The organism is Bradyrhizobium sp. CCBAU 11386, assembly GCF_028128955.1.
GTDB lineage: Bacteria > Pseudomonadota > Alphaproteobacteria > Rhizobiales > Xanthobacteraceae > Bradyrhizobium.
Genome location: NZ_LBKA01000230.1, coordinates 1 through 56,853 on the forward strand (window position 1 = coordinate 1; position 56,853 = coordinate 56,853).

At 65.5% G+C, this 56,853-nt stretch carries 49 protein-coding genes, 1 other RNA gene and 1 pseudogene (1 of these 51 only partly in view); 25 read left to right on the top strand and 26 right to left on the bottom strand.

Features of this window, described 5'->3' with window-relative positions:
- Positions 1 to 111 precede the first annotated feature (111 nt).
- Entirely contained in the window at positions 112 to 999 is an 888-nt protein-coding gene (locus XI09_RS22050) for a TauD/TfdA dioxygenase family protein (protein WP_271568723.1), read from the bottom strand.
- Positions 1,000 to 1,117: 118 nt separating this feature from the next.
- Complete coding sequence (locus XI09_RS22055) at positions 1,118 to 1,897, bottom strand: SDR family NAD(P)-dependent oxidoreductase (RefSeq protein WP_271568724.1); 780 nt, start codon at positions 1,895 to 1,897, stop codon at positions 1,118 to 1,120.
- Between the two features lie 98 nt (positions 1,898 to 1,995).
- On the opposite strand from XI09_RS22055, the gene XI09_RS22060 reads away from it, so the two are divergent.
- Both XI09_RS22060 and XI09_RS22065 read left to right on the top strand, forming a co-directional pair.
- On the top strand, positions 1,996 to 2,733 hold the full coding sequence (locus XI09_RS22060; RefSeq protein WP_271568725.1) for an SDR family NAD(P)-dependent oxidoreductase: 738 nt from the start codon (positions 1,996 to 1,998) through the stop codon (positions 2,731 to 2,733).
- A gap of 142 nt (positions 2,734 to 2,875) precedes the next feature.
- Positions 2,876 to 3,250, top strand: coding sequence for a CsbD family protein (locus XI09_RS22065; RefSeq protein ID WP_271568726.1), 375 nt, complete (start codon positions 2,876 to 2,878; stop codon positions 3,248 to 3,250).
- Between the two features lie 175 nt (positions 3,251 to 3,425).
- On the opposite strand, the gene XI09_RS22070 is transcribed toward XI09_RS22065, so the two are convergent.
- Together XI09_RS22070 and XI09_RS22075 are read right to left on the bottom strand one after the other, a co-directional pair.
- The gene (locus tag XI09_RS22070) at positions 3,426 to 5,135 is read right to left on the bottom strand and encodes an SGNH/GDSL hydrolase family protein (protein WP_271568727.1); all 1,710 of its coding nucleotides are present in this window, start codon (positions 5,133 to 5,135) and stop codon (positions 3,426 to 3,428) included.
- A gap of 170 nt (positions 5,136 to 5,305) precedes the next feature.
- Positions 5,306 to 6,700 carry a lytic murein transglycosylase gene (locus tag XI09_RS22075; protein WP_442869613.1) on the bottom strand — a complete coding sequence of 465 codons (1,395 nt, stop codon included), beginning with the start codon at positions 6,698 to 6,700 and terminating at the stop codon, positions 5,306 to 5,308.
- A 206-nt stretch (positions 6,701 to 6,906) separates the two neighbouring features.
- Here XI09_RS22075 and XI09_RS22080 point away from each other — a divergent pair, with 206 nt between their 5' ends.
- Positions 6,907 to 7,782 carry a UTP--glucose-1-phosphate uridylyltransferase gene (locus tag XI09_RS22080; protein ID WP_271568729.1) on the top strand — a complete coding sequence of 292 codons (876 nt, stop codon included), beginning with the start codon at positions 6,907 to 6,909 and terminating at the stop codon, positions 7,780 to 7,782.
- Positions 7,783 to 7,959: 177 nt separating this feature from the next.
- Here the strand turns inward: XI09_RS22080 and XI09_RS22085 are convergent, their stop codons facing one another.
- On the bottom strand, positions 7,960 to 9,456 hold the full coding sequence (locus tag XI09_RS22085) for a sensor domain-containing diguanylate cyclase (protein ID WP_271568730.1): 1,497 nt from the start codon (positions 9,454 to 9,456) through the stop codon (positions 7,960 to 7,962).
- Positions 9,457 to 9,609: 153 nt separating this feature from the next.
- On the opposite strand from XI09_RS22085, the gene XI09_RS22090 reads away from it, so the two are divergent.
- Positions 9,610 to 9,879: a DUF7662 domain-containing protein gene (locus XI09_RS22090; protein ID WP_271568731.1), complete on the top strand. Its 270-nt coding sequence runs from the start codon at positions 9,610 to 9,612 to the stop codon at positions 9,877 to 9,879.
- A gap of 48 nt (positions 9,880 to 9,927) precedes the next feature.
- Here the strand turns inward: XI09_RS22090 and XI09_RS22095 are convergent, their stop codons facing one another.
- On the bottom strand, positions 9,928 to 12,804 hold the full coding sequence (locus XI09_RS22095; protein WP_177234399.1) for an EAL domain-containing protein: 2,877 nt from the start codon (positions 12,802 to 12,804) through the stop codon (positions 9,928 to 9,930).
- A gap of 139 nt (positions 12,805 to 12,943) precedes the next feature.
- Positions 12,944 to 13,942: an NAD(P)H-quinone oxidoreductase gene (locus XI09_RS22100; protein WP_271568732.1), complete on the bottom strand. Its 999-nt coding sequence runs from the start codon at positions 13,940 to 13,942 to the stop codon at positions 12,944 to 12,946.
- Positions 13,943 to 14,060: 118 nt separating this feature from the next.
- Here XI09_RS22100 and XI09_RS22105 point away from each other — a divergent pair, with 118 nt between their 5' ends.
- Together XI09_RS22105 and rcdA are read left to right on the top strand one after the other, a co-directional pair.
- Entirely contained in the window at positions 14,061 to 14,252 is a 192-nt protein-coding gene (locus tag XI09_RS22105) for a DUF1192 domain-containing protein (RefSeq protein ID WP_060909150.1), read from the top strand.
- Between the two features lie 517 nt (positions 14,253 to 14,769).
- On the top strand, positions 14,770 to 15,279 hold the full coding sequence (gene rcdA, locus XI09_RS22110) for a protease adaptor protein RcdA (RefSeq protein ID WP_027544193.1): 510 nt from the start codon (positions 14,770 to 14,772) through the stop codon (positions 15,277 to 15,279).
- Between the two features lie 270 nt (positions 15,280 to 15,549).
- Here the strand turns inward: rcdA and rpmE are convergent, their stop codons facing one another.
- Positions 15,550 to 15,777: a 50S ribosomal protein L31 gene (gene rpmE, locus XI09_RS22115; protein WP_025034016.1), complete on the bottom strand. Its 228-nt coding sequence runs from the start codon at positions 15,775 to 15,777 to the stop codon at positions 15,550 to 15,552.
- Positions 15,778 to 15,977: 200 nt separating this feature from the next.
- Between rpmE and XI09_RS22120 the strand changes: the two genes are divergently transcribed.
- Positions 15,978 to 17,828, top strand: coding sequence for an ABC transporter ATP-binding protein/permease (locus tag XI09_RS22120; protein ID WP_271568733.1), 1,851 nt, complete (start codon positions 15,978 to 15,980; stop codon positions 17,826 to 17,828).
- 225 nt (positions 17,829 to 18,053) lie between these two features.
- Here the strand turns inward: XI09_RS22120 and XI09_RS22125 are convergent, their stop codons facing one another.
- From XI09_RS22125 to XI09_RS22135, 3 genes are all read right to left on the bottom strand, one after another.
- A complete protein-coding gene (locus tag XI09_RS22125; protein ID WP_271568734.1) occupies positions 18,054 to 18,500 on the bottom strand; it encodes a GNAT family N-acetyltransferase in 447 nt (148 codons plus the stop codon).
- A 166-nt stretch (positions 18,501 to 18,666) separates the two neighbouring features.
- Positions 18,667 to 19,695: a peptidoglycan -binding protein gene (locus XI09_RS22130; RefSeq protein ID WP_027544190.1), complete on the bottom strand. Its 1,029-nt coding sequence runs from the start codon at positions 19,693 to 19,695 to the stop codon at positions 18,667 to 18,669.
- Positions 19,696 to 19,848: 153 nt separating this feature from the next.
- Positions 19,849 to 20,865: a flagellar motor protein MotA gene (locus XI09_RS22135; RefSeq protein WP_271568735.1), complete on the bottom strand. Its 1,017-nt coding sequence runs from the start codon at positions 20,863 to 20,865 to the stop codon at positions 19,849 to 19,851.
- Between the two features lie 332 nt (positions 20,866 to 21,197).
- On the opposite strand from XI09_RS22135, the gene XI09_RS22140 reads away from it, so the two are divergent.
- Positions 21,198 to 22,226: an SAM-dependent methyltransferase gene (locus tag XI09_RS22140; RefSeq protein WP_271568736.1), complete on the top strand. Its 1,029-nt coding sequence runs from the start codon at positions 21,198 to 21,200 to the stop codon at positions 22,224 to 22,226.
- A 42-nt stretch (positions 22,227 to 22,268) separates the two neighbouring features.
- Here the strand turns inward: XI09_RS22140 and XI09_RS22145 are convergent, their stop codons facing one another.
- Positions 22,269 to 22,919 (bottom strand): SRPBCC family protein, encoded by a 651-nt coding sequence (locus XI09_RS22145; RefSeq protein WP_271568737.1) that lies wholly within the window; start codon positions 22,917 to 22,919, stop codon positions 22,269 to 22,271.
- Positions 22,920 to 23,021: 102 nt separating this feature from the next.
- Here XI09_RS22145 and XI09_RS22150 point away from each other — a divergent pair, with 102 nt between their 5' ends.
- Positions 23,022 to 23,933 (top strand): LysR family transcriptional regulator, encoded by a 912-nt coding sequence (locus XI09_RS22150; RefSeq protein WP_271568738.1) that lies wholly within the window; start codon positions 23,022 to 23,024, stop codon positions 23,931 to 23,933.
- A gap of 137 nt (positions 23,934 to 24,070) precedes the next feature.
- Here the strand turns inward: XI09_RS22150 and XI09_RS22155 are convergent, their stop codons facing one another.
- Positions 24,071 to 24,247: a DUF2934 domain-containing protein gene (locus tag XI09_RS22155; RefSeq protein ID WP_271568739.1), complete on the bottom strand. Its 177-nt coding sequence runs from the start codon at positions 24,245 to 24,247 to the stop codon at positions 24,071 to 24,073.
- 213 nt (positions 24,248 to 24,460) lie between these two features.
- Here XI09_RS22155 and XI09_RS22160 point away from each other — a divergent pair, with 213 nt between their 5' ends.
- The 3 genes from XI09_RS22160 (at position 24,461) to XI09_RS22175 (ending at position 29,870) form a co-directional block, all read left to right on the top strand.
- Positions 24,461 to 24,805, top strand: coding sequence for a response regulator (locus XI09_RS22160; protein WP_271568740.1), 345 nt, complete (start codon positions 24,461 to 24,463; stop codon positions 24,803 to 24,805).
- A 712-nt stretch (positions 24,806 to 25,517) separates the two neighbouring features.
- The gene (locus XI09_RS22170; RefSeq protein ID WP_271568742.1) at positions 25,518 to 26,711 is read left to right on the top strand and encodes an efflux RND transporter periplasmic adaptor subunit; all 1,194 of its coding nucleotides are present in this window, start codon (positions 25,518 to 25,520) and stop codon (positions 26,709 to 26,711) included.
- A gap of 6 nt (positions 26,712 to 26,717) precedes the next feature.
- A complete protein-coding gene (locus XI09_RS22175) occupies positions 26,718 to 29,870 on the top strand; it encodes a multidrug efflux RND transporter permease subunit (RefSeq protein WP_271568743.1) in 3,153 nt (1,050 codons plus the stop codon).
- 140 nt (positions 29,871 to 30,010) lie between these two features.
- Here the strand turns inward: XI09_RS22175 and XI09_RS22180 are convergent, their stop codons facing one another.
- From XI09_RS22180 to tkt, 8 genes are all read right to left on the bottom strand, one after another.
- On the bottom strand, positions 30,011 to 30,796 hold the full coding sequence (locus XI09_RS22180) for an inositol monophosphatase family protein (RefSeq protein WP_135176289.1): 786 nt from the start codon (positions 30,794 to 30,796) through the stop codon (positions 30,011 to 30,013).
- Between the two features lie 98 nt (positions 30,797 to 30,894).
- Positions 30,895 to 31,959, bottom strand: coding sequence for a tetratricopeptide repeat protein (locus tag XI09_RS22185; RefSeq protein WP_271568744.1), 1,065 nt, complete (start codon positions 31,957 to 31,959; stop codon positions 30,895 to 30,897).
- A gap of 8 nt (positions 31,960 to 31,967) precedes the next feature.
- Positions 31,968 to 32,654 (bottom strand): thiamine phosphate synthase, encoded by a 687-nt coding sequence (locus XI09_RS22190; RefSeq protein ID WP_271568745.1) that lies wholly within the window; start codon positions 32,652 to 32,654, stop codon positions 31,968 to 31,970.
- Positions 32,655 to 32,657: 3 nt separating this feature from the next.
- Positions 32,658 to 33,683, bottom strand: a complete 1,026-nt coding sequence (locus XI09_RS22195) for a class I fructose-bisphosphate aldolase (protein ID WP_271568746.1) — start codon at positions 33,681 to 33,683, stop codon at positions 32,658 to 32,660.
- A gap of 263 nt (positions 33,684 to 33,946) precedes the next feature.
- Complete coding sequence (gene fba, locus XI09_RS22200; RefSeq protein ID WP_271568747.1) at positions 33,947 to 35,014, bottom strand: class II fructose-bisphosphate aldolase; 1,068 nt, start codon at positions 35,012 to 35,014, stop codon at positions 33,947 to 33,949.
- A gap of 54 nt (positions 35,015 to 35,068) precedes the next feature.
- Positions 35,069 to 36,265: a phosphoglycerate kinase gene (locus XI09_RS22205; RefSeq protein WP_271568748.1), complete on the bottom strand. Its 1,197-nt coding sequence runs from the start codon at positions 36,263 to 36,265 to the stop codon at positions 35,069 to 35,071.
- 143 nt (positions 36,266 to 36,408) lie between these two features.
- Entirely contained in the window at positions 36,409 to 37,416 is a 1,008-nt protein-coding gene (gene gap, locus XI09_RS22210; protein WP_271568749.1) for a type I glyceraldehyde-3-phosphate dehydrogenase, read from the bottom strand.
- Positions 37,417 to 37,586: 170 nt separating this feature from the next.
- Positions 37,587 to 39,602: a transketolase gene (gene tkt / locus XI09_RS22215; protein ID WP_271568750.1), complete on the bottom strand. Its 2,016-nt coding sequence runs from the start codon at positions 39,600 to 39,602 to the stop codon at positions 37,587 to 37,589.
- Positions 39,603 to 39,968: 366 nt separating this feature from the next.
- On the opposite strand from tkt, the gene XI09_RS22220 reads away from it, so the two are divergent.
- From XI09_RS22220 to XI09_RS22240, 5 genes are all read left to right on the top strand, one after another.
- Positions 39,969 to 40,289: a DUF4164 domain-containing protein gene (locus tag XI09_RS22220; protein WP_020608063.1), complete on the top strand. Its 321-nt coding sequence runs from the start codon at positions 39,969 to 39,971 to the stop codon at positions 40,287 to 40,289.
- Entirely contained in the window at positions 40,286 to 40,669 is a 384-nt protein-coding gene (locus tag XI09_RS22225; RefSeq protein ID WP_092186769.1) for a cell division protein ZapA, read from the top strand. The genes XI09_RS22220 and XI09_RS22225 overlap by 4 nt, the downstream gene beginning before the upstream one ends.
- A 249-nt stretch (positions 40,670 to 40,918) precedes the next feature.
- A non-coding RNA gene (ssrS, locus tag XI09_RS22230) (6S RNA) lies at positions 40,919 to 41,079 on the top strand.
- Positions 41,080 to 41,266: 187 nt separating this feature from the next.
- Entirely contained in the window at positions 41,267 to 41,863 is a 597-nt protein-coding gene (locus XI09_RS22235) for a 5-formyltetrahydrofolate cyclo-ligase (RefSeq protein ID WP_271568751.1), read from the top strand.
- Positions 41,841 to 42,665 carry a TIGR00282 family metallophosphoesterase gene (locus tag XI09_RS22240; RefSeq protein WP_271568752.1) on the top strand — a complete coding sequence of 275 codons (825 nt, stop codon included), beginning with the start codon at positions 41,841 to 41,843 and terminating at the stop codon, positions 42,663 to 42,665. The genes XI09_RS22235 and XI09_RS22240 overlap by 23 nt, the downstream gene beginning before the upstream one ends.
- A gap of 195 nt (positions 42,666 to 42,860) precedes the next feature.
- Here the strand turns inward: XI09_RS22240 and XI09_RS22245 are convergent, their stop codons facing one another.
- From XI09_RS22245 to XI09_RS46230, 5 genes and pseudogenes are all read right to left on the bottom strand, one after another.
- Entirely contained in the window at positions 42,861 to 44,204 is a 1,344-nt protein-coding gene (locus XI09_RS22245; RefSeq protein ID WP_271568753.1) for a c-type cytochrome, read from the bottom strand.
- Complete coding sequence (locus tag XI09_RS22250) at positions 44,201 to 46,369, bottom strand: xanthine dehydrogenase family protein molybdopterin-binding subunit (RefSeq protein ID WP_271568754.1); 2,169 nt, start codon at positions 46,367 to 46,369, stop codon at positions 44,201 to 44,203. The genes XI09_RS22245 and XI09_RS22250 overlap by 4 nt, the downstream gene beginning before the upstream one ends.
- Before the next feature lie 8 nt (positions 46,370 to 46,377).
- The gene (locus XI09_RS22255; protein ID WP_271568755.1) at positions 46,378 to 46,842 is read right to left on the bottom strand and encodes a (2Fe-2S)-binding protein; all 465 of its coding nucleotides are present in this window, start codon (positions 46,840 to 46,842) and stop codon (positions 46,378 to 46,380) included.
- Positions 46,843 to 47,853: 1,011 nt separating this feature from the next.
- Positions 47,854 to 49,263 (bottom strand): methyl-accepting chemotaxis protein, encoded by a 1,410-nt coding sequence (locus tag XI09_RS22260; protein ID WP_442869614.1) that lies wholly within the window; start codon positions 49,261 to 49,263, stop codon positions 47,854 to 47,856.
- Between the two features lie 756 nt (positions 49,264 to 50,019).
- Positions 50,020 to 50,916 (bottom strand): annotated as a pseudogene (locus XI09_RS46230) (methyl-accepting chemotaxis protein); the annotation flags it as partial.
- 126 nt (positions 50,917 to 51,042) lie between these two features.
- Here XI09_RS46230 and XI09_RS22270 point away from each other — a divergent pair.
- The 8 genes from XI09_RS22270 to ybgC form a co-directional block, all read left to right on the top strand.
- Positions 51,043 to 51,789, top strand: coding sequence for a YebC/PmpR family DNA-binding transcriptional regulator (locus XI09_RS22270; protein ID WP_092186776.1), 747 nt, complete (start codon positions 51,043 to 51,045; stop codon positions 51,787 to 51,789).
- A 220-nt stretch (positions 51,790 to 52,009) separates the two neighbouring features.
- Entirely contained in the window at positions 52,010 to 52,537 is a 528-nt protein-coding gene (gene ruvC / locus XI09_RS22275) for a crossover junction endodeoxyribonuclease RuvC (RefSeq protein ID WP_027548336.1), read from the top strand.
- A complete protein-coding gene (gene ruvA, locus XI09_RS22280; protein WP_271568756.1) occupies positions 52,534 to 53,151 on the top strand; it encodes a Holliday junction branch migration protein RuvA in 618 nt (205 codons plus the stop codon). The genes ruvC and ruvA overlap by 4 nt, the downstream gene beginning before the upstream one ends.
- Entirely contained in the window at positions 53,148 to 53,600 is a 453-nt protein-coding gene (locus XI09_RS22285) for a hypothetical protein (protein ID WP_271568757.1), read from the top strand. Before ruvA ends, XI09_RS22285 begins: the two co-directional genes overlap by 4 nt.
- Positions 53,597 to 54,646 (top strand): Holliday junction branch migration DNA helicase RuvB, encoded by a 1,050-nt coding sequence (gene ruvB, locus XI09_RS22290; protein ID WP_271568758.1) that lies wholly within the window; start codon positions 53,597 to 53,599, stop codon positions 54,644 to 54,646. The genes XI09_RS22285 and ruvB overlap by 4 nt, the downstream gene beginning before the upstream one ends.
- Before the next feature lie 93 nt (positions 54,647 to 54,739).
- On the top strand, positions 54,740 to 55,609 hold the full coding sequence (locus tag XI09_RS22295; RefSeq protein WP_271568759.1) for a DUF6869 domain-containing protein: 870 nt from the start codon (positions 54,740 to 54,742) through the stop codon (positions 55,607 to 55,609).
- A 106-nt stretch (positions 55,610 to 55,715) separates the two neighbouring features.
- Entirely contained in the window at positions 55,716 to 56,636 is a 921-nt protein-coding gene (locus XI09_RS22300) for a metallophosphoesterase (RefSeq protein WP_271568760.1), read from the top strand.
- A 117-nt stretch (positions 56,637 to 56,753) separates the two neighbouring features.
- On the top strand, positions 56,754 to 56,853 hold the beginning of the coding sequence (ybgC, locus tag XI09_RS22305) for a tol-pal system-associated acyl-CoA thioesterase (RefSeq protein WP_244550181.1). It continues 305 nt past the right edge of the window; the window shows 100 of its 405 coding nt (coding positions 1–100); its start codon is at positions 56,754 to 56,756; its stop codon lies off the right edge, out of view.

Consider the following 56,853-nt stretch of genomic DNA (forward strand, 5'->3'; position numbering starts at 1 on the left):
CGCCTTGACTGCCGAGCACGATGCCGCACACTTACAGCCGATCGGCCCCCTTGACAGACAAGACGGTAGATCTGCGCTGCGCTTGTCCGGGACGACGGCGGAATGTTCGGCCTACTCCGCCGCCTGCTGCTGCACCGTCGGCTCCGTCCCCGCCACCGTTGCGCGGCGCATGTCGCGGGGCTGGGACTGGTCGTAGCGGCGGACGCGGTGCATGGTTTGGCGGTTGTCCCACATCACGAGGTCATGCAGCTTCCATTTGTGGACGTACACGAATTCCGGCTGCGTCGCGTGCTCGTTGAGGTCACGCAACAGCAGCCGTCCCTCCGGCACGCTCATGCCGACGATCTTGCCGGCATGTGACGAGAGATACAGCGACTTGCGGCGGTGGACGGGATGGGTGCGCACCAGGCGTTGCAGCACCGGCTTGAACATCTGCTTCTCTTCGTCGGTGTACTCGGTGAAGCCGAGCGAGCCGCGCGAATACATCAGCGAGTGCTCGCAGACGAGGTCCTCGATCTCCGCCTTGGTCTCATCGTCGAGCGCGTCATAGGCCGCGCGCATGTCGGCGAATTCGGTGTTGCCGCCCTTCGGGTTCACGACGCGCGCCGACAGCAGCGAGAATTTGGCCGCGATCGGACGGAACGAGCTGTCGGAATGCCAGAGGCAATTGCCGAGGTTGAACAGGTGCGTACGGCTGTCCTTGGCCAGCGGCTTGCCGTCCTTGCCGAGATTGGAGACGTCGTTCAGGCCGGATTGCAGCCGGTAGTCCTTCTCCTTGGTGACCGTGCCGCCACGCGCGTCCTCGCGCTGGCCGAAATTCAGCGCGAAAGCCATCTGCTGCTCGTCGGTGATGTCCTGGTCGTGGAAAACGAGCACCGCGTATTTGTCCATGGCGGCCTCGACCTCGCGGGCCTCATCCGGCGTGAGCGGCTTTCGCAAATCGAGGCCGGAAACCTCGCCCACAAAATGTGTCTGAAGCTGCCGGATGGCGATCGTCATGACGTTCTCTCCCGCGGACCGCGAGCGGTTGCTCCCGCTCTGTTGGCAAAAAAGCTACTCCCGCAACCGCAGATGTCAACGCTTGCCGCGCATGGCAGCCCGTAGCCCGGGATGGCTCTTACGCGTTGCGGGCCATCAGGCCGCCGTCGACAGGGATCACCGCGCCAGTCAGGAACGACGCGGCCGGCAGGCACAGGCTCAGCGTCATATGCGCGACCTCTTCAGGGTCGCCGTAGCGGCCAAGCGCAGTGCGGCGCCTGGCGTAGATGGTCTTGTGCTCCTCCGAGATGCGGTCGGTGATGGCGGTGCGGATCGGGCCCGGGCAGATGCAGTTGACGGTAATGCCTTCGCGGCCGAGCTCGACCGCGAGCGAGCGGGTCAGGCTTGCCACGCCGCCCTTCGCCGCCGAATAGGGGCTGTGCAATGCTGTGGCGCCGAGCGCCTCAGTCGAGGCGATGTTGACGATGCGCGGGCTGTTCGACTTGCGCAGATATGGCAGCGCGGCGCGGATGATGCGCGGATGCGCCGTCAGCATCACCGCGATGCCCTTGGCCCAGGCATCTTCGTATGTCTCGTCATCGATCGCGACGCGCACGGAGATGCCGGCATTGTTGACGATGATGTCGAGCCCGCCGAAATGCGCTGCAACGTCATTGACCACGCGGTTGATCTCGCCGCCATCGGCGACGTCGAGCGTCCAGGCCTTCGCCGACCCGCCGCTCGCTGCGATCTCCTTCGCGACGGCGATCGCGCCTTGCTCGTCGTAATCGGTCACCGCGACATTCGCGCCCTCGGCGGCGAACACGCGCGCCGTCGCGCGCCCCATGCCGCTGGCCGCGCCGGTGACGAGAGCGGTCAGGCCCTTCACGGACCGGCTGAGCTGCTTGAACTCGGGCATGCTGTTTCCTCGCGTCCTGTTGTTTCTTGTTATGAGATTGACAAGGCTGGCATCGATCCGCAGACAGGTCAAACAAGCAAGACAAAAGGGAGGTCGCGATGGCGAACGAGCTCGATTTCACAGGCAAGCAGGTGCTGGTCGTCGGCGGCTCCAGCGGCATCGGTAACGGCATCGCACAGGCCTTCCGCGCCAGGGGCGCGCATGTCGCGGTCTGCGGTACGCGTGCTCAGCCTGCGGAATATTCGGCGGAGGATGGCTCCGATCTCGCCGGTCTTGCTTACGCGCAGCTCGACGTCAGCGATGCCGGCGCGATCGAAGCCTTCAAGCCGTCCTTCGATCGGCTCGACATCCTGGTGCTGGCCCAGGGCGCGGTGATCTATCGCCGTGGCGAGTTCGAGATGAGCGGTTTCCGCAAGGTCGTCGAGGTCAATTTGATGAGCCTGATGGCCTGTGCGACGCGGTTTCATTCCATGTTGCGGGATGCGAAGGGCGCGCTGATCATGGTGTCGTCGACCGCGGCCTATCATTCCACCATGGGCAACCCCGCCTACAACGCGTCGAAGACCGGCGCGGTCGGATTGACGCGCACGCTCGGCGAGGCCTGGGCCGAGGACGGCATTCGCGTCAACGGCATCGCGCCCGGCCTCGTCGACACCAAGATGACGAAGGTCACGACCGACAATCCCAAGCGGCTCGAAGATGCGCTGGCGCGCATTCCACTGCGGCGATTGGGCACGCCGGCTGACATGGCGGGCGCGGCGCTGTTCCTGGCCTCGCCGCTGTCGTCCTACATCATCGGCCAGACGCTGGTCGTCGATGGCGGGCTGATCTTGTAGCCCGGATGAGCAAAGCGACATCCGGGACTTTGCTAGCACCGCTCCCGGGTATCGCTGCGCTCACCCGGGCTACACTTTCCTAATCCGTTGGAACTGCGCTGCGCCTGATCGGTTACTCCGGCTGACCCCCGAGGAGGACCACATGGACAAGGATCGAATTGTCGGATCGGCCAAGGAATTCGCTGGCCGCGCGGAAGGCGCAGTCGGAGATCTGACGGGCGATGCGCAGACGGAAGCATCGGGCAAGGCGCGCGAGGCCGCCGGCACCGTGCAGAATCTCTACGGTCAGGCCAAGGACGCCGTGCGTGACGCCGGCGAGGTTGCGGCCGGCTACGCCAAGGATGCCTACGACAACAGCGGCGACACGTTTCGCGATGGCTCGCAGGCGATTGCGCGCAAGGTGCAGGACTATCCGCTTGGCTCGCTGCTCGTCGCTGGCTGCATAGGCTTCGCGCTCGCGCTGTTGATGTCACGGCCCGCTCGCCGCCCGCCGCCGCGCTGGCGCTATTACGGCTAGAAACCGCGCCGTCATCCGGGGCGCGCGAAGCGCGAGCTATGGTGCGCAATTGCGCACCTGAGAATCCATGGTGCCACCATCAATGTCGATGAATAGATTCTCAGGTGCGCAATTGCGCACCATTGTTCGCGCCAAGAGGCGCGCCCCGGAATGACACCTTAATTTAGAGCAAGGATTACCGGACTTCCGCCGCTCGCCCGACATTGCCCGGCGGACGCGGGATCGCGGGGTTTTGAGCTGGATTGCGCGGCCCTGGCGCCGGCGCCAGCTGACGCGGCGCTGGCTGCGGCGAGCCGAAGCCGAAGAAATCACGGAACGACGGCGTCGCCTGGGCCGGCTGCTGCACCACCGGCGGCTTCTTCGGTGCGAGTTTCGGCGGCGCGATCGCGGCGGCCGCACCCGGCGTGCCGGGAGCAGTAGCGCTGCCGTCAGGCGTCGTCGCTGCCATCGGCGTATCGCCCTTGGCCTGCTCGCGGCCGACTTCGCGGCGCGGCCAGGCATAATCGTCGGCGCGGCCTGCGGGGGCCGCCAGCGGCTCGCCCTTCACCATCGTCTTCGCAGCGAGCGCATCGACGGCGGCAGGGCGCGAGCCCGGACCGCCCAGCAATTGGTCGGTCGAGATCGAGGCGGCAACCAGCGGCACGATCGGACCGGCGAGCGGCCGTGGTGCGGGCTTGCCGGGCTCGACGCTGGTGTCGGGCGTTGCCGGCTCGCTCGGCAGCGCGATCGGGCCGGAGCGGCCGGCGAGCAGGCGCGTGATCTCGCGCTCGACATAGTGAGCCAGCTTGCGCGCGCCGGGCTTGGTGAAGAAGACGCCGTCATAGGTGCGGAGCTGACGGATCTGGCCCTCGAAGTCCGGGCCCTTCTGGAGGAAGCGGCCGGCTTCGTCGACAAAGCCGTCCCAGACATCGACATAGGTGATGCCGGCCTTGGCCGCGCCCTCGCGATAGAGCGAATCCAGGAACAGCATGTCCGCCGTGCCCTTCGGGCCGCGGATCGCGGGCAGGCCGACCCAGAGCACCGGCACGCCCTTGGCTTTCAGGACGTTGGCCAGCTCCTCGATCTTCTTGCCGTAGAGCTCGACCCAGCGGTCGTCGCGGAATTCGTAGAGGCCGTTCGGGTTGCGCGCGGTCTTCTCGGGAGCCGTGATCTGCGGCGCGTCGGCGTTGTCGGCGTCATCCTGCGGCAGGTCGGTATCCGCCGGCTTGTCGTCCGGCTTGACGGCGGTGTCGGGGCTGTTGGGTTTTGTATCGCCCGGCTTGCCCTGCGGCTTGGCGCGCGCACCCTTGTCGTTCTTCTCGTTCTTCTTGTCTTTGTCTGCCGGCTTGTCTGCGACGGGCTCGCGGATGGCGATGCGGTCGTTGAGGCCGAGCATGACGACGATGATTTCGGGCTTCTCGGTCTCGAGGATGCCCTTGGCGGCAGCCGCCCAGTCCGAAGGTTCGCCCTTCGGCTGGTACTTGATCAGGCCGGACGTGGTCTTGTGCTTGCGGATCACGCCCATGTCGGGCTGCTCGCTGTAGGCGTCTTCCAGGCCGTAGGCGAGCCAGTCGGCCATGGCATCGCCGATCACCAGCACGTTCTTGTCGGGAATGGTGTCGCGCTTGCTAGGTGCCGGCGCGCGCGAGAAATCCTGGCGCGGCGCCTGCGGCTGTTGCTGCTGGAACGGCGCGAAGAAGTCGCCGCCGAACCAGCCGCCGCCACCTCCGCCGCTACGCGGTTGCGGCGGCGGCGCCGAGCGCTGCGGCGGGCCGCCGAAGCCGGGGAAGTTGAAGAACTGCGCCGAGGCGGGTCCTGCGACCGACACCAGAATCGCAAGCGCCGTCCCCAGCGCGATCAACGGGCCGGTCTCGGTCAGCGCCTTGAACAGGGACTTCTTCGACATGCGATCTCGGGCACGCGCAACGGGGTCTGGAAGTGGCTCGATATAATAACGGAATCAGGCGCCAAACGGGCAGATTCCGTTGCAGATTCTTTGGCCATACACCGGGGAACAGCCGCTCCCGTCAAGGCCGGCAGGCAAAATCCCCGTTCAGGGTTACTTTCGGCGCGATTCTACCGCCCGCGCAGCCGTTCCAGCACGTCGGAAGAGGCAAAACCGTCGGCGGGGACCCCGATCGAGGCCTGGAAGTTGCGCAGCGCCTCCCGGGTCTGGCCGCCGAACTGGCCGTCCGGGGTGCCCTTGTAGAAGCCGCGCTGGGCCAGCAGCTGCTGGAGTTCCAGCCGCTCGGTGCGCGCCAGCTCCCGTTCCTGCCGCGGCCAGGGCTGCACGAAGGGCTGACCGCCGCGCAGGCGGTCGGCGAAATGGCCGATCGCCAGCGCATAGGCCTCGGCCGGGTTGTACTTCATGATGACCCGGTAGTTCTGGAGCATCAGGAAGCCCGGACCTTGCGCGCCCGCCGGCGCCAGCAGATAGGCTTTCTCCGCCGGATGCGGGAAGGGCTGGCTGGCCGGGCGCTTGAGGCCGAGCTTTTCCCATTGCGCGATCGTCATCGCCTTGGCGCGGTCGGCCAACATGTAGTTGAATCCCTGGGGCACCACGACCTCAAAGCCCCAGGTCTGGCCGGCCTGCCAGCCGTCCTTCTTCAGGTTGTTGGCGGTGGACGCGATCAGGTCGGTGGGATTGTCGACGACGTCGCGCCGTCCGTCGCCATCGCCGTCCACGGCAAAGCGCTTGAACGCGGTCGGCATGAACTGGGTCGGGCCGAAGGCGCCGGCCCAGGAGCCGCGCATCTGCTCAGGGCGCAGATCGCCGCGGTTGAGGATCTCCAGCGCGGAGAGGAATTCGTCCTTGAAATAGGCCTGGCGGCGGCCGATGCAGGCGAGCGTCGCAGTGGATTGCAGCACGCTGCGATCGCCCATCTGCGTCGAGTAATTGGACTCGATGCCCCAGATCGAGGCAATGATGTATCGATCGACGCCAGTGGCCTTTTCGGTGGCATCGAACTGCGCCTTGTACTTGGCGAGCACCTCGCGGCCCTTGGCGAGCCGGTTGTCGTTCACGAGGATGTCGAGATAGTCCCAGATCGACTTGGTGAACTCCGGTTGCGAGTCCATCAGGTCCATGATGCGCAGGTCGGGCGCGAGCCCTGCGGTGAAGCGTTGAAAATTTTCCTGGGTGATGCCGCGCCGTGCGGCATCGGGCCACATCCCTGCAACGCAATTGTCGAAATTGCCGGCGGCCTCGCGGATCGCCGCCGCCGTCATCAGCGGATGGCCGGAGGCGCCGTCCTCGCCGCTCCAAGGTTGGGCTCCTGTTTGCGCGCCGCCGGGGCCTGGCGGGGCTTGCGCAGGCGCCGGATTCGAGCCCGAGAAAATGCCGCCGAACAGGTTCGACAGGCCGTTCTGCGCCTGGGCCTGCGCGCAAGCCGGCAGCAGCAAGGCAGCTGCAACCAACGCTCCGCTGGTCACGGATCCAGCACGTTTTGCCAGCCCTGCCACTGATTGCATCATGTCCCACCTGTCCGGCCAAAAATCCGCCATCAGGAGGCCCGGTTGCGGTTGCCAATAGCCTAACAAAGATGAAATTTTGGTGTCGGCCTTTTTCTTCTCAACTCTGTGAGGGCGAGGCCCCACATCCGCCTTTGTTAGCGGCTGCAAACAAGCTAGCAAGATCACATTGCTCCGTTCACGTCCTCAGGTATTCGATCGATCCCATGAAAATTCGCAAAGCCGTATTCCCCGTCGCCGGCCTCGGCACCCGCGTTCTGCCCGCCACCAAGGCGATGCCGAAGGAAATGCTGACCATCGTCGACAAGCCGCTGATCCAGTACGTCTATGACGAGGCGAGGGAAGCCGGCATCGAGCACTTCATCTTCGTCACCGGCCGCAACAAGAATGTCATCGAAGATCATTTCGACAAGATGTTCGAGCTCGACGCGACGCTGGCTGCGCGCAGCAAGAAGGCCGAGCAGGAGATCCTGGCGCAGAACCAGCCGGAAGCCGGCGCCGTCAGCTTCACCCGCCAGCAGGCGCCGCTCGGCCTCGGCCACGCGGTCTGGTGCGCGCGCGACATCGTCGGCAACGAGCCGTTCGCGGTCGTGCTGCCCGACGAGCTCGTGCTCAACACGCCCGGCTGCCTGAAGCAGATGATCGAGACTGCGTCCTTGCTGGGCGAGAAATCCAACCTGATCGCGGTCGAGGCGGTGCCCGACCATCTCACCCATCAATACGGCATCTGCGGCGTCGGCAAGCGCACCGGCAAGATGTTCGAGGTCGACGGCATGGTCGAGAAGCCGGCCAAGGGCACCGCGCCCTCCAACCTCTCCATCACCGGCCGCTACATCCTCCAGCCGGAGATCTTCAAGATCCTGGAGACCCAGGAGCGCGGCGCCGGCGGCGAGATCCAGCTCACCGACGCCATGATCGGCCTCGCCAGGTCGCAGAAATTCTACGGCGTCGAGTTCGAGGGCGAGCGCCATGATTGCGGCTCCAAGCCCGGCTTCCTCCGCGCCAACATCGCCTACGGCCTGAAGCGCCCGGAATTGCGCGACGGACTGATCGCGGAGATGAAGAAGTATCTGGGGCAGTAATTCTCGCTGTCGTCCCGGCGAACGCCGGGACCCATACCGCGTGATCTATTGATCGCGTTCGGCAGGCGTACCGAACCGCAAGTCTTCGCCAAACCACTCCCTGTGGTTATGGGTCCCGGCCTTCGCCGGGACGACACTGAGTATTTGGCGCGCTGCTCGCCGCAATGACGACCTAGATCACGCCACCAGCGACAGCTTCGGCAAGCTCGCGACCACGGACTGGTCGCGGCCGCCGGCTTTGGCGGCATAGAGCGCCTTGTCGGCGGCGGCGACCAGGATCGACCAGTCCATGCCGGCGGCGGGGACGAGGCTGGCGATGCCGCAGGAGACCGTCGACGTCGCCGCATCGTCGGACCAGCCCTGCACCTTGCAGCGGATCGCCTCGGCGATCCTGAAGGCGTCGGTGGCCGAGGTGTTCGGCAGCAGCACGGCGAATTCCTCGCCGCCATAGCGCGCGGCGCAGTCGCCGGCGCGGCTCACCGAATCGGAGATGCAGATGGCGATGCCGACCAGCACCTGGTCGCCGGCCTGGTGGCCGAACGTGTCGTTGTAGGCCTTGAAGTGATCGGCATCGATCATCAAGAGCGCGAGCGGCGTCTTCTGGCGCATCGCGCGCCGCCATTCAACGTCGATGACGGAATCGAACTTTCGGCGGTTCTTCAGGCCGGTGAGCGCGTCCGTCGTCGCCATCTCCTCGAGCTTGCGCTCGGCCTCGGCGCGCCGGCCGATCTCGCGTGCGAGCACGAGCGTCGATCCCAGCACGAACAGCGCAAGCGCCAGCACCACGGCGCCTATGCGATAAGCTTCCTTCTGCCACAATGCGAACACGGCGCTCAGGGGCTTGCCCGCCACCACGAACAGCGGATTGCTCCCGCCGCTGCGGACATAGAGCCGCGGGGTCGCGTCGACCGGTCCCTGTCCCGAGAATGCGCCGCCGACCTTCAGATTGTCGGCCTTCCAGGCCGGCCACTCGGCGAGGTTCTTGCCGATCACATCGAGATCGAACGGCCGCCGCATGATGATGGTGCGGTCGCGCCTGAGCACGGTGATGGTGTCTTCAGGGTCGAGGCTCAGACGCTCGAACAATTCGTGGAAATAGCTGAAGCGGATCGAGCCGGCGACGACGCCGAGGAAGCCGCCGTCGGTGTCGCTGATGCGTCGGCTGAGCACGATGGAATAGGCGCCGCGGAACAGCATCGGCCGGCTGATGAAGAGCCCGGCTCCGGGATTTTCGCGGTGAACCCTGAAGTAATCCTCCTCGCTCCTGACCTCCGGCAGGGGATCGAGCGTGGAAGCGTCGATGGTCAGCCTGCCGTCGGCATCGAACACCTGGATGGCGCCGAAATGCCGTGCCGTGGTCGCGTGGTCGAACAGGATGAGGTGGCGGATCGCCTTGGAGACCGTGGCAAGCTCGGGCAGCAGCATGTTGTTGGCGACCGCCTTCAGCGACAGGTCGTAGATCTCGATGTTGCGGCTAATGTCGGACTCGATGGTCGTCGCCAGGTTTTCCAGCGTCTGGCGGGCGAGCGCCTCCTCGCCGCGGCGCATGTCGAGCATGACGTTGACGCAAATGGCGGAAAAGCCGATCACCGTCACGACGGACGAGACGATCAGCAATTTCACAGAAATCCGCCACGGCCGGCGGGCCATGACTTCGCGCCATCCAGACAGCATCGTTTGCTCCCGGTCCTAGTGGATGCGCCCGAAAGCTTGAGTAGTGTTTAAGGTAGGACGGCACTGCCGCAATGAGTTAAGAAACGGTTTATGCGGCTCACGGTTTTGGGCAGGCCTGATCGGGCAAATCCGGCTTCGGACGAGAGGACGACGGTGAACGACTACGACGCGTTGCGCGACTATCTGCTGCGGCAGAAGCAGGACGAATTCGTGCTGAGCTTTGAACAGATCGAGGAGATCATCGGCGCGGCCCTGCCGCGCGCGGCGAACCGCGCCTCATGGTGGGACAGCCTGCGCAGCCCCGACATCCAGATGCCGCAGCGCGAGGCCTGCCTCGCGGCCGGGTTCGTGGCGACACGGATGCCGGACGGCGCGAGCGTCAGGTTCACGAAGAAGAAGAAGAAGAACGACCGGAGGCGCTAGCGGCGCGCGACGCTGTCCACCCTCCAGGGGAGGGTAAGCTAAGAGCGATCAGCTCGCCGCTTCCAGCCGCACTTCCGTCAGCAGGCGCATCGCCGCGTCCGCGTCCATCGGCTCGCCGAAGGCAAAGCCCTGCGCGTATTCGCAGCCCATCTGGTAGAGCTCGACCGCGTCGGAGTCGGTCTCGGCGCCTTCGGCGACCACGTCCATGCCGAGATCGTGCGCGAGCGCGATGATCGACTTCAGGATCACCGGACGGGTGCCGCGGTTGGTGGTGCGCACGAACGACTGGTCGATCTTGATGGTGTCGAACGGGAAGCGCTGAAGATAGGCCAGCGAGGAATGGCCGGTGCCGAAATCGTCGAGCGACAGCCCGGTGCCGAGCTCGCGGATCCGCGTCAGCATCTGCGCCGCGTGCTCCGGGTTCTCCATCACCAGCGATTCCGTCAATTCCAGCTTCAGCGTGCCGCGCGCCACCGAGGAGCGCGACAGCACCGTGCGGATGTCGTGGATCAGGTCATGGCGCAGCAATTGCCGCGAGGAGACGTTGACGGAGGCGAAGATCGGCTCGCGCGAGCGCATCGCGCGCTGCCACACCGAGAGCTGCTTTGCGGTCTGGTCGAGCACGAACATGCCGAGGTCGACGATCAGGCCGGTCTCTTCGGCGATGGTGATGAATTCCGACGGCGCCATGCGTCCGAGCTTGGGGTGGTCCCAGCGCGCCAGCGCCTCGAAGCCCGCGACGGAGCGGTCCTCCAGCCGCACGATCGGCTGGTAGAGGATGGTGAGCTCCTGCCGCTCGATGGCGCGGCGCAGCTCGCTCTCCAGCGTCAGGCGGTCGGTCTTTCGCGCGCGCATCGCCGGCTTGTAGACGTCGATGCGGTCGCCGCCGATGCGCTTGGAGTGATACATCGCCAGCTCGGCATCCTTGATGATCTCGTCCGTCAATTGCGTCTGAGGATCAGAAAGCGCGAGCCCGATCGAGGCGGTGAGAAAGATCTCGCGCTCGTTGAAGGCGATCGGCGCGCGGATGGTCTTGCGGATGGTCTCGGCGAAGGCGGTGATGCGGGCGGGATCCTGCTCCGAGAGCAGGATCAGGCCGAACTGGTCGCCGGCGAGCCGCGCCAGCGTGTCCTGCGGTTTCAGGATGCGGGTGAGGCGGCGGGCCAGCGTCAGCAGGATGGAATCGCCGACCGCGATGCCGACGGAATCGTTGACCTGCTTGAAGCGGTCGAGGTCGATCACCATCAGCGTCGGCCGCAGCGTCGGCATGGTCTTGGCGAAATGCGCGACCGCACCTAACCGGTCCATGAACAGCTTGCGGTTGGGCAGGCCGGTGAGGTTGTCATGCACGGAATCGTGCAGCAGGCGCTCCTCGGCGTTGCGCAGCTCGGTGACGTCGGTGAGCGTGCCGACCACGCGCGAGACCTCGCCGTCGGAGCCGACCACCGGCCGCGCCTTCAGCGCGAACCACATGAAGTGGCCGTCGGGCGTGCGTAGGCGAAAATCCTGCACCAGGCGGCCGCGGCGCTGGTCGAGCACGCTGTCGAGCGCGGCGCGGAAACGGTCCTGGTCGAGCGGATGCAGCACTTCCAGCCACGATGCCGCCGGGCCTTCCAGCGTGCCGCGCTTGAGGCCGAGCAGGGCTTCGGTCTCTGGGCTGGTGAAGACCTTGTCGGCGGAAACGTCCCAGTCCCAGATCAAATCGCCGGAACCGGCGAGCGCCAGTGCGCGCCGCTCGATGTCGGAGACGACGCCGGTGGTGGCGCCGCCGCCGGCGAAGGCGTGCTGCATCACCGTGAAGCCGATCAGCATCACGATCAGCACGAGGCCGCCGAGCAGCGCCGGGCCGACGATGTCGTTGGTGACGGAGCCGGCCACCGTCATGCCGGCCGCGACCACCCAGACCACGAGAAGGAACCAGGTCGGGATCAACAGCACCGCGCGGTCGAAGCCGTGGGTGGAGAGATAGACGATCAGCGCGAAGCCGGCGAAGGCGATCAGCACCAGCGAGATGCGCGCGATGCCGGAGGCCACCGCCGGGTCGAACAGCGCGAGTGCGACCAGCGAGCCGAGGAAGGCCAGCCAGCCCACCGTGATGTGCGAATAGCGCACATGCCATCGACTGAGGTTGAGATAGGCGAACAGAAACACCAGAAGCGTCGCCGCCAGGATAGCTTCACCCGCCGCGCGCCAGATGCGCTCGGCGTTGTTCGACATGTCGAGCACCTTGCCCCAGAAGCCGAAATCGACCCCGATATAGACCAGCACCGCCCAGGCCAGCGCCGCGGCCGCCGGGAACATGATGCTGCCCTTGACGACGAACAGGATGGTGAGGACGAGAGCCAGGAGCCCCGAAATGCCGATCACGATGCCCTGGTAGAGCGTGAACGAGTTGACCTTGTCCTTGTAGGCCTCCGGCTCCCACAGATAAAGCTGCGGCAGCTTGTCGGTGCGCAACTCGGCGACGAAGGTGATGACGGCGCCGGGGTCGAGCGTGACGCGGAAGACGTCGGCGGTCGGGCTTTCCTGCCGCTCCGGCCGGTCTCCGGTCGAGGGCGTGATGGTCGCGATGCGCGACAGCCCGAGGTCGGGCCACAGCAGTCCTGACGAGACGATGCGGTAATGCGGGGCGACGATCAGGCGGTCGAGCTGGTCGTCGGTGTTGTTGGCGAGCGCGAACACCACCCAGTTCTGGCCGCCCTCGCGGGCGCGCACCTCGATGCGGCGGACGATGCCGTCGGTGCCGGGCGCGGTCGAGACCTGGATGCGGTCGGCATCGCTGCGCTGATGCTCGAGCACGCCGGTGAGGTCGATCGCGGGCGCGTCACCGCGGACGCTGACGGCGTCGAGCGCGCGCGCCGGGAGCGCGGCGACAACAATCATGAGGCCCAGCGCGATGGGCGCGAGGCACCTGATCAGACGCAAGGTCAGTTCTCCGCGTTCGACGCAAACTTCGTGTGCAAGGCGATTTCAGACCGGACGGAATTGGTTCGGTGCGTCGCGATAGATGCCACGAAAGCAAGGAAAATCAAAGGGTTTCCGGCGTCCCCTGTGGGTCAGAGGCCTAGGCCTCCAACACAATTTTGCCAATATGTGCGCTCGTCTCCATGCGCCGGTGGGCATCGGCCGCCTTTTCCAGCGGGAAAGCGCTGTCCATCACCGGTTTGACCCGGCCTTCGCGCAGAAGCGGCATCACTTTCGCCTCGATCGCGGCCACCATCGCCGCCTTGTCCGCATTACTACGGGGGCGCAGCGTCGAGCCGGTATGGGTCAGGCGCTTGACCATGACCTTGGCGATGTTGACGCTGACCTTGGGGCCGTTGAGGGTCGCGATCTGGACGATGCGGCCGTCGACCGCGGCGGCGTCGTAGTTGCGGTCTACATACTCGCCGGCGACCATGTCGAGGATCAGGTTGACGCCGGCATTGCCGGTCTCCGCCTTCACCACGGCGACGAAGTCTTCGGTCTTGTAATTGATGGCGCGGTCGGCCCCGAGCTTGTGGCAGGCATCGACCTTGTCCTGCGAACCGACGGTGACGAACACCTTCGCGCCGAACGCCTTCGCAAGCTGGATCGCCATGGTGCCGATGCCGGAGGAGCCGCCATGGATCAGCAGCGTCTCGCCGGCCTTGAGGCCGCCGCGCTCGAACACGTTGTGCCAGACCGTCATCAGGGTTTCCGGCAATGCGCCGGCTTCCTTGATCGACAGCGCCGGCGGCACGCTCATCGCCTGGGCGTCCTGGGCGATGCAGTACTGCGCATAGCCCCCGCCGGCGACCAGCGACATCACCTTGTCACCGATCTTGTGCCGCTTGGCATTGCTGCCGACGGCGACCACTTCACCCGCGATCTCGAGGCCCGGCAGGTCGCTGGCGCCGGGCGGCGGCGGATAGGCGCCGGAGCGCTGCGCCACGTCGGGCCGGTTGACGCCGGCGGCCTGCACCTTGACCAGGATCTCGTCGGGACCGGGCTGCGGCAGGGCCCGTTGTTCAGGCACCAGCACCTCCGGTCCGCCGGGCTTGGAGATGGCGACCACGGTCATTTGCGCGGGCAGCTTGTCCATGATGTATCCTTGAGCAAAGGTGCGGGAGGAACGAGGCCATTGCTTAGCCAGCGCGGTCCAAGCTGGCAACCGCCTCAGCCGTGTACCTGTTACCGGCGCGAACGCAGGAGGAACGATCATGGCGACGGAAGACGACGACCGCCCGCGCAAGAAGATCACGCACGAAATCGGACAGGATCTCTCACTGTTGTCCGTGGAGGAACTGACCGAGCGCGTCGCCCTGCTCAAGACCGAGATCGCAAGGCTGGAAGAAGCCGCCACCAAAAAGCGCGCGTCGCGCGATGCGGCGAACAGTATTTTCAAGTCGTAGCGGCCACACAATTGCTGTCGTCCCGGACAAGCGCAGCGAAGCGGAGCGCTGATCCGGGATCCATAGCCACAGGGAGTGGTTTGGCGAAGACTCGGGGTTACCAGTTTGCCCGACAACTCCACCCTGTGGTTATGGGCCCCGGCCTTCGCCGGGGCGACGGAGAGGGTTTTGTTCCGCAGTGCACTCGGCCACTGACCGACATGGCTAACGAACTCTCAAAAGATTAGCTCGTTTACCGTCAATTAAGCTTTCGGCTTTATGACTGGAACTGTCCTCGTTTGGACACCGAGTGGCTCCTGTCCACTCTGTTTGACGCCTCCCTGTTATCAACTTTCAAAGCCGCCGGTCTTCCGGCGGCTCTTTTTTGCGTCTCGTTGCGGTTGAATTCCGAGGAAAGACCCGCGGAAACCATATCCGTGCTTGTCGCTGGACTCCGCGTCCCGCCCGCGCAATGATTTGTTCATCATAAGCCGGCGCAAAGCCGGACAGGTAAACAGTTGCGTAAGGGGCGTTAACCATGGAACGTTTGCAGGCCGACGGCGCTCTCGTTCAACTCAGCGAGCGGTTCACCAATTCTGCGGCGTTCGGCACGCTGTTCCGCGAGGGCATGGATCTCGTCGAAGAGACCGCCGCCTATCTCGACGGTGCCGGCCGCACCGAGGCCAAGGCACTCGATCGCGCCGTCAGCCTCACCTATGCGACCGAGAGCATGCGCCTCACCACCCGCCTGATGCAGCTCGCCTCCTGGCTGCTGCTGCACCGCGCGGTGAAGGAAGGCGAGATGACGCTGGTTCAGGCCAACCGCGAGAAGACCAAGGTCAAGCTCAGCGCGGCCGATCCGGGCCCCGCCGACACCATCGAGAAGCTGCCCTTGCAGCTCCAGGATTTGATCCATCGCTCGATGAGCCTGCAGACCCGCGTCCGCCGCCTCGACACCACCATCCACACCCCGCCGGCCGAGCACATCGCGATCGGCAACCCGCTGGTGCCGCATCTCAACGCACTGAAGGCCGCGTTCGAGCGGTAAGCTCCAATCCGCGCACTTCATTGAACCGTCACCCCGCGCAACGGCGAAGCCGTTGTCGCTGGAGGTGGCCGCTTCTTCAGCGGCCCTCGAAGGGCGACGGCCCGGCTGCTGCATCTCGGCCGTTCATCCTTCGAGGCTCTCCACGCGACGCGTTGCGTCGCATGGCTCGCGCCTCAGGATGACGGGGCTGATGGCAACGTAACAGCGACCACAAACAAAAACGCCCCCGGTTTCCCGGGGGCGTTTTCCGTCGCGGCCGAAACGGCCGGATCAATCCTTCTTGAGGAAGCCCGAGAACTTCTTCTGGAAGCGCGAGACGCGGCCGCCGCGGTCCATGATCTGGGCGTTGCCGCCGGTCCAGGCCGGGTGCGACTTCGGGTCGATATCGAGGTTCAGGGTGTCGCCTTCCTTGCCCCAGGTGGAGCGGGTCAGGTACTCGGTTCCGTCGGTCATCACGACCTTAATCGTATGATAGTTCGGATGAATTTCGGCTTTCATGGCAATTCCTCGGCGCCCGGCGCCTTGCTTGAGTGGCTATCGAATGACGGATTTGGCCGGCTCTATACCCCAGAGGACCCTTCAAAACAAGCCATTGTGGGCAAAGGAGAACCGGGCCGTCCCCTAAGGGACATCCCGGATTTGCCACTCCCCCCGCACCGGCCTATGTGGATCACATCTGTCTCCCTGGGTCCGATCTCATGAGCGCTGTGGAACGGCTTGACGACCAGTACCGCGACGAGCGCGATGCCGCGCCGCTTGAGGCCCCGTCGATCGAGGCCGAGCTGATCGAGCAGCCCGCCAAGAGCCGCGCGAAGCTGCGGCCGCTGCTCGCGCTCGCGCCCTATGTGAATCGCTATCGCGGCCGGGCCGCGCTGGCCTTCGTCGCGCTCACGATCGCCGCGCTGACGACGCTGCTGGTGCCGGTCGCGGTGCGCCGGATGATCGATTTCGGCCTGACGCCTGAGGGCATCGAGCTGATCAACAGCTACTTCTCGGTGATGATCGCGGTCGTCGCCGTGCTCGCGCTGGCGAGCGCCGCGCGCTACTACCTCGTGATGACGATCGGCGAGCGCATCGTCGCCGACCTCAGGCGCGACGTCTTCGCGCATCTGCTGTCGCTCTCGCCCGCCTTCTTCGATTCCGCGCGCAGCGGCGAGCTGATCTCGCGGCTCACCGCCGACACCACCCAGATCAAATCCGCCGTCGGCGCCTCGGTGTCGATCGCGCTGCGCAACCTGATGATGTTCTTCGGCGCCGCGGCGATGATGGTGATCACCAGCCCGAAGCTGTCGGGCTTCGTGCTGCTGGCCATTCCCCTGATCGTGCTGCCGCTGGTCGCCTTCGGGCGGTGGGTGCGGCGTCTGTCGCGCAATGCGCAGGACACGCTGGCCGAGGCCTCCGCCTATGCGGGCGAGCTCGTCGGCGCGATCCGCACCGTGCAGGCCTATACCAGCGAGCGGTTTGCCGAGAAGCGGTTCGGCGGCGAGGTCGAGCAGGCCTATGAGGCCGCGCGCACCTCGACGCAGGCGCGCGCCGTGCTCACCGCCATCATCATCTTCATCGTGTTCGCAAGCGTGGTCGCGATCCTCTGGATCGGCTCGCATGATGTGCTGACCGGCGCGATCTCGCCGGGCCGGCTCGGCCAGTTCGTGCTCTATGCCGCGTTCGCGGCCGCGGGCCTCGGCCAGCTCAGCGAGGTCTGGGGCGAGGTCTCGGCGGCGTCCGGCGCTGCCGAGCGCCTGTTCGAGATCCTGCATGTGCAGCCAGACATCAAGGCGCCCGCGTCACCGCGCGCGCTGCCGGTGCCGGCGCGCGGCGAGGTCGGGTTCGACCAGGTCAGCTTCGCCTATCCGGCGCGGCTCGATGTCAAGGTGCTCGACGCCGTGTCGTTCACCGTGCGCCCCGGCGAGAAGGTCGCGATCGTCGGTCCGTCAGGCGCCGGCAAGAGCACGATCTTCCATCTGCTGCTGCGCTTCTACGATCCGCGCAGCGGCGCGATCTCGCTCGACGGCGTGCCGGTCAGGTCCGCCGATCCGCGTGATTTCCGCTCCCGCATCGCGCTGGTGCCGCAGGAATCGAACGTGTTCGCCGCGAGTGCCCGCGAGAACATCCGCTTCGGCCGGCCCGATGCGACCGATGCCGAGGTCGAGCGCGCCGCCGAGCTCGCGCATGCCGCCGAATTCATCCGCCGCCTGCCCGAAGGTTTCGACACCCCGCTCGGCGAGCGCGGCGTGACGCTGTCCGGCGGCCAGCGCCAGCGCATCGCGATCGCGCGTGCGATCCTGCGCGATGCGCCGCTGCTGCTGCTTGACGAGGCCACCTCCGCGCTCGATGCCGAAAGCGAGACGCTGGTCCAGACCGCGCTGGAAGAGCTGATGCGCCACCGCACCACGCTGGTGATCGCGCATCGCCTGGCGACCGTGCTCTCCTGCGACCGCATCCTGGTGATGGACCAGGGCAGGATCGTCGAGCAGGGCACGCATGCCGAGCTCGTGGCTGCGAACGGGCTTTATGCGAGGCTCGCGAGGCTGCAGTTCGAGGGGGCGTGAGGCGGCATCCACCTCAGCGCGGTCTTGTCCGTAATTTGTGAGCGAAGCCGCCGGCAGCCACAAATTCGATGTCGTCCCGGCGAAGGCCGCGACCCATAACCACAGGGAGAAGTTTGGCGAAGGCTCGTCGTGATGAGTCTTCCCGCGGTGCGACCACCTGCGCGCATCGATAGATCACGCGGTATGGGTCCCGGCCTTCGCCGGGACGACGTTGGAGAGAAGGCCCTACGGCTTCCATTCCATCTTCAACACCGGCCGTCCCGAGGTCGGATTCAAATCGTCGCCGGCATGGGCAAAGCCGTTGCGCTCGTAGAAGCGGATGGCGCGAGCGTTGTCTTTGTTGACCAGCAACGTGACGCCTGAAGGCGACAGGCGCTTGGCCTCGTCCACCAGCAGCCGTGCCGCGTCTGAGCCCCAGTGTGCGGGATCGACCACGAGCTGGTCGAGATAGCCTTCGCCGTCGATGGTGACGAAGCCGGTCAGCGCGCCGTCCGCTTCCGCAACCACGATCGAGGCCTTCGGCACCAGATCCTTGCGCCAGCGCTCGCGCCACCAGTCCAGCCGCGCGGCGAAGTCGATCTGCGGATAGGCCTGCTGCCAGGTGCGATGCCAGAGGTCGATGGCGGCGGCCTCGTCCTCGGGTCGGTAGGGGCGGAGGTGGAGGGCGCTCATTTTACGAAGGTCGTCATGCCCGGGCATAGCCGTCCGAAGGACGGCGTCGCTTCCGCTCGCCTATGCCCGGGCATCCACGCCTTTCTACCAGCGAGGACCGAAGATCGTGGATGGCCGGGACAAGCCCGGCCATGACGGTGTGGTGAGTATCGCGGGACCCTCACCCCTACCGCTCCGTCAGCTTCAGCTCGATGCGGCGATTGCGCTTGTAGGCGTCCTCCGTGTTGGCGGTGTCGAGCGGCTGGAATTCGCCGAAGCCGGCGGCGACGAGGCGCTGGGCCGGCACGCCGAGCGAGATCAGGTATTGCACCACCGAGATCGCGCGCGCCGCGGACAGGTCCCAGTTCGATTTGAAGTTCGCGCCGCTCACCGGGCGGACGTCGGTATGGCCGTCGACGCGCAGCACCCAGGCGATCTCGGCCGGGATCTTCTTGTCGAGCTCGATCAGCGCGTTCGCCACCGTGTCGAGCTCGGCGCGCCCCTCGGGCAGGAGCGTCGCCTGGCCCGTGTCGAAGAACACCTCGGACTGGAACACGAAGCGGTCGCCCACGACGCGGATGTCGGGGCGGTTGCCGAGGATGGCGCGCAAGCGGCCGAAGAATTCCGAGCGGTAGCGCGACAATTCCTGCACGCGCTGCGCCAGGGCGACATTCAAGCGAGACCCCAGATCGGCGATCCGGTTCTGCGATTCCTTGTCGCGCTTCTCGCTGGCATCGAGCGCCTCTTCCAGCGCCGCGAGCTGCCGCCGCAGCGCGCTGATCTGCTGGTTCAGCACCTCGATCTGCGCCAGCGCCCGCGCCGAGACCGCCTTCTCTGAGTCCAGCGCCTTGCCGAGCTCGGTGGACTTGCCTTGCGCGTCGTTGCCGGCGGCAGCTAAGCCGTCATAGAGGCCCTTGATGCGGTCGCGCTCGGACTCCGCCGAGGCGAGGCCGGCCTTCAATTGCGAGACCTGGTCGTCGAGTGTGAGCTTGCCGAGCTTCTCCAGCGACAGCAGCTCGTTGAGCTGGGCGATCTTGGCGTTGAGCTGCTCAAGCGCCTTGTCCTTGCCGGTCACCTCCTGCGACAGGAAGAACTGCACGACCAGGAACACCGACAGCAGGAACACGATCGACAGCACCAGCGTCGACAGCGCGTCGACGAAGCCGGGCCAGTAGTTGAAGGCGCCGTCGCTGCGGCGGCCGCGCGCTAGAGCCATGTCGTCGGTCTCCACTTTCGTGTCCCGGACGCGGTGCAGCGCCTTGGCGCTGCGCCGCCGAGCCGGGACCCATTCTTGGTTTCTCCGGGCCCCGGCTCAGCAGCGCATCACTGCGTGCTGTGCTGCGTCCGGGGCACGATACTCCTGCGAGACTCAACCCTTCTCGGGCTGGCGTGCGAGCCGCTCCAGCAGGCGCCGGATCTCGCGATTCTGCTCGCCCTGGCCGTCCGCCCATTCGCGGATCATCTGCTGCTCGGTGCGCATGTGCGAGACCAGCGCCTGGATGGCCTCGGCAAGGCTCGCCATCGCTGCCGTGGTGCCGCGGTTGCCGCTGCCCTCCTCGAGCACGGAGCGGAGCCGCTCGACGGCGGCCTGAAGCTCGCCGCTGGCGACGCCGCCGCCGGCGGCCACGGTCACATCGCCCCGGCCATATTCGCGCACGGTGGTCGCGAGCCAGTCCTCGAGGTCGGTGTAGAAGCGGTTCTGGGCCTGGCTCGATTGCAGGTCGAGGAAGCCGAGGATCAGCGAGCCGGCGAGGCCGAACAGCGAGCTGGAGAACGAGATGCCCATGCCGCCGAGCGGGGCGGCGAGGCCCTCCTTCAGCGTGTCGAACAGGGCGCCGGAATCGCCGCCGACCTTGAGCCCGTCGATCACCTTGCCGACCGAGCCGACCGTCTCGATCAGGCCCCAGAAGGTGCCGAGCAGGCCGAGGAAGACCAAGAGGCCGGTCATGTAGCGGGAGATGTCCCGGGCCTCGTCCAGGCGGGTCGCGATCGAATCGAGAAGATGCCGCATCGTGGTCTGGGTGATCGACATCCGCCCGGTGCGCTCGCCGCCCAGGATCATCGCCATCGGTGCCAGCAGTTTTGGGTGCCGGGCAGGGGCGAGGCCGGGATCGGCGATGCGGAAATTGTTGACCCAGGACACTTCAGGGTAGAGCCGGATGACCTGGCGGAAGGCCAGCACGATGCCGATGAACAGCACCGCCCCGATCAGGGCGTTGAGGCCCGGATTGGCGAAGAAAGCCAGGATGATCTGCTTGTAGAGCACTACGCCCACCAGCGTGCACAGCACCAGGAAGACCAGCATCCGCACCAGGAAGACGCTGGGCGAGGATAGCTTGGTGTATTCGATGTCCATGGGGGAGCGGGGCGAGGCGCCAGACGGCATGGCCGGTATCATCCGTTACGAACTTGATTGCAGTGCGCACTATGGCACAGCGCCAGCCCAAAAAAAGCGCCGGATGCGCCGATTTCGGGGGAGCTTCCGGAACCCAAAGCCGAAGCCGCGCTTTGATGAGGACTTATTTTGCAAAACTTCGGCATTCCGCAGGTTTAGGTCGGATTTTTTGCATGGTGACGGATCTCGGGGGGACTGGACGTCATCGCGCCCTTGCTCGCGGTCCTGATAGCGTTCGCCTGCATCCGGCTAGGCGGCAACGCCCGAACCTGCCCGATCCTTCTTCCGCGTCCCGAACCAGACATGACCAGGGGAGTGGCCGCATGAGCGTCGTTTCCGCGATCATCGGGACTGCCGAACGCGTGCCGCTGCCTGATGTCGTGATTCGCGCCGCGATCCAGCGCCTGTGCTCGCGGACGGCGACCCGCATCTCCGCCCTGGGCGCGGACGACGAGGCCGCCTTCGCCGGGCGGATGATGCTGCGGCCGATCGCCGAGGACATCGATGCGGCCAATGCCGGGCATGACGAGGCGCCCGCGTCCTTCTTCGCGCAGGCGCTCGGCCCCAACCGCAAATACTCGTCCTGCTTCTACACGACCGACGCGACCACCCTGCGGGAGGCGGAGGAGGAGGCGCTGCGCCAGACCGTCGCGCATGCCGGTCTCGCCGACGGGCAGACCATCCTCGAGCTCGGCTGCGGCTGGGGCTCGCTGTCGCTCTGGATGGCGCGGCAGTTTCCGCATGCCAAGGTGACGGCGGTGTCGAACTCGCAGGCGCAGCGGGCCTATGTCGAGGAGGAGGCGCGGCTGCGCGGGCTCTTGAACCTGCGCGTGGTCACCGCCGACATGAACGTGTTCGCGCCCGAGGGCCAGTTCGATCGCATCGTCTCGGTCGAGATGTTCGAGCACGTGATGAACTGGCGCAAGCTGATGACGCGCGTGCGGTCATGGCTCGCCCCCGAGGGGCGCCTGTTCATGCACATCGTCACCCATCGCTCGGGCTCCCACCTGTTCGACCGGGCCAATCGCGAGGACTGGATCGCGCAGCACGTCTTCACCGGCGGGCTGATGGCGAGCCATCACCTCGTCAGGCAGTTCGACGACATCTTCGCGGTCGAGAAGGAATGGTGCTGGAGCGGCACGCACTATCAGCGCACCGCCAACGACTGGCTCGCCAATTTCGATGCCCATCGCGACGCGATCGAGGCGGCCTTGCGCAAGGTCCATGGCAACGAGACCTCCTTGTGGATGCGGCGCTGGCGCTGGTTCTTCCTCGCGACATCGGGCCTGTTCGGCTACGCCGACGGAACGGAATGGGGCGTCAGCCACTACCGGATGAGGGCGGCGGGGTAGGGCGTGCACGCATGAATCCCGCGCACGGTCCCCGGTGATCGGTCAATTGCTCTCAGAGACCCATTTCAATGTCGCCAGCCATAGATCGTGGCCACGATGCAGCAGGCTCTCATCGGTCTCTCGCAGGTGGGCGGCATCTTTGCCCACACCAACTTCATCCGTTATGACCAGGCAGCTCGTGCCTTGAGGGGCCAGATACCAAGTGTGATAGAAGCTCGGCCGCGTCCCCGGCGTGTAACCGTACCAGCCGAGGCGCGTATGCGGCACATATTCCTGCACCTTGCTCTCGATCGACAGGCCAAACGTGCTCCAGCGCCACGTCGTACCGTCGCCCAGAACTTTCGTGCCCTCGGGAAGTTCGACGCCGCCAGAGTTCGGATACCATTGCGGCCATTTCCTGGCGTCCACGATGTGGCCCCAGATCTTCTCGCACGACGCATTGATGAGAAGCTCGTTGTGCGAAAACAGATCGGCAGTCGCGGGGTTGAAGCCCTCCGGCCAATGAATCTCCCGCGAGCGCATCGCAAGGTCTTGCTTCATCGTCATGATCGCTTCCTTTTTTGTGCCGGTGTGAACGGCGTTCGATTGCGCTCCAGCAGAGGCTGCGATCGAAAGCAGAGACGCCATGGACGCGCCTAGCAGCATCCAGCGTGTGCAAGATTCGATGCTCGGAAAGTAAAGCCGTTTCGTCATGTTCGCCTCCGCGTCTTCGATGGCGACACTGATGACAGATCGTGATTGCTGATCCAATTTCCGTTATGTCAGAATAGACATTCATACAAATCAGGAATTGCGATGCCCTTCGATGGACGGTTGCTGTCGGGTGTTACTGTCCTCTCGGCTGTGATAGAGGCCGGCACCATCGCGCGCGCGGCGGATGCGCTGGGCCTCACCGCCTCTGCGGTAAGCCGCGCCATATCGCGCCTGGAAGCGCGCGTCGGGGTCAGGCTGCTTGAGCGCACGACGCGCTCACTCTCGTTGACAGACGAGGGGCGGCGCTTTTACGAGCGCGTCGGACCGCACCTTGCCGGCATTGAAGAAGCGGCGATCGAGGCATCGGGCTCTGCTGGCATCGTGCGTGGGCGGCTTAGGGTGAACGTCGATCCGTTCTTCTCGCGCATCGTCTTGTCATCCCACATCAGGGAATTCTTGGAGCAGCATCCCGAAGTGTCACTGGAGCTTCTGATGCGTGACGCGGTCGGAGATCTTGGGGCTGGCGGCTTCGATTTGGCGCTGAGGTTCGGAGACCCCCCGAACGGTTCATTGGTTGCGCGCAAGCTCGTCGAAACCCGTGTTCTCACGGTTGCGGCGCCCGCTTACCTCGCCCAGCACGGCCGGCCACGACATCCGTCCGAGGTGCCGGACCACGATTGTATCGGTTTCTATGACGCGGCAAACCAGCGACCTTTCGATTGGGAGTTCCACAAAGGAAAAGAGATACTTCCTGTGAAGGTATCCGCCCGCGTTCTGGTCTCGGATGTCGGCGCCATGCTTTCGGCTTGCGAAGCCGGCGCAGGCATTGCCCAGATTCTCCAGCTCGGCAGCAGTCACCTCGTGGAAAGCGGAGCGTTGATCGACCTGTTTCCCGAATGGTCCGGCGAGATGTTCCCGCTCTATGCGCTGTTTCCATCACGCCAACATCAGCCCGCGAAAGTGCGGAGCTTCATCGACTTTTGCCTCGGCGTGATCGCAAGAGAGAATGCCTGAATGAGTCCGGCGACAAGCTGATTTGTTCGACACCGTCGGGCTAACGCGCGGCATCACCGACCTCAACGCCAGCGCGGATAGCCGCAATTACAAGGCGGCCGCGCCAGTTCGCTTCATCACCACAGGCGAGGCGGTGTCTAGACCGGCAAATGATCCGTCGTCCCGGGCGGCACCTCGCCCCGCTCGGACCGTTCAGTCACAAGCTCCTTTTCGGCCTCATACCAGAAGATGTCCATTTTGCCGTTGGGTTCGCCTGCAGCTTTCCAGAGCTCATAGGCGCGCCCGCGGATGTCTTCTTCGCTTAGACCGGCCATGACCCGACACTCCTTCATCTTCAGGCTCAAGCCGCTAATGCGTGGAGAGTTCCTCCGTGCTTGCGCTCGCTCAGCCACGCCAACGAAGGCATCGGCAGATGATTGCGCGACGGACGCGGCCGTCCGCGCGCTCGATCTTCATTCCATCAGGTGACCGCCGGAACCGCCAAAAAGGCTGCGCGTTGATCCCATGTTGAGAGGGAAGATATTCCGATGAGCCGCACGGTGCTGGTTGTGGATGATGATGCCGGCGTGCTCGAAGTCATCGCAGGCATGCTTGAGGACCTCGGTTGTGAAGCAATCAGCGCCGGCAGCGGCGTCGAAGCTCTTGACCATCTGAGGCGAAATGACCGGATATCGATCCTGATCACGGATATCAACATGCCCGGCATGGATGGGCATGAGCTGGCCCAGCTCGCGACGCGTCTTCGCCCCGAGCTGAAAGTCCTGCAGCTGTCTGGTCGCGAGCGTAGGCGTGACGGATTTCCAATGATCAGAAAGCCTTTCTCTGCGGAGGATCTGGCTCGCACCATGGAACAAGTGACAGGCGTTGGCTGAACGTCGTCGTGCTTGCCGCCGACTTTGTTCGCGCGTGGATAGAACTTTACCCTTTGACCTGCGTTGACACATCATCACAGCCCCACCCGTGGCTTTTATCTGTGATGAGACCGCCCCGGCAAAGCGCTCCCGCCTTCCTCTGAACGGAAAGGGAGCAGCGCATGCTTATGCGGCGTCGTTTCACTCATACGAAATCACTCAAGGAACGACTTCTCGAGGAGGCGCGAAATCTCCGCGAGGAGGCGAAGCTGCTACCTTATGGACCGCTTCGCGATGCCGTCTTGCAGAAGGCGCGGCAAGCCGAAACCGGAGCCCACATGGACGATTGGCTTGCCTCTCCTGGTCGGCCGTCGCCGAAAAAGGACGATACGCCCGGTCTCAACTAGACCTTGTGTCGTCGTGCACAGTTCGACGGCCGTGCCGACCCATCGATTGTGAGAGGCTGCTCAGGTATCGCGATACACCGATGATGAAACGCTCCGTTGCGGTCTTCTGTCGCAGCACGCTGCGATGGAACTCGACTCACAATCCGGTGAGACCCAGAAAGCGCCCTGAACTCAGCACGATAGGTCGTGTGACATTGGGCCGCCTGCACCATGCGTTGCATCGCAGCACGTCCACTCTATTTTGAGGGCGTCAGCCGCGTGGAATGGCCCAGAACGGGCCCGCGCGGAGCGTGATCGGTTTCAACAACATCGGGGCACCCCACTTCATGTCAGGACTTCGTGCGCGATCGGCATGCGTTGCAATGATGCTCGCGGCCTTTGCGCCGCTGCTGTCGGGTTGCGACGAATCCAGCTCCGCGGTGTCCGCCGCCCCGCCGGCCGACCCTGACGTCAGCATCGTCGTCGTCAAACCGCAGCCGCGTGCCGTGGTGCGCGAACTGCCTGGCCGCATCGCGCCGACGCGCGTTTCCGATGTGCGGCCGCGCGTCTCCGGCATCGTGGTCGAACGCCTGTTCCGCCAGGGCGGCGAGGTGAAGGCCGGCGATGCGCTCTATCGCATCGACTCGCGTCCGTTCGAGGTCGAGGTGATGGCCAACGAGGCGGCGCTGGCCAAGGCCGAGGCTGCGTTGATGCAGGCGAGGCAGCAGGCGCACCGCGTCGCCACCCTCACCAAGGATCGCGCTGCGCCGGAGGCCGAGAACGAGAAGGCGATCGCGGCCGAGCGCCAGGCCCATGCCGAGGTCGAAGGCCGCAAGGCCGACCTCGCGCGCGCCAAGCTCAATCTCGACTATGCCACCGTGCGTGCGCCGATCGACGGCGTGGTCGGTGCAGCGCTCGTCAGCGAAGGCGCGCTCGCGGTGCAGAACGAGACCAATCTCGCCACCATCCAGCAGCTCGATCCGATCTATGCCGATTTCACCCAGTCGGTGAACGAGCTCAACCAGCTTCGCCGCGCCTTCGAGAGCGGCGACCTCGAGCGCATCGCGGCCGATGCCGCCAAGGTGCGCCTCGTGCTCGACGACAACACGCTCTATTCGCTCGACGGCAAGCTGCTGTTCTCCGATGCCAAGGTCGACGCCCACACCGGCCAGGTGACCCTGCGCGGCGAGTTCCGCAGTCCCAAGCGCGAGCTCCTCCCGGGCATGTATGTCCGCGTCCGCATCGACCAGGGCCTCGATTCCGACGCGATCGCGGTGCCGCAGCAGGCAATCCAGCGTAACGGCGGTGGCGGCAGCGAGGTGTTCGTCGTCAAGGACGACAACCACGTTGCGGTGCAGCCGGTGCGCACCGGCTCGGTGCAGGACGGCATCTGGTTCGTCACCGACGGCCTCAAGGCCGGCGACAAGGTCGTGGTCGAAGGCTTCCAGAAGTTCGCGGCCGGCGACAAGGTCAAGCCGCAATCCTGGTCGGAGGCGGACGCGACCGCGGACAATCGGCACGCCCAGAAGCTCACGCGGTAACGTGCCATGGCGAGTTTCTTCATCGACAGGCCGATTTTCGCCTGGGTGGTCGCGCTTTTCATCTGCCTGATCGGTGCGATCTCGGTGCCGCTGCTGCCGATCGCGCAATATCCGATCATCGCGCCGCCCTCGATCTCGATCTCGACCAGCTATCCCGGCGCCTCGCCGGAAAACCTCTACAACAGCGTCACGCGCCTGATCGAGGAGGAGCTCAACGGCGCCTCCGGCATCCTCAATTTCGAATCGACCAGCGACTCGCTCGGCCAGGTCGAGATCATCGCGAATTTCGTGCCGGGCACCGATACCAGTGCGGCGTCCGTCGAGGTGCAGAACCGCATCAAGCGCGTCGAGGCGCGCCTGCCGCGCGCGGTGATCCAGCAGGGCATTCTGATCGAGGAAGCCTCGAGCGCGGTGCTCCAGATCATCACGCTGAACTCGACCGACGGCAGCCTCGACGAGGTCGGCCTCGGCGACTTCATGATCCGCAACGTGCTCGGCGAGGTCCGCCGCATCCCCGGCGTCGGCCGCGCCACGCTCTATTCGACCGAGCGCAGCTTGCGCGTCTGGGTCGATCCGGCCAAGCTCGTCGGCTATGGACTGACCGCCGACGACGTCAACAAGGCGATATCAGCGCAGAATGCGCAGGTCGCCTCGGGCAGCATCGGGGCCGAGCCGTCGACGTCGACCCAGCGCACCTCGGCGCTGGTGCTGGTCAAGGGCCAGCTCTCCTCGCCCGACGAATTCGGCGCCATCATCCTGCGCGCCAATGCCGACGGTTCGACCGTGCGCCTGCGCGACGTCGCGCGCATCGAGGTCGGCGGCCTCAGCTACCAGTTCAACACCCGCCTCGACGGCAAGCCGACCGCGGGCCTGTCCGTGCTGATGTCGCCGACCGGCAATGCGCTGGCGACCGCGAGCGCGGTCGAAGCGAAGATGAAGGAGCTGTCGCGCTTCTTCCCGGCCAACATCTCCTACGAGATTCCCTACAACATCACGCCCGTGGTCGAGGCCTCGATCAAGAAGGTGCTGTCGACGCTGGTCGAAGCCGTGGTGCTGGTGTTCGTGGTGATGTTCCTGTTCCTCCAGAACATCCGCTACACCATCATTCCGACCATCGTGGTGCCGGTGGCGCTTCTGGGCGCCTGCACCACGCTGCTGCTCGCCGGCTATTCCATCAACATGCTCTCGATGTTCGGCATGGTGCTCGCGGTCGGCATCCTCGTCGACGATGCCATCGTCGTGGTCGAGAACGTCGAGCGCATCATGAGCGAGGAGGGGCTGCCGCCGAAGGAGGCGACGCGCAAGGCAATGTCGCAGATATCAGGCGCCATCATCGGCATCACTCTGGTGCTGATGGCGGTGTTCGTGCCGATGGCGTTCTTCCCGGGCTCGGTCGGCATCATCTACCGCCAGTTCTCGGTGACCATGGTGGCCGCGATCGGCTTCTCCGCCTTCCTCGCGCTGTCGCTGACGCCGGCGCTGTGCGCCACGCTGTTGAAGCCCGTGGCAAAGGGGCACGGCCATTCCAGCAATGTGGTGTTCAGCCGGTTCAATCATCTGCTCGAGGCCTGTCGGTTTCACTACGGGCGCACCGTCGGCTTCTCGCTGAAGCGCACCGGCCGCCTGATGCTGGTCTATGTCGCGCTGCTCGTCGGCCTGTCCTGGGCCTTCGTCAACCTGCCCGGCGGCTTCCTGCCCGTCGACGACCAGGGCTTCGTCACCACCGACGTGCAGACGCCGTCGGACTCGTCCTACCCCCGCACCGAAGCCGTGATCGAGAAGGTCGAGAAATATCTGGCGCAGCGGCCAGGCGTCGACAACGTCACCTTCCTCACCGGCTTCAGCTTCTCCGGCCAGGGCATGAACACCGCGCAGGCGTTCATCACCTTGAAGGACTGGTCGGAGCGCGGGCCGAAGGATTCGGCCGCGGCGATCGTCGCAGACATCAACCGCGATCTGTCGTCGTCGATCCGCGACGCGAAGATCTCCGCGCTGCAGCCGCCGCCGATCGACAATCTCGGCAATTCCTCGGGCTTCTCGTTCCGTCTCCAGGACCGCGGCCAGAAGGGCTATCCGGCCCTGATGCGCGCCGCCGACCAGCTGATCGCGGAGGCCAATGCGAGCGCGGTGCTGCAGAAGGTCTATGTCGAAGGCCTGCCCGAGGCCGGCGTGGTCAACCTGGTGATCGACCGCGAGAAGGCCGGCGCCTTCGGCGTCACCTTCGAGGACATCAACAACACGATCTCGACCAATCTCGGCTCGAACTACATCAACGATTTCCCGAACCGCGGCCGCATGCAGCGCGTCGTGGTGCAGGCCGACGCCCGCGACCGCATGCGCACCGAGGACATCCTCAACTACAACGTCAAGAACAGCCGCGGCCAGCTCGTGCCGTTCTCGTCCTTCACCACGGTGGAGTGGGCGCGCGGCCCGACGCAGATCGCCGGCTTCAACTATTATCCGGCGGTGCGCATCTCCGGTGAAGCCAAGCCCGGCTTCACCTCGGGCGACGCCATCGCCGAGATGGAGCGCCTCGCGGGCAAATTGCCGCGCGGCTTCGGCTATGAATGGACCGGCCAGTCACTCCAGGAGAAGCTGTCGGGCTCACAGGCGCCGTTCCTGCTGGCGCTGTCGGTGTTCGTGGTGTTCCTGTGCCTCGCCGCGCTCTACGAAAGCTGGACCATTCCGCTAGCGGTGCTGCTCACCGTGCCGCTCGGCATCGTCGGCGCCGTGGTCGCGGCGATGCTGCGGGGGCTGCCCAACGACGTCTATTTCACCGTCGGCCTGATCACCATCATCGGTCTGGCCGCGAAGGACGCGATCCTGATCATCGAGTTCGCCAAGGACCTGCGCAAGGAAGGCAAGCCGCTGGTGGACGCCACCATCGAAGCCTGCCGCCTGCGCTTCCGCCCGATCCTGATGACCGGCCTTGCCTTCATCTGCGGCGTGCTGCCGATGGCCATCGCCCACGGCGCCGGCGGCGCCAGCCAGCAAGCGCTCGGCAGCATCGTGATGGGCGGCATGATCGCGGTGGTGATCCTGGCGCTGCTGATGGTGCCGGTGTTCTTCGTCTCCGTGCAGCGCGTGCTGGCGGGCGATCGGGAGACGGCGGCGGAGGAGGGCAAGGCCTACGGGCCGCCGGCGCCGGTCAAGCCATAAGGCACGCTGTCATGCCCCGCGAAGGCGGGGCATCCAGTACGCCGCGGCCTTTCCGTATCCGATAGACGTCTCTGGAATACTGGATCACCCGCCTTCGCGGGTGATGACAGCGAAAAATGTGGAAGCGCGACGCGCTTCGCCTACTTCCTCAGCACCTTCACCAACTCCCCGTGCACGAACTCATTGCCGCACACCACGTGCCCGGTGACCAGCGGATCGCCCGGCGTCGCGATGTCGCTCACCGTTCCGCCTGCCTCGCGCACCATGATCATGCCGGCGGCGATGTCCCAGGATTGCAGATCGCGCTCCCAGTAGCCGTCGAGGCGGCCGGCGGCGACGAAGGCGAGGTCGAGGGAGGCGGCGCCGAAGCGGCGCAGGCCCGCGACGCGATCCTGGATCGCGGTCATCTCGCGGCGGAATTCCTCGTGGTCGCCGCGGCCGATATGGGGCAGGCCGCAGGCCACCACGCATTCGTTGAGCTGGCGGCGGCCGGCCACGCGCAGGCGCTGGTCGTTGAGGAAAGCGCCCTTGCCGCGCTCGGCGATGTAGAGCTCGTCATTGGCGGGGTTGTAGATCACGCCGGCGATCACCGTGCCCTCGCGTACGAGGCCGATCGAAATCGCGAATTGCGGGATGCCGTGCAGGAAGTTGGTGGTGCCGTCGAGGGGATCGACGATCCAGGTGTGGCTCTTGTCGGTGCCCTCGCGGGTGCCGCCCTCTTCGCCGATGAAGCCGTAGCCGGGCCGGGCCTTGGCCAGGTCCTGGTAGAGGATCTCCTCGGCGCGCTTGTCGGCGAGCGAGACGAAATTCGCCGGCCCCTTCAGCGAGACCTGGAGATGCTCGATCTCGCCGAGATCGCGCTTGAGGCTGCGGCCGGCGCGGCGCGCGGCCTTGACCATGACGTTGATAGTTGCGGAATACAGCATGATCTTCCGGTCTTGATCGGGGGAAATGGCGCGAAAACGCGCCTGTTTGGGGGATTGGGTGCCCTGTGAGGGGCCTAACGTCAAGTCATTGCGTCAAGTCATTTGGTCCCGAGCCATTTCCTGGCGGCGGCCTCCGCTTTGGCCCGGTCCTCGGCCGACAGATCGGACAATTGCTTGTCGAGCTCCGGATCGCCCTTGCCGGCGGTCTTGGCCACCAAGTGCCATTTGAACCCCTCGACCTTGTCCACGGACGTGCCCATGCCGTTGATCAGCACCCAGGCCAGGCGGTTCTGCGCGATCGCGCTGCCCTGGCGGGACGCCTTGCGGAGCAACGCGACAGCCGCCGGTTGGTTCTTCGGCGTGCCAGTGCCGTTGAACAGCGCGATGGCATATTCGACCTCGGCATCGACATTGTCGGTCAGCGTGGCCGCCTGGAGCAGCCGCACCGCCCTTTCGGGGTCCTTCGGCACGCCGGTGCCTTCCTTGTAGAAGGTCGCCAGCGCGTATTGCGCCTCGGGCAGCCCGGCATCTGCGGCCTGGCGCAGCAGCTCGGCGGAACGCTTGACGTCCTGCGGCAGGGTCTGGCCGTCGAGATAGAGCAAAGCGAGGTTATAGGCCGCCTTGGGCTCGCCGAGCTTGGCGGCGGAGGCCATCAGCTTCACCGCCTCGCCCTTGTCGACGGGGCCGCCGCGGCCGGCGATGCGCATCATGGCGAGCGCGAACATCGCCTCGCGGTCGCCAGCGTCGGACGCACGCTTGTACCATTCGAGCGCCTTGGCGTAATCGCGCCTGATGCCCATGGCGTTGGAATAGAGCTCGCCGAGCATGGTCATCGCCTTGGGATCGCCTGCCTGCGCGCGGGCGGTGGCGAGCTCGAACGCCGTCTTGTACTGGCCGCGCTGGTAGGCGCCGTACACCAGGTCGACATTGGAATTGTCGGTCGGAGGCGCCGGGATCACGGTCGCGGGCAGCGCCGGCTTGGGCGAGGCAGACGGCTTCGGCGCTGGAGCGGCCTCCTTCTTCTTGGCGGGCGCGGGCGGCTTGGCTTTCTGCTTTTCGGCTGGCGCGCTCGGCGTTGCGGCCGGCGGCGTGATCTGGAGCTGCGCGGCCGCGGGCACTGTGAGCAGCAGCGTGGCCAGGATGGTGATGCGCGGGAGCTTCATGTCGGGCGCTAGCCGTGCTCGCCCGCAGGATTTTGGCTTGCGGGCGCAGTCGCATGGGCCTTCTTGATCGCAGCGTCGGCCTCGATCAGCGCGGCCTTCGGTCCGCGCGGATCGGCCCAGATGAACTCGCCGACCAGCACGAAATCGGCGCCGCTGGCAGCGAAGTCGTAGGCCTCTTCCAGCGAGGTCGCAAAGCCGACGCAGGGCGGTTCGAACAGCTCGGCCCACCAGTCCAGCCGCTCGGCAATCGCCTGGGACGACGGCCGCTGGCCCTTCGCGTCGGGCTCGCCGAACAGCAAATAGTCGGCGCCCATCTCGCCCGCAGCCATGGAGTCGTGGCGCGTCGCAAGCCCGCCGACGCCGGCAATGCGATCGGGCTTGAGTGATGGCATCGCCTCTTCCAGCGCGGCGAGGCCCGAGAGGTGCGCGCCGTCGGCGCCACCACGCGCGACCAGTTCGGCATGGCCGTCGATCAGCAGCGCGGCGCCGGCCTTCTGGACCGGCGGCGCGAGTGCCTTGATGTGCGAGGTCATGGTGCGCTGGTCGGTCTCCTTCAGCCGCACCAGCACGGCCGCGACGTCGGCCGAGGCGAGCAGGCCCGGCAGTTCGGCAATAAGCGAAGCCGGGTCATCGACAACAGGCGTCGCGAGATAAAGGCGCGGCGCCGGGCGCGGCGGAGGCGATTTGTTCGACAAGATCTAGGCTGCCTTCTGTTCCAGGCTACTCTGCCATTCGCCCTTGGAGGCGAGGCCGTTCATTCGTGCGCGATGGCTGAAGGCGCGCTGGCCGGCCGCGACGTTCTCGGCCTTGCCAGCCCAGGCCTTCTGCGGCGCAGCTTGCAGCGCGCGGCCGTAGGAGAAGGTCAGGCCCCAGGGCAGCGGGCCGAGCTTGTGCATCGCGTTGAGATGCGCGGTTGCCTCCTCGTCCGACTGGCCGCCGGAGAGGAAGGCGATGCCGGGCACTGCCGCCGGCACGCAGGCCTTGAGCAGCCGTATCGTCTTCTCCGCGACGTCCTCGACGGAGGCCTGCTTCGCGCACTTCTTGCCTGAGATCGCCATGTTCGGTTTCAGCACCATGCCTTCGAGCGCGACGCGCTGCACGCGCAATTCCTGGAAGGTCTTGTTGAGCACGTGCCGGGTTGCGTCATAGCAGCGGTCGATGTCGTGATCGCCGTCCATCAGCACTTCCGGCTCGACGATCGGCACGATCTGCGCGGCCTGGCACAGCGCGGCATAGCGCGCCAGCGCATGGGCGTTGACGCCGATCGCGGTCATCGAGGGGATGCCGCTGCCGATGTCGATCACCGCGCGCCATTTGGCAAAGCGCGCGCCGCGCTCGTAATATTTCTTCAGCCGTTCGGCGAGCTTGTCGAGCCCGACGGTGACTGTTTCACCCGGGCACATCGGCAGGGCTTGCGTGCCTTCGTCGACCTTGATGCCGGGGATGGCGCCGGTCTGCTCGATCAGCTTGACCAGCGGCGTGCCGTCCTTCGCATCCTGCCAGATCGTCTCGTCATAGAGGATCACGCCGGAGATGTACTGGCTCATGGCTTCCCTGGATCGGAACAGCATCTCGCGGTAGTCGCGGCGGTTTGATTCCGTCGATTCCACGCCGATCGCGTCGAAGCGCTTCTTGATGGTGCCGGAGGATTCGTCGGCGGCAAGGATGCCCTTGCCGGGCGCGACCATGGCGGTCGCGATCCTGTTGAGCTCAGTCAGATTCATCGAGAGGTCCTCCCAAAACGATTCTGCCCTTGCCCGTGAAAATAGACCGTTCTCGGGCAATTGCCGAGTTAACGTTCGTCGCAGGGTAAAGGGGCGGGAGGGAATGTCGTGCCACAAGAAAGGTCGTCATTCCGGGATGCGCCGGAAGGCGCAGGCCCGGAATCCATAACCCCAGGCTGTGGTTATGGATTCCGGGCTCGCCGCTTTGCGGCGCCCCGGAATGACGGAGAGGGCGTGTACTGGATTACGCCACCGCGCGATCGCTACGCGACGCGGGGGTCGAGCTCGCCCTTGGCGTAGCGCTTGGCCATCTCGGCGGTGGTCAGGACCTTCTTGATCTTGGAGGCCTGGCCTGCGGTGTTGAACTCCTGGAGCCGCTGCTTGCACAGCTTGGTCATCGCTTCCATCGCAGGCTTCAGGTACTTGCGCGGGTCGAACTCTTCCGGATTGTCCTTGAGCACCTTCCGGATCTGGCCGGTCATCGCCATGCGGTTGTCGGTGTCGATGTTGATCTTGCGCACGCCGTTCTTGATGCCGCGCTGGATCTCGGCGACCGGCACGCCCCAGGTCGGCTTCATCTTGCCGCCATAGGTGTTGATGATGTCCTGGAGGTCCTGCGGCACCGAGGACGAACCGTGCATGACGAGATGCGTGTTCGGCAGCTTGCGGTGGATCTCCTCGATCACGTTCATGGCGAGGATGTCGCCGTCCGGCTTGCGGGTGAATTTGTAAGCACCGTGAGAAGTCCCCATCGCGATCGCGAGCGCGTCGACCCTGGTCTCCTGGACGAATTTCACGGCCTCGTCCGGATTGGTCAGGAGCTGGTCGTGGCTCAGCTTGCCTTCGGCGCCGTGGCCGTCTTCCTTGTCGCCCATGCCGGTCTCGAGCGAGCCGAGCACGCCAAGCTCGCCCTCGACGGAGATGCCGCCGAGATGGGCCATGTCGGTCACGGTCTTGGTGACGCCGACATTGTAGCCCCAGTCGCCGGGGGTCTTGCCGTCGGCCTTGAGCGAGCCGTCCATCATCACCGAGGTGAAGCCGGCCTGGATCGCGGTCATGCAGGTTGCGGGCTCGTTGCCGTGGTCGAGATGCACGCAGACCGGGATGTGCGGATAGATCTCGGTCACCGCGTCCATCATGTGCTTGAGCATGACGTCGTTGGCGTAGGAGCGCGCACCGCGCGAGGCCTGGATGATGACGGGCGCATCGACCTGGTTGGCGGCGTCCATGATCGCCAGCGCCTGCTCCATGTTGTTGATGTTGAAGGCCGGTACGCCGTAATCGTTCTCAGCCGCATGGTCGAGCAATTGACGTAACGTGATCCGAGCCATGTGTCTTTTTCTCCGGTTTGGGCCTTCAGGGCCCGCTAGCTACTTGTCGACTGACTACTTGACGCGCAGGACCTCGACGCCGGGCAGTGGCTTGCCTTCCATCCATTCAAGAAATGCGCCACCGGCGGTCGAGACATAGGTGAAGTCACCGGCCACATGGGCCTGGTTGAGGGCCGCGACGGTGTCGCCGCCGCCCGCGATCGAGATCAGCTTTTTCGCCTTGGTGCGCTCGGCGGCGTGCTTTGCGGCCGCGACCGTGCCGCGGTCGAACGGCTGCATCTCGAAGGCGCCGAGCGGCCCGTTCCAGACCAGCGTCGCCGCGTCGTCGATCGCGGCGTGGACGCGCGCGACCGATTGCGGGCCGACGTCGAGGATCATGCCGTCGGCCGGGATCGCATCGAGGCCGTAGGCGTGGGACGGCGCGTTCGCCGCGAAATGATAGGCAACCGTGGCGTCGACCGGCAGGATGATGGCGCAGTTGGCGGCTTCCGCCTTCTCCATGATGCGCAGCGCGGTCGGCGCGAGATCCTTCTCGGCCAGCGACTTGCCGATTCCGACGCCCTGGGCGTGCAGGAAGGTGTTGGCCATGCCGCCGCCGATCACGAGCGCGTCGACCTTGCTGACGAGGTTTTCGAGCAGATCGATCTTGGTCGAGACCTTGGCGCCGCCGATGATCGCGATGACCGGCTTGGTCGGCGAGCCCAGCGCCTTCTCCAGCGCGTCGAGTTCGGCCTGCATGGTGCGGCCGGCATAGGCGGGCAGCTTGTGGCCGAGGCCCTCGGTCGAGGCGTGGGCGCGGTGCGCGGCCGAGAACGCGTCATTGACCCAGATGTCGCCGAGCTTGGCCAATTCCGCGACGAAGGCGGGATCGTTCTTTTCCTCTTCCTTGTGGAAGCGGGTGTTTTCCAGGCAGAGGATGTCGCCATCCTCGAGTGCCGCCACGGCCGTGGCCGCGGGCTCGCCGATGCAGTCGTCGGCAAACGCAACGGGCTTGTTCACGACCTTCGACAGCGCCTCAGTGACGGGCTTGAGCGACTCCTTGGCGTCGCGTCCCTTCGGCCGGCCGAAATGCGCGAGCAGGATCACCTTGCCGCCCTTGTCGGCGAGCTCGGCGATGGTCGGCGCGACGCGCTCGAGCCGTGTTGCGTCGGTGACGCGCCCGTTCTCCATGGGCACGTTGAGGTCGACGCGCAGCAGCACGCGTTTGCCCTTCACGTCGACGTCGTCGAGGGTGCGGAATTTGTTTGCCATCGGACACTCTCTTGTCCCGGGCACATTACGGCGCGAAGTGCCGCTGTGCCGAACCGGGACCTACGCGGGTGAGACATGGGTCCCGGCTCTGCGGCGCATCGTGAAGCCACGCTGCGCCGCGTCCGGGACACGAGACCTCGAACTTAGATCACCTTGCTCATCGCAACGGCGGTGTCCGCCATGCGATTCGAGAAGCCCCACTCGTTGTCGTACCAGGACATCACGCGCACCAGCGTGCCGTTCATGACCTTGGTCTGGTCCATGTGGAAGGTGGACGAGTGCGGGTCGTGGTTGAAGTCGATCGAGACGTTCGGCGCGGTGGTGTAGCCGAGGATGCCCTTGAGCTGCTGCTCGGAGGCACGCTTCATCGCCTCGTTGATTTCCTTCGGATCGGTGGCGCGCTTGGCGACGATCTTGAGGTCGACGACCGAGACGTTCGGGGTCGGCACGCGGATCGCGACGCCGTCGAGCTTGCCCTTCAGCTCGGGGAGCACGAGGCCGATCGCCTTGGCGGCGCCGGTCGAGGTCGGGATCATCGACATCGCCGCAGCACGGCCGCGGTAGAGATCCTTGTGCATGGTGTCGAGCGTCGGCTGGTCGCCGGTATAGGCGTGGATCGTGGTCATGAAGCCGGTCTCGATGCCGACGAGATCGTTCAAGACCTTGGCAACCGGCGCGAGGCAGTTGGTGGTGCAGGAACCGTTGGAGACGACCAGATGATCCCTGGTCAGCGTGTCGTGGTTGACGCCGTAGACGATGGTGGCATCGGCGCCGTCGGCGGGCGCGGAGACCAGCACGCGCCTGGCGCCGGCGGTCAGATGCGCGGAAGCCTTCTCCTTCGCGGTGAAGATGCCGGTGCATTCCATCGCGATGTCGACGCCGAGATCCTTCCAGGGCAGCTTCGAGGGATCGCGCTCGGCGGTCACCTTGATCTTGCCGCTGCCGAGGCTGATCGAGTCGCCGTCGACGGTGACGGTGCCGGGGAAGCGGCCATGGACGCTGTCGAAACGGAGGAGATGGGCGTTGGTCTCGACCGGGCCGAGGTCGTTGATGCCGACCACCTCGATGTCCTTGCGGCCTGACTCGGCAATAGCCCGCAGGATGTTGCGGCCGATGCGGCCAAAACCGTTAATTCCGACGCGGACTGCCATGTTTCATCTCCTTATGACCGTTCAATGACGGGCTCGATAACGCCTAATCATCCCGCACAACGCGCTATACGCGCCTGCGAGGGTTTTTTAGGGGCGGACGCCCGGTTCGGCCGGGCGATGCTTGATCATATGAGAGACTACGTAGTCCTTTTTTTTGGCAAGCTCAACTCTCAGGAAACGCGCTTCAGCACGGCGTTAACCGCAGCCTCGGCGGTAATGCCGAAATGCTTGTAAAGGTCCTTCGCCGGCGCGCTCGCGCCGAAGGAATGCATGCCGACAAATCCGCCATCCTGGCCGATCACGGCATCCCAGCCCCAGCGCACGGCGGCCTCGATCGCGACCTTTACCGGCGCGTTGCCGATGATCTCGGCGCGCTTCGCCTCTGGTTGCGCTAACAACAGCTCGAGCGAGGGCACCGAGACCACCCGTGACGCGATGCCGCGCTCGGCGAGCTGCTTCTGGGCGGCGACCGCGATCTCGACCTCGGAGCCGGACGCGAACAGCGTCGCCTTGGCTTCGCCCTGCGCCGGAACCAGCTCGTAGGCGCCGGCCGCGCAAGGATTGTCGTTCGGCGCGGTGGTGCGGAGCTGCGGCAGGTTCTGCCGCGTCAGCGCCAGCACGGTCGGGCCGTCGATGCGGTTGAGCGCGAGCTCCCAGCACTCGGCGACCTCGATGGAGTCGCAGGGACGGAACACGCGCATGTTGGGAATGGCGCGAAGCGCGGCGAGATGCTCGACCGGCTGATGGGTCGGGCCGTCCTCGCCAAGGCCGATGGAGTCGTGCGTCATCACATAGACGACACCGGCGCCCATCAGCGCGGCAAGGCGCATCGCCGGACGCGCATAGTCGGTGAACACCAGGAAGGTCGCGCCGTTCGGCGCGAAGCCGCCGTGCAGGAAGATGCCGTTCATCGCAGCGGCCATGCCGTGCTCGCGGATGCCGTAATGGATGAAGCGGCCCTTCGGCGTCTTGGCGGAGAAGGCGGTCGCCGACTTCGCCTTGTTGTTGTTGGAGCCGGTGAGGTCGGCCGAGCCTGCGAGGAACTCCATCGGCATCGCGCCGGCAATGACCTCGATCACGGCTTCCGAGGATTTGCGGGTGGCCGCAACCAGCGGCTTTTCCAGCAGCTCCTTCTTGTACGCGCGCACCGCCTTTGCGAGCGAGGCCGGACGCTCATGGCGCAGACGGCGCTCGAACTCGGCGCGCTTGCGGCTGCCGAGCTCACCGAGCCGTCCTTCCCATTCCTGGCGAGCCACAGCGCCGCGGCTGCCGGCCGCGCGCCAGGCCTTCAGCACGTCCTCGGGCACCGAGAACGGCTCGAGCGAGATGCCGAGATTTTCCTTGGCGGCCTTGAGCTCCTCGGCGCCGAGCGCCTCGCCGTGCACCTTCGACGTGCCGGCCTTGTGCGGCGCGCCGAAGCCGATGGTGGTGCGGCAGGCGATCAGCGTCGGCTTGTTCGACTTCTTTGCGCGGGTGATAGCGTCGGCGATCGCGGCCTGGTCGTGGCCGTCGATCTTCTCGGCGGCCCAGCCGGCGGACTTGAAGCGCTTCACCTGGTCGACGGAATCGGCGAGCGAGGTCGGGCCGTCGATCGAGATGCCGTTGTCGTCGTAGAGGACGATCATCTTGTTGAGCTTCCAGTGCCCGGCCATCGCGATCGCTTCCTGCGACACGCCTTCCATCAGGTCGCCGTCGGAGGCGAGCACGAAGGTGTGGTGGTCGACGATCTTCTTGCCGAACTCGGCGGCGAGCATCTTCTCGGCGAGCGCCATGCCGACCGCGGTCGAGATGCCCTGGCCGAGCGGGCCGGTGGTGGTCTCGATGCCCTTGGTGTGGAAGTTCTCAGGGTGGCCAGGCGTCAGCCCGCCGAGCTGGCGGAACTGCTTGATCTGGTCCAGCGTCATCTCGGCATTGCCGGTGAGATACAGCAGCGAATAGAGCAGCATCGAGCCGTGGCCGGCCGAGAGCACGAAGCGGTCGCGGTCCGGCCAGGCGGGCGCGGCGGCGTCGAATTTCAGGAATTGCGTGAACAGCACCGTGGCGATGTCGGCGGCGCCCATCGGCAGGCCGGGATGGCCCGATTTCGCCTTCTCGACCGCGTCCATCGCGAGGCCGCGGATCGCATTGGCCATGCGGGTGGCATCGACCTGCGTATGGGCCATACGGGTGGCATCGAGCTGCATCATGATGAAAATCCGTCTGGAATGAGGTGCTTGATGGCCCTGTGCGCCGCGCTGGATCGAGCCTGGCGGTCACGGGAGGTTGGGGGCTGGATAGCATCTCGGTTCCGGGAGTCCAAGGCAATCAAACGCCGGTTTGGCCGTAAAAGTTGCTTACGGCATGATCCGGAAAAGCCGCAGCCGCGGATCATGCAGATCCGGAACCAGCCGGCCGGCATGCCGAGGGCCGATCTAGCAGTGCATAGTTTTGCGGCGGCGTTGCGATTTGCTAGCTTGCCACGTAAATTTCTGCTTCTAACCGCTTGCCGAACCGAGTCTTTTGCCGGGCGGCAAGCCCCGATGCAAAGGCCACCAAGGTCCGCCGCTGACCGCATGAACGATCGCGTTTCCAACAGTTCCGCCATGACGGAGTCCTCCGCCGTCGAGATCGAGATCGCGACCCGCAGGCTCATGGCGGCGCTCGACGCACTCGAGAGCGCGGTCGAGCGGCGGCGCGATGCCGATCGCGACGAGAACGAGCTCGCCGCGCGAATCCAGGCACTCGGCGCGGATCGCTCGCGGCTTGCCGATGAGCTCGACGGTGCGCTGGTGAAGGCGCGCAAGCTGGAGCGCACCAATCGCGAGATCTCCGACCGGCTGGATTCCGCAATCGTCACGATACGCTCGGTGCTCGATACCGGAGAGGATGGATGAGCCACATCAACGTCACCATCAACGGCCGGCAATACCGCATGGCCTGCGAGGAGGGCCAGGAGGTGCGGCTGCTCAAGCTCGCCGAAAGCCTGGAGACGCGGATTCAGTCGCTGCGTGGAAAATTCGGCGAGATCGGTGATGCCAGGCTCACCGTGATGGCGGCGCTGACCGTCTGCGACGAGCTGGTCGACGCCGGCAACCGCGTCCGCACCATGGAGCAGGAATTGACCGAGCTGCGGGATTTCCGCAATGCCGCCGTCGAGCGCGCCAGGATGACGCAGAACGCGGTGGTGAATGCGTTGAACGCCGCCGCCGAACGCATCGAGAAATCGACCCAGGTCCTGAACCGGACCGTCGGCAACGGGATCGCGATCGGCTGAGACGTGATGGGTTTTGATCGGAGCCCGGGGTGCGGTTCACCTCTCCCGTAGGGAGAGGTCGGATCGCATCGTAAGATGCGATCCGGGTGAGGGCTTACGGTCCCACCGAATATTGCGGCCCCTCACCCGGATTGCTCAGGCGCGCAATTGCGCGCCATAGCAATCCGACCTCTCCCCGCTGGGGAGAGGTGGACCCCGAGGCCGCGGGTTGGGCTGGTGATTCGTCAGTATCGTTGTTACATTGCGCAGGCGAGGCTGCGACGCGCGTCCGGAGCCATATATCCCCGGGGCCTTATCGATCCTTTAGGGAACTGTCCCTGGCCGGGCCCGTGGGCCCGGACATATGGTGCCCACCTACTTTCGTAGGGAACTCCGGGATCGAGTGCTTCAACGGCGTTCGCGGCTTCGCACTGTTGTTTTCTTCCGGTTCGTGCCTGTCGAAATTGCGCATCAGACTGCGGCGGTTCAGTTCGGTACGATGTCATGCCCCGCGAAAGCGGGGCATCCAGTACGCCGCGGCGTTCGAGTGTGAACACCACCGCCTCTGGAATACTGGATCACCCGCTTTCGCGGGTGATGACCGTGGGGACCCAGCGCATGTCCAATTCGAAAGCCGAACTCCGTGCCAAGGCCCTCGCCAAACGCGACGCGCTGAGCGAGAAGAAGCGCGCCGCCGCGGCCGCGAAGCTCGCCAAGCGCGGGCTGCCGTTCAAGCTGCTGCCCGGCAGCATCGTCTCCGGCTATTCGCCGATCCGCAGCGAGATCGATTCGATGCCGCTGCTGAGGAAGCTTGCCGAGGAGGGCGCAAGGCTGGCGCTGCCTTGCGTCACTGCGCGCGGCCAGTCGCTGGTCTTCCGCATCTTTCATCCGAGCGACCGGCTGATGCTCGGCCCGCTCGGCATTCCCGAGCCGTCGCCGGCCGCCGCCGAGGTCATCCCCGACATCATGCTGACGCCGCTCGCGGCCTTCGACCGCCTCGGCCACCGCATCGGTTATGGTGCGGGTCATTACGATTTCACCTTCGCTCACTTACGCAAGACCAAGCAAATCGTCGGCATCGGGCTTGCCTTTGCCGCGCAGGAGATCGAGGCGGTTCCAGCACTATCCCACGACGTCGCGCTGGATTATGTGCTAACGGAATCGGACGTGTTCGATTTCCGGAGTTCTGAAGTTGCGCATTCTCTTCGTGGGTGATGTCGTGGGGCGCGCGGGGCGCAACGCCATCGCCGACCATCTGCCCGGCATGATCAAGGACTGGTCGCTCGATTTCGTCGTCGTCAACGGTGAGAATTCCGCCGGCGGCTTCGGCATCACCGAAGCGATCTATCATGAGCTTCTCGATGCCGGCGCCGATGCGGTGACGCTCGGCAACCACTCCTGGGACCAGCGCGAGGCGCTGGTGTTCATCGAGCGCGCCGAGCGCCTGGTACGACCGGCGAACTATCCGCGCGGCACGCCCGGCCGCGGTGCTGCGCTGGTCGAGACCAAGAACGGCAAGCATGCGCTGGTCGTGAATGCCTTGGGGCGCGTCTTCATGACCCCGTTCGACGATCCCTTCGCGACGCTGGAGCGCGAGCTCGGCGCCTGTCCCCTCGGTGTCGCGGCCGATGCCATCGTCGTCGACTTCCATTGCGAGGCGAGCAGCGAGAAGCAGGGCATCGGCTTCTTCTGCGACGGCCGCGCCAGCCTCGTCGTCGGTACCCACACCCATGTGCCGACCGCCGACCACCAGATCCTCACGGGCGGCACCGCCTACATGACGGATGCCGGCATGACCGGCGACTACGATTCCATCATCGGCATGCAGAAGGAAGAACCGCTGCGCCGGTTCACGTCGGGGATTCCGTCAGGGCGGTTCGAGCCGGCGGCGGGGGTGGCGACGCTCAGCGGCGTTGCGATCGAGACCGACGATGCAACGGGCCTCGCGCTGCGCATTGCGCCGGTGCGCGTCGGCGGCCGGCTGGAGCCGGCAACGCCGAGGTTCTGGTTGAGCTGAAACCACAAATTCAGCGTCGTCCCGGCGAAGGCCGGGACCCATACCGCGTGATCTATCCATTGCGCGCGGCAGGAGTACCGAACGACGAATCTTCGCCAAACCACTCCCTGTGGTTATGGGTCCCGGATCTGCGCTTCGCTTGTCCGGGACGACAGTGGAGGTTGACGTGCGATCGCGCGTCAATCTCGCCGACCGCTACTCCGCCGTCTGCTGCCTCAACTCCGCGACGTCCTTCGCCGTCAGCTTCGAGCCCTTGGTGCCGAACCGTGCCGTGACGTAGTTCGCCACTGCCGCGATCTCGTCGTCCGTATACGCGTTGCCGAACGCCGGCATCGACAGCGCACCATCCGGCGTATGCCGCTTGGTGCCTGAGATCACGATCTGCGCGACGTTGGTGGCGGCGGGGTCGTTGACGGCCCAGGTGCCGGTGAGTGTTGCCATCGGCGAGACCGGGCTTTCGCCGCTCCAGCCGTGGCAGCTGGCGCAGGCGCTGGCGAACACCTTCTTGCCGCGTGCGTCGGCCGTGACGCCGTCGCGGTGCGAGGCGGGCGCGACCGGCGCCGTGGTGGCAGGCAGGTCGGGCGAGGGCACCTGCGGCACGCTGCGCAAATACGCAACGATGCTGCTTATGTCTTCGGCGGCGAACTGGCTGAAGCTGTGGTCGACAGCTTCGCCCATCGGACCCGAGGCCGAGCCGTGGCCAGGTGCGTGGCCGAGCGACAGATACGAGATCAGATCCTCGTCGCGCCAATTGCCAAGGCCCGTGGCCTTGTCGGAGGAGATGTTGAAGGCACGCCAGCCGGCGGTGATGGCGCCGCCGAACTTCTTGCGATTGTCCAGCGCGAAGCCGAGATTGCGCGGCGTGTGGCACTCGCCGCAATGCGCCAGCGCCTCCGCAAGATACGCGCCGCGATTCCATTCCGGGCTCTTCGACGTATCGGGTGCAAAGCGCGTGTCGGGATTGAACACGGCCGACCAGAAGATCATCGCCCAACGCTGGTTGAACGGGAAGGACAGCGTATTGTCCGGCGCCTTGGCGCGCACCGCCGGCAGGCTGAACAGATACGCCTTCACCGCCAGCACGTCCTCGTCGGTCATGAAGGTGTAGGAGGTGTACGGCATCGCCGGATAGAGCCGCGCGCCGTCATTGCGCTTGCCGTGCTGGACTGCGTTCAGAAAATCCTGGTCGCTGTAATTGCCGATGCCGGTGTCCTTGTCCGGCGTGATGTTGGTCGAATAGAGCGTGCCGAACGGCAGCTTGAAGGCGAGCCCGCCGGCATAGTCCTTCTCGCCCGGCTTAGTGTGGCAGACCATGCAGTCGGCCGCCTTCGCCAGATACTCGCCGCGCTCGACCAGGCTCGCTTTCTCCAGCTTTGCCGGCACGCCGGTGGGCTTGCCGGCGCGATAATCCGCCAGCGCCACTTTCGTGCCGCCGGCAAAGTCGAGCGGGCCGGGCCCGCGGATGATGAAGACGCCGAGCGCCACCGCGACGATGGCGATCACCATGATGCTCGCGAGGATGCGCATCTTGCCGCTCATGCCTTCCTCCCCGCAGCCAGCAGTTTCCGGTCGATCGGCAGGCGCCGCAGCGCCACGCCGGTTGCGGCGTAAATCGCGTTGCGCAGCGCCGGCGGTCCCGCCGTCGTGCCGGTCTCGCCAATTCCGCCGGGCGCCTCGCCGCTCCTAACGACGTGAACCTCGATCTTCGGCGTCTCGTTGATGCGCATCATGCGGTAGTCGTGGAAGTTCGACTGCTGCACCCGGCCCTTGTCGATGGTGATCTCGCCGTAGAGCGCGGCGGTAAGGCCGAAGATCAGCCCGCCCTCGACCTGAGCCACGATCGTATCGGGATTGACGGCGATGCCGGTATCCACCACCGAGGTCGCACGGCGTAGATTGATCTCGCCTTGCTCGTCGACCTCAGCTTCCACAACGGTTGCGATGAAACTCCCGAAAGACGGCTGCAAGCACACGCCGCGCCCGACGCGCGCCGGCAAGGGTTGACCCCAATTGGCTTTCTCTGCCGCAAGATTGAGGACGGACAGGAAGCGTGGTTGATTGGCCAGCATTCCACGGCGAAACTCGACCGGGTCCTTGCCCGCCTTGCGCGCCAGTTCGTCGATGAAGCATTCGACCGCAAACACGTTGTTGTTGGGCCCGACCCCGCGCCAGAACCCCGTTGGTATCGCCGGCGGTTCGGCCCGCACATATTCGACGTGGACATTCGGGATGTCGTAGGGCACGTCGGTGGCGCTGTCGATCGCGTCAATATCGATGCCCTTCTGGAAGGCCGGCGGCAGCCAGCGCGCGATGATCGCAGCGCCGGCAATCTTGTATTTCCAGCCGACGATCTTGCCGGCCGACAAGGTCGCTGCGATCGTATCGCGATAGACCGGTCGATAGATGTCGTGCTGAATGTCCTCCTCGCGGGTCCACACGACCTTGACCGGCCCGTCGACCTCTTTGGCGATGCGAACGGCCGCGACCACCATGTCAGGCTCGAGCTTGCGGCCGAAGCCGCCGCCCAGCAGGTGATTGTTGACGGTCACCTTCTCGACCGGGAGCCCGGCCGCCTTTGCCGCCTCCGACTGCACGCGCGCCATGATCTGCGTTCCGGTCCAGATTTCGCAGGAATCGGGCGTGCAATGCACCGTGGCGTTCAACGGCTCCATCGTTGCGTGGGCGAGAAACGGCAGCTCGAACGAAGCTTCGAGTTTTTCGCCGCTCGCGAGGCCCTTGGCGATGTCGCCGGTGGATTTGGCGACCACGCCGTCCTTTGCGCTGGCGGCGCGCAAATCGTCCCAAATCGCTTTCGAATTGATCTTCGCGTTCGGCCCCTCGTTCCACTCAATGTCGAGCGCGTCCAGGCCTTTTTTCGCCGCCCACATGTGATCGCCGACGACGGCGACAAGATCGTCGAGCACGACGATCTTCCGCACGCCCGGAATCTTCTTCGCGGCACGATCATCGACCTTGCCGACCTTGCCACCGAAAACCGGGCACTGCGCCAGCGTTGCGAACTTCATGTTCGGCACGATGGCGTCGATGCCGTAGACCGCCTTGCCGTTGACCTTCTCGGGCGTATCGAGCCGCTTGAACGGCTGGCCGATATAGACGAAATCCTTGGGGTCCTTGAGCGGGACGTCCTTGGGCGGCGTCTGGCCGCTCGCGGCAGCCGCAAGCGCGCCATAGGAGAGCGTCCGGCCGCTCGCCTTGTGGGTCACCTCACCCTTCGACGTCGTGCAACTGGCGGGATCGACGTTCCATTGCGCAGCTGCAGCCTGCACCAGCATGGCACGCGCGCTGGCGCCGGCTTCACGCAGCGGCTTCCAGAATGCTCGGACCGATGTGGAGCCACCGGTCGCCTGAATGATGAAAATCGGATTGCCGTAAAGCTTCTCGTTGGCCGGTGCGTGCAGCAGTTGGACTTTCGACCAATCCGCGTCGAGCTCTTCCGCCAGGATCATCGAGATCGCAGTGTAGATTCCCTGTCCCATCTCGACCTGCGGCATCACCAGCGTGGTCGCACCTTCAGGGTCGATGCGGATGAAGGCGTTGGGTGCGAACTTTCCGTCGGTCGCGTCAGGCGGCTGCACCGGCTCGTTGACGGCGGCGCGCAGCGGCAGGTGGAAGGCGAACAGGAAACCGGTGGCGAGACCCCCGGTCAGAAGCGTGCGGCGGGAAACGCTGTTGTGTGCATTCATGGCGGACCTCACGACTGACGGCCGGAGGCGGCCTGCTTGATGGCCTCGCGGATGCGCACATAGGTGCCGCAGCGGCAGATGTTGCCGGCCATGGCGGCGTCGATGTCGGAATCGTCGGGGTTTGGCGTTGCCGCCAGCAGTGCCGCAGCCGACATGATCTGGCCGGACTGGCAGTAGCCGCACTGGATCACTTCGGCCTCTAACCAGGCCTTCTGCACCTTCGCGCCCGCAGGCGTGCTGCCGACGTGCTCGATCGTGGTGATGGAGCGGTTCTCGACCGCGCTCACCGGCAGCACGCAGGAGCGCACCGCCTTGCCGTCGACATGCACCGTGCAGGCGCCGCATTGCGCGATGCCGCAGCCGAACTTGGTGCCGGTCATCCCGAGGATGTCGCGCAGCACCCACAGCAGCGGCATGTCCGGTGGCGCGTCGAAGGATTTCGTTTCGCCGTTGATGGTGAGAACAGTTGCCATATGCATCCCCTTGCTCGACGATCGCTTGCGGCGATCAAGCCGGCGAAATTTCCGCGCGACCATAATCATAACGACGCGAAACGATGAAGCGTCGAAATTCCTGGCAATGCATATTTGCGCGGCTGAAGCGTCAGGCCATGACGTTCACGAATTTGTGCGGCGATCGCTGCAACGGTTTTGGGCTAATTGATATGATAAGCGTCATGTTTTGACGCATTTTCGTCGCGCGCCTCGACGGTCGCCGCAGACGATCGTGCGAACGCGCAAAACCATGCGATGACGAAATTCGTGCGATTGGGAAAATCGGGCGACGGCGAGCACGGTGCACGGGATCAATTGCAACGGCCGATTGCTGTGCTCTCCCCCCTTGTGGAGAGGGCAATCGCATATCAAGAAGCGCGGTGGATGGCTCGTCCGCAGCCCATCCTTCGAGACACCCGCCTACCGCGGGCCCTCAGGATGAGGGTGGAGTGCGCGGCAGCAATTTCAACGGTCGCCGATGCTGCTTAGCCTCATCCTGAGGGACCGCTGGAAGCGGTCGTCTCGAAGGACGAGGCGCTTGCTCAGGCGGCCGCCAAGAAGGCACCTGCGATAGCTCTATCTTGCTGGAGAGGACGGCGAGGAGAACATGCCATTTCGGAATAATAGCATTATGCCCCTGTTTTGCCCGACGGGTCAACGGTTCATCAGGCGCCTAAAGTGCGATGAGCTGAAGGCGGATCGAGTTCGGCCCGTTCCCTCCCCCTTGCGGGGGAGGGGCAGGGAGGGGGGTGCCACACGGGGACTCCCTCCGCCGCGCATCCGCCCTCGGTGCGTCATCAACAACGGGCACCTTTTGCTGGGCTACCCCCCTCCCTAGCCCTCCCCCGCAAGGGGGGAGGGAACGCACCTTCGTCGGGGCGCTGGATGAGTCTCTTCGCCAGGCGCGTAAGCCATTGATTCCACGCGCCCCGGCTACTGTGCATGGGGTTGTTTTTCAGGTTTTTGATTCAAGGGCCGTCGCGAGACCCGTCAGCCGTGCCGGAAGCCCATCCGGAACGCGCCCCAGTGCTTGCCGCGGACCATGATCGGCGAGGACAGGTCCTTCATCAGCACGAACTGCCCGCCGCCCATGTCGCGGCGATAGGTCTGGAGCAGGAACGGCTTGGTGCTGCCTGCGACCTTCTTCACCGCGCGATCGGTGAACAGGCGGCGGTTGTGGCAATTGGCGTTATTCCAGACTGGGTCCTTGCCCTGCGGCAGGCGGTAGTTCGGATTGTGGGTTGGCAGGTAGCCGCCCTTGGCCCAGGCGACGCAGAACACGATGCGCGGGTCGGACTTCTGGATCGGGTCCTGGATGGCGGGCAGCACGCGGTCGGTGAAGTCGACGTAGCTGGTGAGATACTGTTTTGGATCGGTGCCGGCAATTTCCCGGTACTTCTCGTCCATGAGCTGGTCGAGCGTGATCTCGCCGCGATCGATCGCGGCCTCGAACTCGGCCGAGATCCGCTTGGCGGTCTCGACGACCGCGCGGATCAGCGGCGCGTCCGACGTCTCCACGCCGCTGTCGGCGATCATCGCGATCAGGCCTTCGGAGGTGTCGAGCAGCTTTGTCACCCGCTGATCGGCGCTCTTGAGATCGCGCGAGGAGAGGTCGACGCCCTTGGCGAGCTCGTTGAGCTCGCTGATGACGGTGTCGCAATGGCCGAGATTGGAGGTCGCCGCGCGCGCGACGCTGTCGATCTCCGCTTCCACGGAGGCGAAACCCTGCTGGACGCGGGAGATGATGCTGGAGATCTGCTGGGCGCCTTCGCCGGCGGTCTTCGCGCGCTGCGAGGCGTCGCTGCTCTCGCCGATCAGGCCTTCGATCTGGCCGTCGAGATCGCGCACGGTGTCGGAGATCTGGTGCGTGGCCTGGCGGGTGGCTTCGGCGAGGTTCTTCACCTCGCTTGCGACCACCGCGAAGCCGCGGCCGGCATTGCCGGCCCGTGCTGCCTCGATGGTGGCGTTGAGAGCGAGCAGATTGGTCTGTTTCGCGATCGCCTCGATCGAGCCGGACACCTTGGCCACCTGCGCCAGCGCCGAGCCGACCGCGCTCAAGCGCGCCTCGATCCGCCCAACGGCCGCGACAAGCTCGGAGATGCGGTTGACGGCGGTATCGACCGCGCTGCGCGACTGCGCGATCTCGCCGACCGCAGCGGACGTCGTCGTTTGCACCGCCTGCGACGCATTGGCGATGTCGTGGTTGGCCGAAACCATCGTCTCGGCCATCTCCTGGAGATGATGGAACCGTTCCGACTGGTTCGCGACGCGGTTTGCGACTTCCTGGACGTTGCCGGCAATGTCGGCGAGCTCCACGCCGAGACCGCCGATGCGGTCGGCGAGCTGGTCGATCAATCGTTCGGCGAGCGCGGCCGCCAACCCCGCCGGATCGTTGAAAATGCGCCGGTTGCGGCTGTTGGCCGTGTTCCAGGCGACGTCGCCCGGCCGCTGTGGATGCGAATAGATCTTGTTGTGCACCGGCAGGAAGCCGTTGCGGTCGACCATGGCGCAGAACGCCATGCGCGGTTCCTTGGCGAGAAACGCTTCCTGGAACGGCGGCAGCGCGCGGTCGGCCCAGTCCAGATATCTGGTGCGGTATTGCTGCGGATTGGTGCCCGCAATCTCCACATAGTCGGTGTCGAACAGGTCGTCGATCCCAACCTCGCCGCGTGCAACCGCCCGCTCGAAGATCGCGGTCAGCGCGTTACCCGCTTCCATGGCGCGGGTGACGAACTCCGTGTTCTCCTCATGGATCGACCACAGCCGGTCTTCGATCTTCTCGCGGAGCTCGGCATTGGGATTGACGAAATGCGCGCGGGCTCCGGCCTTGGATTGCTCGACGACGCGCAGGCGGCAGGCGCCGACCTGTTCGAGGCTGCCTTCGATCATCGCTTGCGGTGCCAGCCGGCCTGCGTCCGCACCGCCGAGCAGCACGCCGTCCATCGCGATCTCATAGACCGGCATCACGGCGCGCGCGCTCTCGAACTTGAGATGGCAGGGCAGCCGCTCGGTCTTGCGGCGGTCGTCGTGCTCGCTCTGGCGCAGCAGCACCGCGCAGCGCGATTTCAGCTTCTGTGCGAAGGTGGTGACCGCCTTGCCGGCGCTGGCGACGTTCTCGCCGTGGGTCTCGGCCGCCTTGGTTGCAGCATCGATCTCGGCCGCGCTCTGGCCGACCGAGACGATGAACTCCGACGCGCTGGCGGCATTGCCGGAGACTTCGCTCGTGGTGGCGTTCTGCTCGGCGACCGCGCCATTGACGGTCTCGAAGACAGGGCGGATCGCCTCGATCGCCTGCGAAATGCGGTGCACGGCATCGGCCGAGCCGGCGGCGTCGCGCTGGAGCGCGTCGATCTTCTTGGTGATCTCTTCCGTCGCGCCCTGGGTCTGCACCGCGAGTGCCTTCACTTCGGTGGCGACGACCGCAAAACCCTTGCCCGCAGCGCCGGCGCGCGCGGCCTCGATGGTCGAGTTGAGCGCGAGCAGCGTCGTCTGCCGCGCGATCTGCGCGATCAGATTGACGACGTTGCCGATGGCGGCGGAGGATTCCCGCAAGCGGTCGACATTGGCGCGGGCTTCCTGCGCCGCGGCACTGGCCTCGTCGGCGAGCTTGCCGGCCGCGCGAACCTGCGCCCCGATGCCTTGGGCGGACTGGGTGAACTTGTCGGCGGCATGGGCGAAGGTGGATGCGGTCGACTGCGCGGCGTTGGTGCGGCCGGTCAGGGCGTCGGTGCGGTCGCGAATGGCCGCAAGCGTCACGGCGGTCGCTTCGGCGCCGCCGGCTACCGAATTGGCGGCGCGCTCGAGCTGGCGAATCATCGCGCCCAGCTCGAGTTCCAGCAGTTCCAGGATTTCCCTGGCAGAATCGCCCTCCGTGGCCGGGCCGGGCTCGGAATGGGCCGGCGGCTGTGCGGCCTGCGGGGCGGCCGCAGGCGCAGCCATGTCCGGCAGACGCTTCCGAAATAGTCCGAACGCCATCAGGTCTCTCTTGTCGGGGGACGGTCGGACGTTATTTTCGCAGCCCGGAATGAAGTCAGGGTTAACGATGCCTGACATCTAGGCGCGAGGCATTACTGTGTTACCTTAAAGTCGCAGAGCCTCTTTGATTTCGGTGGGTTGGCGGCCTATAAGGCCGCGCTTCCCACCCTCACCTTGGCTGACGATTCCTTTACGAGACCACGCATGGCCGGACATTCCCAATTCAAGAACATCATGCACCGCAAGGGGCGGCAGGATGCCCAGAAGTCGAAGCTGTTCGGCAAGCTGGCGCGGGAAATCACCGTCGCCGCCAAGCTGGGGACGCCCGACCCCGCCATGAACCCGCGCCTGCGCGCCGCCGTGATCGCCGCGCGCCAGGAGAACATGCCGAAGGACAATATCGAGCGCGCGATCAAGAAGGCGCTCGGCAGCGACGGCGAGAACTATGACGAGATCCGCTACGAGGGCTATGGTCCCGGCGGCGTCGCCGTCATCGTCGAGGCGCTGACCGACAACCGCAACCGCGCCGCCTCCGACATCCGCTCCTTCTTCACCAAGTCAGGCGGCAACCTCGGCGAAACCGGCTCGGTCTCCTTCATGTTCGATCGCACCGGCATCATCGAATACGACCGCAGCGTCGCCTCCGACGACGCCGTGCTCGATGCCGCGATCGAGGCCGGCGCCGACGACGTGATCTCGGGCGAAGGCGGCCACGAGATCTACGCCTCGACCGAAGGCTATCGCGACGTCGCCAAGGCGCTGGAAGCCAAGTTCGGCGAGCCGCGCAAGGCCGCGCTGATCTGGAAGCCGCAGAACACGGTCGCCGTGGACGACGAGACCGGCGAGAAGCTGCTCAAGCTGATGGACCTGCTCAACGAGCACGACGACGTCCAGCACGTCTACGCCAATTTCGAGGTGTCGGACGCGCTGATGGCGAAGATGGGCGGGTAGGGCTGCACTCTCCGCTGTCGTCGCCCGGCTTGACCGGGCGACCCAGTATTCCAGAGACGCCGGGAGGATACGGAGAGGCCGCGGCGTACTGGATACCCGCCTTCGCGGGTATGACATCGGAGAATGTGGCGGGCAGCACCCGCCTCATGCGCCCCACTTCCCCTGTTACTTTCGTTCTGTTTCTGTTTCGCTCCAAGCAGCCAGCCGCTATCACTGGCCCATGACTGCGCTCCCGATTCGTGGCCCCGTTCGCATCATCGGCATCGACCCCGGCCTGCGCCGTACCGGCTGGGGCGTGATCGAGGCCGAGGGCAATCGCCTGATCTATGTCGCCTGCGGCTCGGTGGAACCGCCGGACGACCTGCCACTGTCGAGCCGCCTGCTTGCGATCCATGAAGGGCTCGCGGCGGTCCTGTCCGATCACAAGCCGATGGAAGCGGCGGTCGAGCAGACCTTTGTCAACAAGGACGGCGTTGCGACGCTGAAGCTCGGCCAGGCCCGCGGCGTCGCCATGCTGGCGCCCGCAATGTTCGGCATCAGCGTCGCCGAATACGCGCCGAACCAGGTGAAGAAGACCGTGGTCGGTGCCGGCCATGCCGACAAGCAACAGATCGCGATGATGCTGAAGATATTGCTGCCGAAAGCCGAGCCGCCGTCAGCCGACGCCGCCGACGCGCTCGCCATCGCCATCACCCACGCCCATCACCGCCAGAGCACGGCGCTCAGGCTGAAGGTGGTGGGGATATGATTGGCAAGCTGAAGGGCCTGATCGATTCCTACGGCGAGGACTATGTCATCCTCGACGTCGGCGGCGTCGGCTACCAGGTGCATTGCTCGGCGCGCACGCTCCAGCATCTGCCCGCGCCGGGCGAGGCCGCCGTGCTGTCGATCGAGACCTATGTCCGCGAGGACCAGATCAAGCTGTTCGGCTTTCGCACCGACCAGGAGCGCGAATGGTTTCGCCTGCTCCAGACCGTGCAGGGCGTCGGCGCCAAGGTCGCGCTCGCCGTGCTCGGCACGCTGGCGCCGTCCGACCTCGCCAATGCGATTGCCCTGCGCGACAAGGCCGCGGTGGCGCGCACGCCCGGGGTCGGCCCCAAGGTCGCCGAGCGCATCGTCACCGAGTTGAAGGACAAGGCGCCCGCCTTTGCCAATGTCGATCCGGCGGTGGTGCATCTTGCCGGCGCCGTCGACGACCAGCGCGCGCCGCGGCCCGTCGCGGACGCGATCTCCGCGCTGGTCAATCTCGGCTACGGCCAGCCGCAGGCCGCCGCCGCGATTGCATCCGCATCGCGGAGTGCGGGCGAGAATGCCGAGACGGCGCAACTGATCCGGCTCGGGCTGAAGGAGCTCGCGAAGTGAGTTCTGGCCTATACGCCGAAGGATCAGGTAGGCCGGAGCTGGTGAATCTCGGACGCGCCTTCCTCGTTGTTTTCCTGATGACAGTGATCGCGGGTATTCTCGAAACAATCGCGTTTTCGGCTTCCGGATGTTTCCTCAGCCGAGTCGTTCGCTGTTTCTCGATCTCGCGCGACGCGATCGGAATTACGCTGCTTGGTTTGAAGATGTGGGCTTTGCCCGCTCTCATTGCCTCGGCGGTCATTGTCGGGATTGGACGACTCCGTGGGCGTGTGGCGTGGTGGAATGTCCTTCTTCTCGCGCCCGCCTTGTATTTCGTGCTTATGGTCTCGACGGCCAAGTCGCTCGATTTCGTCGGGGAGCCCGAGGTGTGGGTGCAGAGCGCGATCTTGGTCGTTAACGTCCAGCTGTCCCTGTGCGTCGGAAGATTGTTTGATAGGCTGGCCATATGACAACGCCCAACCGCATGGTCACGCCCGAGCGCCGCTCCGATGACGTCGGTGACACCGCGCTGCGCCCGCAATCGCTGTCCGACTTCGTCGGCCAGCAGCAGGCCCGCAAGAATCTCTCGATCTTCATCGAGGCGGCGCGCAAGCGCGGCGAGGCGCTGGATCACGTGCTGTTCGTCGGGCCCCCCGGCCTCGGCAAGACCACGCTCGCGCAGATCGTGGCCAAGGAGCTCGGCGTCGGCTTTCGCGCCACGTCGGGCCCAGTGATTGCCAAGGCCGGCGACCTCGCCGCCCTGCTGACCAATCTCGAAGAGCGCGACGTGCTCTTCATCGACGAGATCCATCGCCTGAGCCCTGCGGTGGAAGAAGTGCTCTATCCCGCGATGGAGGATTTTCAGCTCGACCTCATCATCGGCGAGGGCCCGGCGGCGCGCTCGGTGAAGATCGAGTTGTCGAAGTTCACTCTGGTCGGCGCCACCACGCGCGCGGGTCTTCTCACCAATCCCCTGCGCGACCGCTTCGGCATTCCGGTGCGGCTGAATTTCTACACCATCGAAGAGCTGGAAAGCATCGTCACTCGCGGCGCGCGCGTGCTCAATGTCGGCATGAGTGCGGATGGCGCCAACGAGATCGCGCGCCGCGCCCGCGGCACGCCGCGTATCGCCGGGCGCCTGCTCCGGCGCGTGCGCGACTTCGCTTCGGCTGCGAATGCCGACACGATCGATCGCAAGATCGCCGATCACGCACTCAGTGCGCTCGAGGTCGACGCCGCGGGCCTGGATGCCATGGACCGCCGCTATCTCACGACCATCGCGATGAACTATGGCGGCGGTCCCGTCGGTGTCGAGACGATGGCCGCAGCGCTCTCCGAGCCGCGCGATGCGATCGAGGACATCATCGAGCCCTATCTGATCCAGTGCGGCTATCTCCAGCGCACCCCGCGCGGCCGGCTGCTCACCTCGCACGCCTTCCGCCATCTCGGCCTCGCCGAACCCAATCGCGATGCGGCACAGTTCGGCCTGTTCGGCACCGACGAAAGCGACGACTGATCGCCGCAGTCGGTGAACCCACCGGTTCCATCCCGGCACTAATCCGAACGCGCGGCGAGCAGGATTGCCGCACACGGACTGGAGTGGGAAGGAATGGCGCCGACGGACGACACGAGGCTGCTCGAGACCATCGCGGCCGCGCCGCAGCTGCGCACGCCCGACGAGACCGAGGCGCTGCTGGATTCGATGCCGCTTGGCGAGCTGGCGTCGATGTGGTGCGCGCTTCAGCGCGTCAGCCGTCGCGACCAGGTCGGCAGCATCTGGGCCATCAAGATCTATTTCGACCATCTGCCGCATCGCAGGCCGCAAGCCGCCCTCGATCTCGTGCTCGATGTTCTCAAGACCGAGGCCGACAAGCCGACGGTGATGCAGCTCAACGACAAGTTCCTGCTGGCGCTATTCTATGCGCATGGCACGGAGGTGATGGCGCGTGTCGAGCAGGAAGCCGCGCACAATGACCGGCTGCGCTGGCTGCTGGGCGGCGTGCATGTCGGTCCCGACGATCCCTTGATGTCGCGCATTGCAGGCCTCGCCGATCGCGAGGCGTGGCATGCCGACCATCTGGCGCAGCGCACGCCGCGCGAGCCGCTCGATTGTGCCAACCTGTCGGTCGCCGAGCTTGCGCGCGCCTGGGTCGAGCAATATTCCAGATCCGAGCGCGACCAGGACGACAATCTGTTCGCGATCATGGATTTCGAGCGCGACCTGCGCGAGGACGATCCCGACAGGATGATCGACCTGATCCTGGAGATCCTCAAGATCGAGTCCAACCCGGTGCTGTTGTCGCTGCTGGCCGCCGGTCCCCTCGAAGACGTGATCAGCGTCGGGACGATCGATCGCATCGAGCGCGAGGCGCGCGCCGATGCACGTTTTCGCGATCTGCTCGGCGGTGTCTGGTACTACCGCGCGCCCGACGAATTGAAGGCGCGGCTGGATGCGCTGGTCGGCGAGAGCCGATGGTAGCCCTTGTGCAGACGGTCTGCACCGGGATGCAGACGGTCTGCACGAGCGTACCCCAATTCCGCTTCAATCGGACCGCATCAAGACGCCGTAGCAGAAGCGGACTTCTATGATCACGCGCCGTCATCTCATCCGTTCCTTCGGCGGCCTGTCCGCCCTCGGTGTCTCGACCGCCGCCTACGGCGTCGGTATCGAGCCGGTGCTGCGGCTCGGCGTCACCCGCTATCATCCGACCCCGCGGCAATGGCCGGCGGATCTGCCGCTCAAGATCGCCGTGATCGCCGACGTCCATGCCTGCGATCCCTGGATGTCGCTGGAGCGGATCGAGGCCATCGTCGACCGCACCAATGGATTGAATGCCGACCTCATCGTGCTGCTCGGCGACTATGTCGCCGGACTTCACCAGGTCACGCGCATCATTCCCGCGAACGAATGGGCCAGGGTGCTCGCGGGCCTGAAAGCGCCGCTCGGCGTCCATGCCGTCATGGGCAATCACGATTATTGGGTGGACAGGGTCGTGCAGCAGGCCGGGCATGGCCCGACGGTGGCGCATCGTGCGCTGGAGGCGGCCGGCATTCCGGTCTACGAGAACGACGCCGTGCGTCTCACCAAGGACGGTCGCCCGTTCTGGCTCGCCGGCCTCGGCGATCAGCTCGCCTTCCTGCCGGCGCGGCGCTTCCGGCGCACGGGGCGCTTCGGTGCCGACGATCTCACAGCGACGCTCGCCAAGGTCACGGACGACGCGCCGATCATCCTGCTCGCGCACGAGCCCAACATCGCCCCGCGCGTGCCCGCGCGCGTCGCGCTGCAACTGTCCGGCCACACCCATGGCGGCCAGGTCCGCCTGCTCGGCTGGTCGCCGGCCGTTCCGCGGCAGCACGGCCTCCGGCTCGCCTATGGTCATATCAGGCTGAAATGCGACGTCATCATCTCCGGCGGCCTCGGTTGCAGCATCATGCCGCTCCGTGTCGGCGTGCCGCCGGAGATCGTCGAGGTGACGCTGGGGAGGGCGGGGCCGGCGGTGGCGTAGCCTGCGCTTGCACGGCCGGCCGTTTTTGCGCAAAACGGGCCGGTAGCAAAAAAAAGCGAAGAGGCACGCGACGTGACTGCCCATCTTGACGGCGAGATCCGCGACGGCCGCCATCACATGCAGGTCCGCGTCTACTACGAGGACACGGATTTCTCCGGCATCGTCTATCACGCCAATTATCTGCGCTTCATGGAGCGTGGGCGCACCAATCATCTGC

Excerpts from the sequence above, each read along its gene's own strand:
- XI09_RS22130 (WP_027544190.1), bottom strand. The coding sequence starts at position 19,695 with ATGGCTCTAGCGCGCGGCCGCCGCAGCGACGGCGCCTTCAACTACTGG.
- XI09_RS22195 (WP_271568746.1), bottom strand. The coding sequence starts at position 33,683 with ATGAATCTGACTGAGCTCAACAGGATCGCGACCGCCATGGTCGCGCCC.
- XI09_RS22250 (WP_271568754.1), bottom strand. The coding sequence starts at position 46,369 with ATGAATGCACACAACAGCGTTTCCCGCCGCACGCTTCTGACCGGGGGT.
- XI09_RS22220 (WP_020608063.1), top strand. The coding sequence starts at position 39,969 with ATGAACGATCGCGTTTCCAACAGTTCCGCCATGACGGAGTCCTCCGCC.
- ruvA (WP_271568756.1), top strand. The coding sequence starts at position 52,534 with ATGATTGGCAAGCTGAAGGGCCTGATCGATTCCTACGGCGAGGACTAT.
- XI09_RS22160 (WP_271568740.1), top strand. The coding sequence starts at position 24,461 with ATGAGCCGCACGGTGCTGGTTGTGGATGATGATGCCGGCGTGCTCGAA.
- XI09_RS22155 (WP_271568739.1), bottom strand. The coding sequence starts at position 24,247 with ATGGCCGGTCTAAGCGAAGAAGACATCCGCGGGCGCGCCTATGAGCTC.
- XI09_RS22255 (WP_271568755.1), bottom strand. The coding sequence starts at position 46,842 with ATGGCAACTGTTCTCACCATCAACGGCGAAACGAAATCCTTCGACGCG.
- XI09_RS22100 (WP_271568732.1), bottom strand. The coding sequence starts at position 13,942 with ATGGACAAGCTGCCCGCGCAAATGACCGTGGTCGCCATCTCCAAGCCC.
- XI09_RS22150 (WP_271568738.1), top strand. The coding sequence starts at position 23,022 with ATGCCCTTCGATGGACGGTTGCTGTCGGGTGTTACTGTCCTCTCGGCT.
- XI09_RS22140 (WP_271568736.1), top strand. The coding sequence starts at position 21,198 with ATGAGCGTCGTTTCCGCGATCATCGGGACTGCCGAACGCGTGCCGCTG.
- XI09_RS22295 (WP_271568759.1), top strand. The coding sequence starts at position 54,740 with ATGGCGCCGACGGACGACACGAGGCTGCTCGAGACCATCGCGGCCGCG.
- XI09_RS22070 (WP_271568727.1), bottom strand. The coding sequence starts at position 5,135 with ATGTCGAAGAAGTCCCTGTTCAAGGCGCTGACCGAGACCGGCCCGTTG.
- XI09_RS22185 (WP_271568744.1), bottom strand. The coding sequence starts at position 31,959 with ATGAAGCTCCCGCGCATCACCATCCTGGCCACGCTGCTGCTCACAGTG.
- XI09_RS22145 (WP_271568737.1), bottom strand. The coding sequence starts at position 22,919 with ATGACGAAACGGCTTTACTTTCCGAGCATCGAATCTTGCACACGCTGG.
- XI09_RS22245 (WP_271568753.1), bottom strand. The coding sequence starts at position 44,204 with ATGAGCGGCAAGATGCGCATCCTCGCGAGCATCATGGTGATCGCCATC.
- XI09_RS22085 (WP_271568730.1), bottom strand. The coding sequence starts at position 9,456 with ATGCTGTCTGGATGGCGCGAAGTCATGGCCCGCCGGCCGTGGCGGATT.
- tkt (WP_271568750.1), bottom strand. The coding sequence starts at position 39,602 with ATGATGCAGCTCGATGCCACCCGTATGGCCCATACGCAGGTCGATGCC.
- XI09_RS22050 (WP_271568723.1), bottom strand. The coding sequence starts at position 999 with ATGACGATCGCCATCCGGCAGCTTCAGACACATTTTGTGGGCGAGGTT.
- XI09_RS22105 (WP_060909150.1), top strand. The coding sequence starts at position 14,061 with ATGGCGACGGAAGACGACGACCGCCCGCGCAAGAAGATCACGCACGAA.
- XI09_RS22205 (WP_271568748.1), bottom strand. The coding sequence starts at position 36,265 with ATGGCAAACAAATTCCGCACCCTCGACGACGTCGACGTGAAGGGCAAA.
- XI09_RS22125 (WP_271568734.1), bottom strand. The coding sequence starts at position 18,500 with ATGAGCGCCCTCCACCTCCGCCCCTACCGACCCGAGGACGAGGCCGCC.
- XI09_RS22235 (WP_271568751.1), top strand. The coding sequence starts at position 41,267 with ATGTCCAATTCGAAAGCCGAACTCCGTGCCAAGGCCCTCGCCAAACGC.
- ruvB (WP_271568758.1), top strand. The coding sequence starts at position 53,597 with ATGACAACGCCCAACCGCATGGTCACGCCCGAGCGCCGCTCCGATGAC.
- XI09_RS22060 (WP_271568725.1), top strand. The coding sequence starts at position 1,996 with ATGGCGAACGAGCTCGATTTCACAGGCAAGCAGGTGCTGGTCGTCGGC.
- XI09_RS22180 (WP_135176289.1), bottom strand. The coding sequence starts at position 30,796 with ATGCTGTATTCCGCAACTATCAACGTCATGGTCAAGGCCGCGCGCCGC.
- XI09_RS22055 (WP_271568724.1), bottom strand. The coding sequence starts at position 1,897 with ATGCCCGAGTTCAAGCAGCTCAGCCGGTCCGTGAAGGGCCTGACCGCT.
- XI09_RS22120 (WP_271568733.1), top strand. The coding sequence starts at position 15,978 with ATGAGCGCTGTGGAACGGCTTGACGACCAGTACCGCGACGAGCGCGAT.
- XI09_RS22065 (WP_271568726.1), top strand. The coding sequence starts at position 2,876 with ATGGACAAGGATCGAATTGTCGGATCGGCCAAGGAATTCGCTGGCCGC.
- rcdA (WP_027544193.1), top strand. The coding sequence starts at position 14,770 with ATGGAACGTTTGCAGGCCGACGGCGCTCTCGTTCAACTCAGCGAGCGG.
- ruvC (WP_027548336.1), top strand. The coding sequence starts at position 52,010 with ATGACTGCGCTCCCGATTCGTGGCCCCGTTCGCATCATCGGCATCGAC.
- XI09_RS22270 (WP_092186776.1), top strand. The coding sequence starts at position 51,043 with ATGGCCGGACATTCCCAATTCAAGAACATCATGCACCGCAAGGGGCGG.
- rpmE (WP_025034016.1), bottom strand. The coding sequence starts at position 15,777 with ATGAAAGCCGAAATTCATCCGAACTATCATACGATTAAGGTCGTGATG.
- XI09_RS22135 (WP_271568735.1), bottom strand. The coding sequence starts at position 20,865 with ATGCCGTCTGGCGCCTCGCCCCGCTCCCCCATGGACATCGAATACACC.
- XI09_RS22225 (WP_092186769.1), top strand. The coding sequence starts at position 40,286 with ATGAGCCACATCAACGTCACCATCAACGGCCGGCAATACCGCATGGCC.
- gap (WP_271568749.1), bottom strand. The coding sequence starts at position 37,416 with ATGGCAGTCCGCGTCGGAATTAACGGTTTTGGCCGCATCGGCCGCAAC.
- XI09_RS22080 (WP_271568729.1), top strand. The coding sequence starts at position 6,907 with ATGAAAATTCGCAAAGCCGTATTCCCCGTCGCCGGCCTCGGCACCCGC.
- XI09_RS22175 (WP_271568743.1), top strand. The coding sequence starts at position 26,718 with ATGGCGAGTTTCTTCATCGACAGGCCGATTTTCGCCTGGGTGGTCGCG.
- XI09_RS22075 (WP_442869613.1), bottom strand. The coding sequence starts at position 6,700 with ATGCAATCAGTGGCAGGGCTGGCAAAACGTGCTGGATCCGTGACCAGC.
- fba (WP_271568747.1), bottom strand. The coding sequence starts at position 35,014 with ATGGCTCGGATCACGTTACGTCAATTGCTCGACCATGCGGCTGAGAAC.
- XI09_RS22300 (WP_271568760.1), top strand. The coding sequence starts at position 55,716 with ATGATCACGCGCCGTCATCTCATCCGTTCCTTCGGCGGCCTGTCCGCC.
- XI09_RS22170 (WP_271568742.1), top strand. The coding sequence starts at position 25,518 with ATGTCAGGACTTCGTGCGCGATCGGCATGCGTTGCAATGATGCTCGCG.